This is a genomic window from Rhodococcus sp. UNC363MFTsu5.1, assembly GCF_000686785.1.
Classification (GTDB): Bacteria; Actinomycetota; Actinomycetes; order Mycobacteriales; family Mycobacteriaceae; genus Rhodococcus_G; species Rhodococcus_G maanshanensis.
In genome coordinates this window covers 1-55,268 of the sequence record NZ_JMLO01000020.1, presented here as the reverse complement: position 1 = coordinate 55,268, position 55,268 = coordinate 1, and the positions used below count along the sequence as shown (strand labels likewise).

Below are 55,268 nucleotides of genomic sequence, written 5' to 3'. Positions count from 1 at the left end.
TCGTGGCCGGTCGGGTGCGGGCCTTCGGGGCAGAGCCGACGGACGTCGACACCGACGTCGTCTACCGGGCGGCCGAGGCCGACCCGACGCTGCGCCGCGGTGATTTCCCGGTTCGCCAGCTCGATCACCTGTCCGCTGTGCTGGCAGATCTCGGCTGCACGCTCGCGGTGTGGGACAACGGCACCGACACCTACGAGGTCCTGGTCGCGCTGAACGGTGAGGGTGAGCTGACCGGATTGATGCACGAGGGCCTCCCGGTGCGGGCCTGGGGCTCGGAACCAGAGGAGACCCTGGTCAGCCTGAACTGCCCGGGCTGCTCGCAGATGCTGGTCTGGGAACTGCCTGCGACCGAGACCCTGGCCGACGAGGGCTGCGATTGTGGAGCAGCGTTGTTCGACGCCACCGGCCGCCCACTGCCCGGCGTCACTCTCCACGACTGAGCCGACCCTCGGCACAGGCGCCTACCCGCGCGACCCCTGAGCCCGATAGAGCGCAAGGGCACGGTCGGTGTCGATGCCCGCGCCCGCGATCGGCAGGAAATGGTCCAGCTGCCACGCCTGCGTGCCGCGGGCCTGTCGGCTGGTGGTCGTCGCCCACGGTGGGTACACGCGGATCGCCCGCTTCCCGCCCGCACCGTCTCGCGAGAGCACGCCCCGATCGGCGAGGACCCGCTTCGGGAAGACGAACTGCCCGAAGCGATCACCGTCGCGGGCGCTGACGACGAACAACTCGACCGCGTCGTCGACGCCGAAGGGCGCGATGGGGCCCTGCGCCGACCGCGTCCACAGGGTGACGAACTGGCCGGCCTTCTTCGGTGTCGTCTTGGCGACCCGAAAGCGGATCGGACGGCCGTCGACGGTGAGCTCGTACGCGCCGTAGGCGGCACCCTCGAGCTCGGGAACCGGCGCCGAGCAGGCGAGCCCACACGGGTCGTACAGCCGCGCCTTCGCTGCCAGCAGGTCGGCGTGGACGGCCCCGGCATCCGCCCACGGTTCCGGTTCGACGCTCACGCGCCCGAGGATACGGCGGCGCGACTTCGGCGAGCCTTGCATTGCTGGCCGAGTCACCTTGATGCCGATAGCGTTCCGTGTATGAGTTCCGATCCGGATCAGCTCCCGGCACCGCATCCGTCGGAGCCGCACGCCCAGGGGTTCTCCGCCAAGCTGAACTGGCTGCGTGCGGGCGTCCTCGGCGCCAACGACGGCATCGTCTCCACCGCCGGCCTCGTCGTTGGCGTCGCCGCGGCGAGCACCGCCCGCGGCCCGATCCTCACCGCGGGCATCGCCGGGTTGGCGGCGGGCGCGGTGTCCATGGCGCTCGGCGAGTACGTCTCGGTCAGCACCCAGCGTGACTCCGAGCGGTCGCTGCTGGCCAAGGAACGCCGCGAGCTCGCCGAGCTGCCCGACGCCGAACTCGACGAGCTCGCGTCCCTGTACGAGGCGAAGGGCCTGACCCCCGCAACGGCGCGCACCGTGGCGGAGGAGCTGACCGCGCACGACGCGTTCGCCGCACACGCCGACGCGGAACTGGGCATCGACCCCCACGAGCTGACCAATCCGTGGCAGGCCGCGATCTCCTCGGCCATCTCCTTCACCCTCGGCGCCCTGCTGCCGCTGATCGCGATCCTCGTCCCGCCCGCAACCTCGCGCGTGCCGATCACGTTCGTCGCGGTGCTGGTCGCGCTCGCGCTGACCGGCAGCGTCAGCGCCCGGCTCGGCGGGTCACCACGCGGGAAGGCCGTGGTGCGGGTGGTGCTCGGCGGCGCGCTCGCGATGCTCGTCACCTACGGCATCGGGCAGATCGTGGACACCGTCCAGATCTGAGCCGGTCAGCCCCGGTGCGCGGGCGCCATCAGTACCGGGATGACGAACTGCTCGATCATCGCCCGCTCGTCGGCGTCATCGGCGCCGGGGACGGTCAGCAGCGAGACGATGACCCGCACCAACCACCTTGCCCGACTGGAGATCTCGCGGTCGTCGCCGCCCCATGCGTCGGCGAGGAAGCTCGCGCCGAGCACCTCGATCACCTCCGAGGTGCCGGCCAGCTCGGAGGCGATGCCCGCGTCGCCGAGCCCGAACCAGGCGGCCAGCGTCGGCGTCGCACGCACCTCGCGTACCGAGGCGAGGATGGCCGCGGTGATCCGCTCGCGGGGATCCTCGATGCCGGCCACCAGGCCGGTCACCCGCTCGCCGAGCCGCCGCGCCTCCCGGTGCACGAACGCCAGGTGCAGCGCGCGACGGTTCTCGAAGTAGCGATAGAGGGTCGCACGCGAGCACCCGGCGGCCTTGGCGACCTCGGCCATCCCGGTCGTCGCGACGCCACGCTCGACGAACAGCTCCGCGGCCGCATCGAGGATGCGCTCCGCCGCGAGATCGGTGCGTTCGTCGCGCAGCCAGGTTCCGGAACTCATGGCCGGAACGGTACGTGCGTCGGCCGCCGGACGTAGTTACCGGCCGCGTACTCGATGCCGTCGACGTCGACCTCGAAGTCGGGGCAACGGGCCAGCAGCTCCTCGAGCGCGACGCGGGCCTGCATGCGCGCGGCCGCGGCGCCGAGGCAGTGGTGGCTTCCGTGGCTGAAGGTCATGATCTGGCGGGGCGCCCGCAGCACGTCGAGTTCCTCGGAGTTCGCGCCGTACGCCCTCGGATCGCGGTTCGCGGACCCGTAGACCAGCAGCGTCTTGCGGCCCGCGGGGATGGTGACGCCCTCGATCGTGACGTCGCGGGTGGTCGTGCGGGCCAGCCCCTGAACCGGAGAGGTGAGGCGGAGCAGCTCGTCCACGGCATCGGGGATGCGGGACGGATCCTCCAGCAGCAGCGCGCGCTGGTCGCGGCGCTGGGTGAGCAGCGCGGAGGAGCCGCCGAGCATGCCGGTCGTGGTGTCGTTGCCACCGGTGACCATCGTGAACGCGAAGCCCAGGATGGACAGCACGCCCGCGAAGTCCCCGTCGGCGGCGATGCCGGCGGCGACGAGGTGCGAGATGGTGTCGTCGGCTTCCTTGCCCGCGGCGACGTCGGCCTTGCGCCGTTCGATCAGCCCGCCGAAGTAGCCCATCAGGTCGCCGACCGCGGTCGCCGCCTCGAGCGGGTCACCGTTGGCGTTGGCGGCGACGATCGCCTCGGTCCAGCCGTCGAACTGCCCGCGATCCTCCTCTGGAACACCAAGGTAGTGCGCCACCACCATGCTCGGCAGCGGCTTGAACAGCTCGGTGACGATGTCGCCGCCGCCCGCCGAGCGCAACCCCTCGATGCGCTCGACGACGAACTCGCGGACCGCCGGCTCCACGGCCTCGACCTGACGGGGCGTGAACCCGCGGGCGACGAGGCGGCGGAACTCGGTGTGCGTCGGCGGATCGAGCATCACCAGGGGCGGGTTGTCCCTGAGCCCGATCTTGTCGAGCTCGCCGTAGCTCGTGGTCAGGCCGTCCGCGGAGGAGAACGTCTCGTGGTCGCGGGCGGCCGCGTAGACGTCGGCGTGCCGGGTCAGCACCCAGTAGTCGTCCGCGGGCGACTCCACGGGCACCACGTGGTGGACCGGGTCGTGTTCGCGCAGGTCTGCGTACATGCCCCAGGGGTCGCGCCAGGTCTCTGCAGAGGGCGGAACGTAGGCGGCCTGGCCGGACATAGTCGTAGTCATGTGTCGAGAGTGAGACACATAAGCAACTTTGTCAATCACTGGCCGTCAGATCGGATACCGCGCCAACGCCTCTTCCCCGCCCACGTTCAGGATCATTCGACGGAGCACCTTCACCGTGGTGACGTAGTCGGCGTCGTCGATACCCGCGTGGATTTCTCGGCGCACGCCCGGCAACTGCTCCTTGACCAGGGCATGTGCCTGCCGACCCGGCTCGGCCAGCCGCAGCCGGCCCGTGGCATCCCGGGTGAGGCCACGGGCGGCCAACCAACGGCGGATGAAGGAGATGACCTCGGCGTGCGCCGCATCGGTCCACTGGCCGATGGGAAGCCGGGCCAGGGTGCCGTCGTCGAGTTCGGTCGTGTGCGTCATGCCGACAGTCTTCGACCTCAACCCATCGTGAGGTCAAGCGGAATTCATCCGCCCTCGTACGCCCGCCGCAGCTCGTTCACGTCCAGCTTCTTCATCTGCAGCATCGCCTGCATGGCACGCTGCGCCTTCTCGGGGTCACCGGCGACCATCATCTCCTCGAATCCAGGGGGCACGATCTGCCAGGACAGTCCGTACTTGTCCTTGAGCCAGCCGCACTGCACCTCCTGCCCGCCGTCCGAGGTGAGCTTGTCCCAGTACTCGTCGACCTCCTCCTGCGAATCACAGTTGACGAGCAGGGAGATCGCCTCGGTGAAGGTGAACTGCGGGCCGCCGTTGATCGCGTTGAACTGCTGCCCGTTCAGCTCGAAGTCCACGGTCATCACGCTGCCCTCCGGGCCAGGCGCTCCCGCCGGGTACCGCGAGACCGTCAGGATCTTCGAGTTCTTGAAGATCGACACGTAGTACTTCGCGGCCTCCTCGGCCTGATCGTCGAACCAGAGTGAGGGGTTGATCTGCATCGTTGCCTCCCGGGTCGTGGATTTCCACTCTCACATGTTGTGACCCGGGAGGCGACGAAAACTCATCGCGCCGACACCGACACCGGGCTCAGCGGGGTCAGCTCCCCAGGCCGGGCAGTTTCGCCGTCAGGACGCTGGCGTCGAGCACCTGCGCGCCGGTGGTCTTGGTCCAGACGATGGCGCCGTGCGTGTACATCCGGAACCGGCCGGCCTCGTCGGGCATCGCCAACTCCGGACCGACCGGCGCGCCGAGCACGCCCAGATGCCCACCGAGCTCCGCATACTTGCGCTCGATGTCGGTCGGCTCCACCTTCCCGGTCGGGTCGGCGTTGTCGACGCCAGGCGCGGCCAGCGCGGAGGCGGGCGGCGGCGCGGCGGGACCGACGCCCTCGGTGATGGTGAACCAGTCGGACTTCAGCCCCAGCTTGGTGCGCGCCTCGTCGCCGGTCACCTCCTTGGTGCCGGTCGAGCCTGCCACCCTCAGCCCGGTGACCCGCCCGCCGTCGGCGCCGAGGTTGTTGCGCGAGGTGACCTCGATCGAGTGCAGCTCGCCGACTCCGAAGGCATGGGCGATCTCACCCGCGGTCACGGTCTGCGTCCACTTGTGGTTGGGGGATTCGCTGTCGCCGAGGTCCTCGACCGCCCCGAACGCGCCACCCGCGCTGTACCCGCCGGTCGACGCCGAGAATTCCGCCGAGACCGGCTTGCCCTCCTTCGTCAGCACCTTGCCGGTTGTCGAGCGGACGGCTTCGGTGGTCTTGGGATTCTCCTTGGAGGAGCCGCCGTACACCTGGCAGTCCTGCGTGTCGCAGGTCTCGGCGTAGGCGTACCGACTCTCGGCCGCCGCGTAGGACCGGGCCGCGACGGCCTGCGCGCGCAGCGCCTCGGCGCCGCCGGTGTCCGCCCACTCGGCCCTCGACTCCGCGGGCACGACGCCGAGCAGATAGTCCTCCATGCCGACGTGGTTGACGACCCGGGGTGCGTCGCCCTCGAGCGCGACGCCGAGCGAGCCGCGGAACGGCGCGCCACCCCCGCACAGTTTCAGGTGTTCGTTCGCCGGCCGGTCGGGGCCGAGGTCGACGGGGTCGACCCAGGGGTGGGTGGTGGAGTCCTGCCACAGCACCTCGCCGTCGCAGCCCCTGGTGACCACGACGGTCGCGCCGCCGCCGGGGGCCGCGGTCAGGTGCGCGGCCTCCCCCGGCGCCACGGTCCGGCCCGCCACCCCCATCGGCGAATCCGAGAACACGTCGAGACCCTTGCCGTCCAGACCCATGAGCCGGACACCGATCGCCTTGTCCCCCAAGGCCTCGAGTGTGGTTCCGCCGTAGTAATAGCCGAGGATGCGTTCGGCGGTCCAGCCCTGCTTGGCATAGCCGTACGCACCCCACTGCCCCATCCCCCGGCCGTGACCGTGGCCGTAGCCGGTCAGCGTGTACGGGGCGTCGGCGGCGACCGCCTCGGCGACATCGGGGCCCGACGACCTGGTCGCGACCACCACGCCGATGGTGCCGCCGACCAGGAGTGCGGGCGCCAGCCCCAGGATCGCGGCCCGCATCGCGAACGGTGTCCAGCCGCCCCGCATCGGTCGTCCCACGACGAACTTCTTCTTACGGGTCCTCGCCATACCCTGATCTCCTCATCGACGGAGTTGATCGTCAGCGCGCGACATTCGGAATGACGCGCGGTGGCGCGTACGTGCCGATCTCGAAAGCCTCAAGTTAAGGTTGAGCGTTGGAAAGTTTGTGACTAGTGTGGCAAGAGTGACTAGCGATGGCAACAACCGTCACACCTGTATCACCAGTTGCTGACACCGACACCCGCGAACCACAACTGAGGGAGTCCCCTTTGCCGTACCGCCGACCAAAGCCGTCAATCGTTCTCGGCACGGTTGCCGCCTTGGCGATCGCGAGCCCGCTCGCGGTCTGGGGCGTCACCAGCGCCACCGGCGTCCGTACCACCACCACCTCCGCGCCGTCGGCTGTCCCGACCCAGATCGCCGAGGTGGTCCTCGCGCAGGTTCCCGACATCGTGATCCCCCTCAAGGACATCACCGGTCTCGACCTGCCCGACCTCCGGCTCTCCGACCTGAAGAAGATCCCGATCCCGGCCAACCTCCCGACCGAGATCCCGCTGCCGCAGAACCTGCCGCTGCCTCCCGGTATCTCGCTGCCGCCGTCGATCCAGATCCCGCAGCTGACCCCGCCCGCGCCCGGCGACATCGCAGGCGGCGCATCGGCTCCCGCGCCGGCACCGGCTCCCGCACCCGCACCGGCTCCCGCCGCCGGCCCCGAGGAGCAGTTCGGCACCGCGGTCAAGGAGATCACCCGCGACACCCCGTTCAGCATGATCGCGCTGACCTCGGAGCTCGGCGCCGCCGCCGCCAAGGTTCGCGCCCAGCTGGCCGACGGCTCGTGGGGGCCCTGGTTCACCACCGAGAAGATCGACTCCCGCAAAAACGACAAGACCACCGGGGGCAAGACGGGCACCGAGCCGGTGTTCGTCGGCGCCACCAAGGCAGTCCAGGTGCTGGTCACCAACGTCGAGAAGGCCGCGGCGGCGCTGCCCGCGTCGGGAACCGCCGACGCTCCGGCGCCCGGCGCCCCTGCCCCGGCGCTGCCGAACCAGCTGGCCCCTGCCGATCCCGCGCAGCTTCCGATGGGCTTCGCGCCCGCCGCGCTGTCGACCCCGCTGCGCGGCCAGGAACCCGCGCCGCAACCCGAGGCACCGCAGCAGGCACCGGCTCCGCAACCGGAGGCACCTCAGCAGGCACCGGCTCCGCAACCGGCCGCCGCACCGCAGGCGAACTCCGTGCAGCAGCTCGCCGAGGCGGTCACGGCCGTGCTCATCGAGCCGGGCACCTCGGCATCGGACAGCACCCTCGGCGACATCGCGACCCCCCTCGGCAGTTCGTCCGGCCCGAAGGTGATCACCCGCGCGCAGTGGGGGGCCGACGAGTCCATCCGCTGCCAGGAGCCGGTGTACGACGACTCCCTCGGCGGTGCGACGGTGCACCACACCGCGGGTAGCAACGACTACTCCAAGTCGGAGTCCGTCGAGATCGTCCGCGCGATCTACGCGTACCACGCCTCCACGCTCGGCTGGTGCGACGTCGGCTACAACGTGCTGGTCGACAGGTACGGCCAGATCTTCGAGGGCCGCGCAGGCGGTCTCGACCGCAACGTCCAGGGCGCACACGCGGGCGGGTTCAACGAGAACACCATGGGCATCGCGATGATGGGCGACTTCTCCACGGTGACCCCGCCGCAGGAGACCGTCAACGCGGTCGGCAAGTTCCTCGGCTGGCGACTCGCCAAGGCGGGCCTGGATCCCAAGGGCCGCACCACGATGTACTCCGAGGGCACCGAGTTCACGCCGTACGCCCAGGGCGAGGCCGTTGACCTGCCGATCATCTTCGCGCACCGCGACGTGGGCAACACCAGCTGCCCTGGCGACGCCGGCTACGCCAAGCTCGGCCAGATCCGCGACATCGCGGCGGCGAACCTCGGCGGCGGTTCGTCGTCCGGCGTGCTCGCCGCGGCGCCGAACAACCCGCCCGCCGACAACGCGACGCCCGGGGCAGCCCCGGACGCCGCCGCGGCGGGCACCGGTTCGACGGCGGGGGCCATCGGCGCGCTGGTCGGCGAGCTGCTCCGGCTGACCGACCCCTCCCCCATCGCACAGAAGTGGATCGCGGAGGGCGGCGACACCGGGCGCCTCGGGAACTCGCTGTCCGGCGAGATCCCGGTCAAGGGCGGCAACAAGGTCGTGAAGTTCACCAACGGCGCCATCGCCACCTCCCCGAACGGTGGGGTGTGGACGGTGCTCGGCAAGATCTTCGAGACCTGGCAGACCTCCGGCCTCGACGCCGGTTCGCTCGGCCTGCCGACCAGCGACGAGTACACGGTGCCGGACGGCAAGCGCACCGACTTCGAGGGCGGCTCGCTGATCTTCAACGAGGTCACCGGCATCGTCACCACGATCCTCAAGACCTACAACGACGCCTACGCGAAGGCCTACCAGGAGGGTGCGGCCGCGACCCCCGCCGCCGCGCCGGTCGCCGAGGCGGCACCCGCCCCCGTGGCGCCTCCCGCTCCGCCTGCAGCAGCCGAACCGGCACCGGCCCCCGCAGGCTGAGCCGCAGGCATCGAACGAGAACATCGGCCCCGCATCGGTTTCCCCGATGCGGGGCCGATCCGTATCCGCGGCCGCGCGCCCATGGTGTGGCTGGCCACACCCCCGAATCGCCTGGCAACACCCTCGAACGCTCCTCGGGCATCGGGAAACATGGTTCCCATGACGACGACCACGCCCCGCGACCCGGCGCTCCTCGAGTTCCTCCGCGCCCCGATCGCCGCGCAGACCTGGCGGGAGACCGGATACCTGGCGGTGACCGCCGTGCTGGCACTCGCGGGCATCACGTTTCTCTTCCTCGGCACCGTGTTCGGGGGCGTCCTCGTGATCACCCTGATCGGCATCCCCCTGCTGGCCGCGATGATCGTGGGGGCCAGGGGATTCGGCCACGCCTATCGCTCCCTCTCCGCGTGGATGCTCCGGTCGCCGGTGGAGGATCCGCCTCCGTTCTCCCCTCGACCGGGCGTGCTCGGGTTCATCTGGTCCGGGCTCATCGACCGAACGGGATGGCGCGCGATCGCGTTCATGCTGATCAAGACCCTGCTCGCGGCCGCGGCCGTGTGGGGCGCGCTGCTGTTCGCGGTCGTCTCAGTCGGCCTTACGATCTCGCCGCTGCTGTGGTGGCTGATCGACCCCGTGAACTACGACTCGAACGGCGTCGCCCGGCATTCGCTTCTCCAGTTCGGCGACGTGTACCTCGACACCTGGGCGCAGATGCTGCTGCTGTCGGCGACCGGCATCGTCGGTCTGTTCCTGGCGCCGTGGCCGATCCGCGGCCTCGCCGCGCTGGACCGGGTGCTGATCCGAGCCCTGCTCGGGCCTTCACCTCGCGATGCCCGCGTGGAGGAACTCGAACGCACCCGCACCGAGGCGGTCGAGGACTCGGCCACGAGGTTGCGCCGGGTGGAACGCGACCTGCACGACGGCACCCAGGCCCGACTGGTCGCGATGGCGATGACCCTCGGCCGCGCGGAGGACCGCATCGCCGCGGGCGAGGACCCCTCCGACCTGGTGCACAGCGCGCACACCGCGGCGAAGGACGCCCTGACCGAGCTACGGGAGGTGGTGCGCGGCATCCATCCGCCCGCCCTCGACCTCGGCCTTGCGCCGGCGCTGCAGACGCTGGCCGCCCGCAGCGCCGTGCCTGTCGACCTGGCGGTGTCGGTGGATCCGCGGCCGACTCCGGGCACCGAGACCATCGCCTACTTCTCCGTTGCCGAACTGCTCACCAACGTCGCGAGGCATTCCGGGGCGACCCGGGCCTGGGTGTCCGCAACGTCCGACCGTGATGGACTGTCGGTGTCGGTGCGGGACAACGGCATCGGCGGGGCGGTGATCGGTGCAGGCAGCGGGCTCGCCGGGCTGGCTGCCAGGGCCGGTACCGTGGACGGATCACTGCACGTGGACAGCCCGGCCGGGGGCCCGACCGTGGTGACCCTTTCGTTGCCGGTCGACGGGACACACTGATGCGGATCGTGATCGCCGAGGACAACGCCATCCTCCGGGATGGACTGGCGCAGTTGCTGATCGAACGTGGCCACGAGGTCGTCGCCATCGTCGGTGACGCGCCATCGCTGGGGCAGGCCGTCGCCGAACACCTGCCGGATGTCGCGGTGGTCGACATCCGGATGCCGCCGACTTTCACCGATGAGGGCCTGGTCGAGGCGGTGGCCCTGCGCCGCAGGTTCCCCGATGTCGGGGTGCTGGTGTTCTCGCAATGGGTCGAGACACGTTATGCCGCCGAGCTTCTCGCCGGAAGGGCCGTCGGCGTCGGCTACCTGCTCAAGGACCGGGTCGCCGACGTCGGCGAGTTCGTGGATGCGCTGCAGCGGGTGGCGGCGGGCGGAACCGCGCTCGACCCGGAGGTGGTGACCCAGCTGATCGGCTCGAGTCGCAAGGCCAAGGCCCTCGATGCCCTCACCCCACGCGAGCGCGAGGTACTCGGGCTGATGGCGCAGGGGTTGTCCAACGCCGCCCTTGCCGCCTCGTTGCAGGTGACCGAGCGGGCCGTGGAAAAACACATCGGCAACATCTTCACCAAGCTGGACCTGCCGCCGTCGGACGGCCACCACCGGCGGGTACTCGCCGTGTTGCGCTACCTCGAGTGAGGTCGCCGGAGCGCCGGCACCACCCGCACGCCTCGCTCAGCAGCCTGCCGCTAGCCCCACCAGCGCTCGAGGACGCGCGCCACGCCGTCCGCCGAGTTCGAGGTCGTCACCTCGTCGGCCGCCGTGATCGCGTCGAGGTGCGCGTTCTCCATGGCAACCCCGTGCCGGGCCAGGGTGAGCATCGGCACGTCGTTGGGCATGTCGCCGAACGCCACGATGCCGGACACCGGGATGCCCAGCTGCTCGGCGACCACCGTGAGCCCGGACGCCTTGGTGATCCCGGGGGCTGAGACCTCGATCAGGCCGTTGTCGGTCGAATAGGTCAGGTCCGCACGGTCGCCGATCAGCGGGGCGAGGGCGGCGGCCATCGCGGCGCTGCGGGTGCCGGGCAGCCGGATCAGCAGCTTCACCGCGGGATGGGCCAGCACCTCGTCCCCGGACATCTCGGTGTTGTCCGGGTTCAGCCAGGCGTGCTCGTAACCCGGCGAGCTGACGAACTGTGGGGTGGCCGCGTCGTGCGCGCTGGCCCCGACGCGCTCCGCGGCGAGGCCGCAGCCGGGCAGGGCCCCCATCGCCAGATCGGCCAGCCAGCCCAGCTCGTCGGTGGACAGCGTGACGGCACTGAGCACCCTGTCCGCGTCGCTGTCGTAGACCACCGCACCGTTCGCACAGACGGCGAGCGGCGCGAACCCGAGCTCGTCGACCACCGGCGCGATCCACCGCGGCGGGCGCCCGGTGGACAGCACGAAGGGCGTCCCGTCGGCCACCGCCGCCTGGACGACGGCCCTGGTCCGGGGGCTGACCTTCTCGTCGTCGTCGATCAGGGTGCCGTCGACGTCGCTCGCGATCAGCAGGGGTTTGGTGTGTCGGTTGTCCTGCACCGAACCCATCATGCCGGAACCACCGACCGCACTGACCGCGGCGGTCACGCGGACGAGACCGGGTCGATCAGGTGCAACGCGTTCCATCGAAAGCGGCTCCACGGCGCCGAGACCCCTCACCACGCTGGGCCGATTGCGGTTTCAACGATTCGGTACCTACGCGAACAAGTTCTCCTCTATGGTCCAGGTCACAGAATCTCTTTACTTCTGTGCAACTAACTATTGACCCAGTAAGGAGCATTACATGTCCTTCACGCACGTTCGCCGGGGTGCGGTCCCCGTGGTCGCTGCCGCGGCAATGGCTGCAGGCAGCCTGCTGATGGCGTCCCCCGCGTCCGCCGCGCCCACCTCGATCGAGTTCAAGGGTGCCTGCCAGGCGAGGGCGATCCTCACCCAGCACATGTCGCAGCCGCTGGGCATGACGATCGAAGCCCCGGCCGCCGTGAAGGTCGGCGAGCAGTTCAGCTACCGCCTGCAGCCGACGGTGAGCTCCCTGCCCGACAAGGAGTCCATCGCCACCACCACCGACATCCAGCGCCTCAAGATCGACTGGGAGCTCCCGGCGAACACCGAGTTCGTCGGCGCCACGGTCGTTGCGGGCACCGGCAAGGGCCTGACCGGCGTCGCGCCCTCGGTCATCCGCGTCAACGACGCGGGCGAGCCCGATGCGGCTGGCACGATCCTGCGGCTGTCCGGCGACAACGAGACCGTCGGCAACGGCCCGAAGTCCAGCCTGAACACCCCGGGCGGCATCGCGGTGGAGAAGACGAAGACCGACATGGACGGCAATCCGACCGCCGACGGTTCCACCAAGTTCCAGCTGCCAGCCGTCGAGGTCACCGTCAAGGCCGTCGCCGAGGGCGTGGTCACCCCGACGGTGCGTGTCTCGGGCGACGCCGCGAACTACAACAGCGAGAAGAACTACGACACCTTCCTCGCGCGGGCGTTCGCGCTCGGCTCGAACCAGAACGCTCCGACCTTCTGCACCCCGAAGGACGGCACCCGGCCCGCCAACGACGTGCCGGTGAACGCGGGCGGCCAGGCCCTCGCGACCATCACGGTCGGCGCGGGCGGGCCCGTCGACCCGGGCGGCCCTGACCCGGTTGACCCGGGCGCCGGCTCCGTCGACCTCGGCTCGATCGGGTCCATCTTCGGGTCCTGACCTGACAACGGAGGCCGGCTCCCCCTCGGGGAGCCGGCCTCTCGTCGTCTGGGCCCCGGCGCGGTCAGCCGGCCAGTGCCCGCTCGAGCGAGTCGTCGGGATCCGAGACGACCTTCGGGTCCCGGCTGCTGAGCATGTCCGCGACCGCCTTCGGGCTGGCCAGCCACTCGCGGACGGTGTTCCTGGCCACGGTGATGAAGCGGCAGTCGCAGTCGCCCTTGACGCCGTCGGCATCGATACCGGCATCCCGGCACAGCGCCACCGCCCTGGCGACGTGATTCCCCTGGCTGACGATGAGGGCCTTGCGCACGCCGAAGGTCGTCGCGGCGCGGGCACAGGTGTCGTAGGTGTCCAGGCCGTATCCGTCGCCGACGATCAGCGTCCGATCGATGCCCTTGGCGACCAGGTAGTCGGTCATCGCGGCGATCTCGTCCCCGGATGTGCCGTTCGCGTCGCCGGAGACCAGCACCGCGCGGGCCTTGCCCTCGCGCACCATCTGCGCGCCGACGTCGAGGCGACCGGCGAGGAAGGACATCGGCTTCCCATCCTTGACCTTGGCGCCGAGCACGATCACCACCGGGGCCTCAGGGGCGTCCTCCGGGTCGTACACGTGCCCGGCCGATGCAACCGCCACCCACGCCATCGAGCCCAGCAGCAGCACCGCGGGAACGGCGACGACCGCACCCGCGACGCGCAGTAGCCGACGCCTCATCGCTGCGCCCGACGTGCCGCCTTCGCCTCGGCCTCTTCGGCATCCATCCGGTTGGCCTCCTCGAGCGTGGGGGCGCCGCCGCCGAGGCGCGCGGGGACCCAGTAGGCGCCCGCCGGGTGCTCGTAGCCCTGTTGCAGCTCGTGCAGCATCGACTCCATCGTCGCGTGCAGTTTCGCGGTCAGCTCACTGGCCGGTTCGAACGGCTGGATCGGCTCGCCGACCGCGATGGAGATCGGAGTGTTGGTGCGCCCCAACCGCTTCGGGTGCCCCTTGGTCCAGACCCGCTGAGCGCCCCAGATCACGATCGGGATGATCGGCACTCCGGCCTCGATGGCCATCCGCGCGGCGCCGGACTTGAACTCCTTGAGCTCGAAGCTACGACTGATCGTCGCCTCCGGGTACACGCCGACCAGTTCCCCGCCGCGCAGGTCGTCGACGGCCGCCCGGTAGGATTCGGCGCCCGCGGCGCGGTCGACCGGGATGTGCCGGAGCGCACGCATGATCGGTCCGGAGATCTTGTTGTCGAAGACCTCCTTCTTCGCCATGAACCGGATGTAGCGCTTCACGGTGCGCACGGGCAAACCGGCGTAGGTGAAGTCCATGTACCCGGTGTGGTTGACGGCGATGACCGCCCCACCCGTGGCCGGGATGTGCTCGTCACCCTTGACGGTGAACTTCAATCCCTCGGCGGCGAACACCACGCGGGCGACGCCGATGATCGTTCTGTAGACGGGTTCCACGTCGGCCAGCGTAGCCCGACCGCCGTGATCCGGCCCACCACGACGAGAGCGGGGCGAACTCCCCACACCCGGTCGGTCAGTCGACACACCCGGGTCGGGTCAGTCGACACAGGGGATGCCGTCGTCCGCCCGCACGGCCCCGCCCTGCGGGCCCGAGGAGGGCACGTCGCCCGCGAAGGCGCGCACGCCCGCGTCCGGCGCCGCGCCCCGCGCGGGCTCGTCACGGTCGGGCAGACTCGGCGCCTGCCTGCCGCCCTGCACGACCGCGGACCGGCCGCTTCCGAACAGCGCCGCGATCTCCGCCCGCAGCCGGTCCGGGTCGACCCGGTTCACGGACTGCCCGTCGATCGTGGCGTATTCCTCGATCGGCAGCGTGAAGAAGTCCAGGTTGCCGGAGGTCAGATTGTCGGCCTGCGAGGCGAAGGACACCGGGTCCATCCCGGAATCGATGACGATGTCCTTCTTGACCACGTCGACCAGCGCCTGCATCTTGCCGATATTGCCGATCACGCCGCTGCTCTTGAGGTTGGCGATCACCCCGGCGATGAACGCCTGCTGGCGGTGCGTGCGGTCCAGATCCCCGTTGTCGAGACCGTGCCGCTGGCGCACGAACGCCAGCGCCTGCGCCGGGTCGAGGGACTGCACACCGGCCTTGAAGTGAGCCCCGGAGAAGTCGTCCTGCACGGCATTGTTCAGGCAAACCTTGACGGGACCGACCGCCTGCGCCAGGTGGTAGAAGCCGAGCATGTTCACCTCGGCGAAGTGGTCGATGGGCACCTGCAGCAGGTTCTGCACCGTCGCGAGCGTCGAGCGGCGACCCGCGTCACGCGCCTGCCGTTCCCGCTCGGCATCGTCGACACCCGCCTCGGCGAGCCGGCTGTCCTCGTCGGCCTTGGCGAGGCCGTAGGCCTCCTTGATCTTGCGCATCCCGTACCCGGGGACGCTCACGTAGTCATCGCGCGGGATCGCCGCCGCGGTCGCCCGGCTGCCGTCGCCGGGGACGTGGAGCAGGATCAGGGTGTTCGTGTTGTAGCCGCCGACGCCGCTGTCCCCCGCGTGCAGCTCGTCGGTGACGAACTGCGCGGGCAGGTCGCTGCCGTCCATCGCCTTGCGGCTGTCCAGCCCGATCAACAGGATGTTCGCGTCGCCGTGCCGGGATTTCGGGCCGTCCCCCGCGAGCGCGTCGAGCGCGTCCGAGACCTGCAGCCCCGAGGTCAGATGGGATTGCGCCGCCCAACCGAGGCCGACGCCACCGAGCACCATCGCGGACAGCGAGGCCGACAACAGCCGGGCCCGCCCGCCACGTCGTTGTTGCCGTGCACGGTGTCGCCCGGACGGTCGATCCGCCGCGCGGGGGTGACGGACCGGGTGGCGAGAACTGTTCCGGGCATTCACCGCATCCACCGTACGGACGCGCCGCACGCGATCGCCGACGGAAGGACCTTGGTCCCTTTCTGGAGTGGCCGACGCCACGCGAGGTGCCGCGCGGCCTCTCGGCCGCCTACCCTGGAGCCGTCGTAAACCCCCAGGAGGACTACCAGTGCAGGTCACCAGCGTCGGACACGCCGGATTCCACATCCAGACCAAGGCCGGATCGATCCTGTGCGACCCCTGGGTGAACCCCGCCTACTTCGCATCGTGGTTCCCGTTCCCGGACAACACCGGTCTCGACTGGGATGCCCTCGGCAACTGCGACTACCTCTACGTCTCGCACCTGCACAAGGACCACTTCGACCCGGAGACGCTCAGCAAGCACGTCAACAAGGACGCGACGGTGCTGCTGCCGGATTACCCGGTGCCGGACCTCAAGCGCGAGCTGGAGAAGCTGGGCTTCACCAAGTTCTTCGAGACCCAGGACTCGGTCAAGCACACCGTGACCGGCCCCAAGGGTGACCTGGACGTCATGATCATCGCGCTGCGCGCCCCCGCGGACGGCCCGATCGGCGACTCCGGCCTTGTCATCGCCGACGGCGAGACCACCTGCTTCAACATGAACGACGCGCGCCCGGTCGACATGGACGTGCTGCACGAGCAGTTCGGCAAGATCGACATCCACCTGCTGCAGTACTCGGGCGCGATCTGGTACCCGATGGTCTACGACATCCCGACGCGCACCAAGGCCAACTTCGGCAAGCAGAAGCGCCAGCGCGGCATGGACCGCTGCCGCAGCTACATCGAGCAGGTCGGGGCCACCTGGGTGGTGCCCTCTGCCGGTCCTCCGGTGTTCCTGGACGAGGAGCTGCGCTACCTCAACGACGATTGCGGCGACGAGGGCAACATCTTCCCGGACCAGATCGTGTTCCTGGAGCAGATGCGCATCCACGGCAACGACGGTGGCCTGCTGATGATCCCGGGCTCGACGGTGGACATCCACGGGTCTGAGGCCGCCCTGACGCATCCGATCCCGGACGCCGAGGTCGACAAGATCTTCAGCGACAAGGCCGCCTACATCGAGGACATGGCCCAGCGGATGGCTCCGGTCCTCGCGGCGGAGAAGGCGTCGTGGGCGCCGGCCGAGGGCGAGCCGCTCCTCGGACCGCTGCGGGCGAAGTTCGAGCCGATCATGGCCCAGTCCGATCTGATCTGCGACGGCATCGGCTACCCGGTCGGCCTGGTGATGGGCGAGGAGACGGTCGTCCTCGACTTCCCGAACCGCACGGTGCGCGAGCCGATCGAGGGCGAGGGCAAGTACCGGTACGGCTTCCGCATCGCACCCGAGCTGGTGCGCACGGTCCTGCGCGACGACGAGCCCGACTGGGTGAACACCATCTTCCTGTCCACCCGGTTCCAGGCGTGGCGGGTCGGCGGCTACAACGAGTTCCTCTACACCTTCTTCAAGTGCCTGACGGACGAGCGGATCGCATACGCCGACGGCTGGTTCTCCGAGGCGCACGACGACTCCGCGTCGATCGAGGTGGGCGGCTACGAGATCCAGCGGCGTTGCCCGCACCTCAAGGCGGACCTGTCCAAGTTCGGCGTCGTCGAGGGCACCAACCTCACCTGCAACCTGCACGGCTGGCAGTGGGACCTCGAGACCGGGCGCTGCAAGACGTCGAAGGGCCACGAGCTGCGGTCCTCGAAGCTGTAGGCCCGAACTGGAATACCAGCTTTCGCGGCGAGTCAGCGAAGCACGACGATCTCAGGATCCGTTGGCGGCTGGTCGAGCACCGTGCCCGGCCGGTTCCGCAGGAACTTGTCGAACATGGCCGCGACATACGTGTGGACGAGGGCCGTCGAGCGCTGGGCCGACATGGGCCCGATGTAGCGCGCGGCGGCCGGCTGTACCGCCGCAGGCACCAGCACGGGCATGTCGGTGAAGTCGTAATGCGCTGAATCCCGCATCGTCACTTCACGCTTCCAGCCCGCGGCGTGCTGCCAGAACGCATCCAGCGACGGCTTGGCGTCCCCGACCTCTTCGATCTGCTGGCTCGTCATGACCAGAACTGGACGGTCCACCCCCTCGGTGACGGCGCGTCCGAACTGCTCGTCGACACCGATCTGACCGTCGAGATCGACTGCGGCGTCGATGCGGCGGTCACCGTGCATCGCCTCGACCGCGGTGTACCCGCCGGATGAGTGGCCGACCATCCCGACGTGATCCAGGTCGATCGCGCGATCGAGACCGGCTGGCAGCTCACGGTGGTCGGCGTCTGGGTTCGCTCCGCCTGCCAACTGGGTCAGTGAGTCGAGGACGAACCGCGTGTCGAGCAGCCTGACGGCCATGAACTTCTGCCGGATGTCCTTGCCGATGCCCCCATCGACGGGCGCGGCCGAGGCGACCCTCCCGCCGGGGAATTCCACGGCGGGGGCCTCGTAGGTGTGGTCGATGGTGACCACCACATAGCCTCGACTGGCCAGATCCTCGGCCTGGCCGGTCCCGAGCAGGCGCGAGACCCCGCCGCCGGGTGAGTACAGAATCACGGGATGCGCGGAGTCGGTCAGTGCCGGCGTTTCCGTATACGAATTGGTCAGCAGGCCTGGAAATTCGACTCCCAGACGCTTTTCCAGGCCCGGAACAAACTCGGTGGACGCGTAGTGCGCGCGCGGGTGCGTGCCGACGTCGGCCGCCGGATAGAACACCGACACCATCAACTCACGCGGCCGGTCGGGTTGGAACGGATCCTGCCGCGACTCATCGACGAGATGCAGCACGGTCGTTCCCACCGGGGATTGACCGGACGGCGGCGGAAGGACGGTCACGCCAACGGGTGCCGCGCCGGAGGCGTCCGCATTCCCGAGCACCAACGTGCAGGCGCACGCGGCCGCAATTGCAATCCGACTGATCAACTTGCCCCCCACAGGCGTACGCGCATCCACAACCGTCGACATCGACCCCCGCCGCACCGACCGTAACAGGCAAGACCTCTTCCCGCGCGAGAGTCCGTCCCGAGGCGAACCCGGTCCGGATCGCCCGTCGCGGGCGCTCGCAGGCATGAGATCGACGTCGTGCCTACCGGGATCGCCCCGCCGCCGGGAATTACAACGGCCGCCCCGTCGTTACATAGAGACACGGTTTATTCGAGGCGCGCCATGTCCACGGCCACCACTTCCGGTGGGCGAGCGGGCGATCGCACAGACCGATGGCACCGCCAGGTCGCGAGCATGACGAACGCCTGCCGGAAGGCGGGGCGACGACAATCGGCATTGTCGCCGGGAAAACGCTGTGCCCACATCGCGTCGACCCCTCCTTCCCTCGCAGGAAGGACGAGGCAGTGAAACTCGCGATCACCTGGATGTTCGGATTCCTTGCCGCAGGCGCGGTGCTCTTCGGTGGCTACGGTGACGATCGGGCTGGAACGACGGTGGCCGCACAGGACCCGGTCCCGTGCCCCGAGATCCAGAACAGCAGCTCGCCCTTCGACGATCGGGACATGGATGACGACGACACGTGGCAACAGGACCGGGAGCGAGACCGGATCGAACGCAACCAGGACCTCCAGGATCGGCGGGATCAAGTGGTGCCGAATCCCTGCGAGCCCCCCGGGATCTTCCAGAGCGCCGCCTGAGACGGAGAACAGCCAACAACCTGAGCCACCGGACGGTTCACACCCAACGGATTACGGGCATCGGGTTCGGCCTTCCTGCTGACATAGTGAGCGGGTGCCGAACCTTGACTTCTACGCCGTCGACGAGGACTGGTCCGCGGTCGTCCAGACGGTCTTCGACCTGGAACTGTTTCGCGTCTTCGAGTCCGATTCGGAGCCCGGTGCCGAGCTACGGGAGTTCACGGCCGCCGCCGACGTCCCCGACAGCCGACGGGGTCGGTCGCTGGCACTGTTCGTCGCGGGGTCGGGGCCGGAACCCTTGGCCAGTCGGATCGACCTTCTTCCTGACGCCGGTGGCGGGGCCACCTTCCGATACACCTGCGAAGGCTGGGGATTGATACAGCTCCGGTACGGCGGACCGTGGGCCGAGGAGCTGCGCTGGAGCCACACCAATCACAACAGCGCCAAGCGTGCCGCCGCGTGGGCCGGAACGTTGCCCGAACTGGGCGACCCCGCCGCCTGGGACTGGGCGGCGGTCACGAGGGCCTCGAGCAGGCTCAACCGGGCCATCCGGCGGATGGCGGTCGACAAGGTCGGCTCGCACCCGGTGCTGCCACACGCCGGTGAATTCATCGCGCACAGCGGACTTCGGCACGAATACGGCACCGGCATCCACGCAACACCGGTCCATGGCATGAGCGCCCGGTAGCGGACGATCCTCCGTGTTGACGGCTATGGTGAGGCCGACGCGGAGGGGGCGGCGATGATCGGACACCTGGGCATCAACGTGCCGGACCTGGGCCGGGCGGTCGCGTACTACGACCAGATCCTGCCGTTGCTGGGGTTCGAGACGTTCTTCGGCGACGTCACCCAGCACTCCTACCGTCCGGCCGACGGCAAGCGCGGCACCTACCTGTTCCTGTACCCGGCGGCGGACCCGGCGTCCGGGTACTCGCGGGAGCGCGCCGGGCTGCAGCACTTGGCGTTCGTGGTCCCCACCCGCACCCGGGTTCGCGAGGTCGCCGATGCCGTGGCCGCGCTCGGTAGCGAGATCGTGCACGCACCACGCGAATTCCCCGAGTACCCGCCGCCGTACTTCGCCACCTTCTGGACCGATCCGCACGGATTCCTCCTCGAGGCCGTGTGCCACCACGACCGGGACTGACCCCTCCCCCGGGTCACCGTCTGCGCAGCCCGAACGCGGTCACTGCGGCGGCCACCGCGATCGCGATCACCGGAACCGTGAGGGCCGCACGGTAACTGTCGAGTAGGCCCGCCTCCGAGTGGTCGCCACCGAGCGTGGTGACCTGCACCGCGGTGACCATCGCGAGCCCGAGCGCCGACCCGAGCTGCCAGGAGGTGTAGAGCAACGCACCGGCCAGGCCCTGCTCGTCCTCGACGATCCCGTCCGTGCCCGCGATCGTCAGCGGCCCGTACACCAGCGCGAACGCGACACCGATGAGGATCAGCGCGGGCAGCATCGCCGCGTAGGCCGCGTCGGCGCCGATCCCCAGGAACGACGCGTACGCCACCCCGGCCACCAACAGCCCGGCGAAGATCACCCGGACGTTCCCGAACCGGTTCACCAGCCGCGGCGTCAGTGTCGGCGCGAGCACCGCGTCGCCGGCCACCGCGAGCATGGCCAGGCCGGTCGCCAGCGCCGACCACCCCCGCAGTTCCTGCAGATAGAGGACCAGGATGAACTGGAATCCGACGAACGAGCCCGCGAACAGCAGCGCGGCGATGTTCGCCCGGACCAGCGGACCCGAGCGCAGGATGCCGAGACGGACCAGCGGCGCGGGCACCCGGCGCTCGACCGTGACGAACAGCGCCAACAGCGCGACACCGCCCGCCAGCACGGCGACGGTGGGCCCGAGCGCGACGTCGGGTGCCCGGACCACCCCGTAGACCAGCAGCAGCATCGCCCCGGTGACACTGAACGCACCGAGCAGGTCGAAGTCCCGGATCGACCGCGAGCCCGGCCGCGCCTGCACCGGGATCAGCCGGATGCCGGCGAGCAGGATCAGCGCGGCCAGGATCACGGGAGCGAAAAAGACCCAGCGCCAGGAGAACTCGGCGAGCACCCCACCCACGACGAGGCCGAGCGAGAAGCCGGCCGCGCCCGTTCCCGCGTAGACCAGCAGCGCCTGGTTGCGCTTGCGCCCCTCGGCGATCGAGGTGGTGATGATCGACAGTCCGGCGGGTGCCATGAAACCGGCGGCGACGCCCGTCACGAAGCGCGCCGCGATCAGGACCCAGCCCTCCGAGGCCAGCCCGCCGAGACCGGAGAAGGCGATGAACACCGCGAGCCAGATCAGGAACATCCGGCGCCTGCCGAGCAGGTCCGCGGCCCTGCCCCCGAGCAGCATGAAGCCGCCGTAGCCGAGCACGTAAGCGCTGATCACCCACTGCAGTTCGGCGGTGGACATGGCCAGGTCGGCGCGGATCGAGGGCAGCGCAACACCGAACATCGACACGTCGACGCCCTCGAGGAAGATGGCGCCGCACAGCACGAGGAGCATGGCCCACTCGCGGCCGCTGAAGCGGTCGCGTTCTCGTTCGAGCAGTGTTGCCCGCGGGGATTCCAGCACTGAACGCTCCTTCGATCGGCCGTCGGAAACCGCGACCTTGGTTCCTCACCGTCTGGTCGGTTCCCTCTTGTAACTTGCCCCATTCTTCGACACCATCGATGACCATGGAAGAAGGCACTTTGAAGGAACCGACTCACTGCGCCGATACCGTCTGCGACCGGGACCCCTATCAGTGGGACACCAGGGAGGACTGCGAGGTCCGCCAGATCCTGGACCGGATCGCGGACAAGTGGTCACTGTTGGTGATCGCGTTGCTCGACCGGCGAACCCTGCGCTTCACCGAGCTACGCCGGGAGATCGACGGCATCAGCCAGCGGATGCTGACCGTCACACTGCGGCAGCTCGAACGCGACGGGCTGGTCCGGCGCACCGTGTACCCGGTCGTGCCGCCCCGGGTCGACTACGCGCTCACCCCGCTCGGCGAGACGCTGCACGAGACGATCCAGGCGCTGGTCAGCTGGACCGAGGTGCATCAGGACGAGGTCGCACGGGCCCGCGCCGAATACGACCTCCGCGCGGACGCCGAGCGGGACCTCGCGACCGGCGCCCGCTGACCGTCAGGTGTAGATCTCCTCGACGTCGACCGCGTGGCGCTCGAGGACAACGTTGCGCTTGAGCGACATCTTCGGGGTCAGCTCGCCGGTCTCCTGCGTCCAGTCGACGGCCAGGATCCGGACCTTCTTGATCTGCTCGGCCGAGGACACCTGCGCATTCGTCTCCGCGACCGCGGCATCGATCTCCGCGACCATCGCCGGGTGACCGACCAGCTCCGCGAGCGGCACGTCGGCGGCGACCCCGTTGCGCTCGCGCCATCCGGGCAATGCCTCCGGGTCGATCGTGATCAGCGCCCCGACAAAGGGTTTCGCGTCACCGACGACCATGCACTGACCAATCAGCGGGTGCGCCCGCAGCGCATCCTCCGGCTGCGACGGGGAGACGTTCTTGCCCGCCGCGGTCACGATGATCTCCTTCTTACGGCCGGTGATGGTGACGAAACCGGCTTCATCGATCGTCCCGAGGTCGCCGGTGCGGAACCAGCCGTCGACGAAGGCGTCCGCGGTGGCCTCCTCGTTGTGCCAGTAACCGCCGAACACCACCGGCCCGCGCACCAGTAGCTCGCCGTCGTCGGCGATCCGCGCCGCGTGTCCGTCGAGCGGGCGGCCCACGGTGCCGACCCGCTGATGGGTCGAGGTGTTCACGGTGACCGCGGCGCTGGTCTCGGTGAGGCCGTACCCCTCGTAGATCGGCAGGCCGACGCCGCGGAAGAAGTGCCCGAGCCGGGCACCCAGCGGGCCACCGCCGGAGACGGCGAGGTCGCACTCGCCGCCGAGCGCGGCCCGCAGTTTCCCGTAGACCAGCCGGTCGAACAACGCGTGCCGGAGCCGCAGCCCCATGCCAGGCCCGCCCTCGTCCCGAGCGCGACTCCACTCGATCGCGGTCGCCGCCGCCTTGTCGAAGATCTTGCCCTTGCCACCGTCGACGGCCTTCTGCCTGGACGCGTTGTAGACCTTCTCGAACACCCTCGGCACGGACAGGATGAAATTCGGTTTGAACGCGGCGAACTGATCGACCAGCGTCGTCCAGTCCGAAGTGTGCGCGACGGTGACCTTGGCGTCGAACGCTCCCACCGAGATGGCGCGCGCGAATACGTGCGCCAGCGGAAGGAACATCAGGGTCCGCTTGCCCTCGACGAGGGCCTCGCTCAGCGCGGTGCGCACGGCCACCGACTCGGCGAACAGGTTCGCGTGGGTCAGCTGCACGCCCTTCGGGCGACCGGTGGTGCCGGAGGTGTAGATGAGCGTGGCCGGCGAGCTCGCCCCCACCGCGGTGCGCCGGGCGCGCAGCTCCGCGTCGTCCACCCCCGCGCCGCGGCGAATCAGCTCATCGACAGCGCCCTCATCGATCCGCAGCGTCTCGCGCATCGCGGGCGCAGTGGCCGCCACCTCTCGGACCGTGTCGGCGTGCCGCTGCGCCTCGACGATCAGCAGCGTGGTCCCCGAGTCCTCGAGTATCCACTTCGCTTGCGCCGCAGCCGAAGTCTCGTAGATAGCCACCGTGCAGCCGCCCGCTGCCCAGATCGCGTAGTCGAGCAGCACCCACTCGTACCTGGTCGCCGACATGATCGCGACGCGGTCCCCCGGCGCGACCCCGGAGGCGATCAGGCCCTTCGCCACCGCGGTGACGCTCTCGGCGAACCGGACGGCGGTGACGTCGGACCAGCCCGACCCGGACGGCAGCTGGAACGGAACGAAATCCGGCGAGTCCTGCGCGTACCGGAACACCGTGTCCGCCATCGACACATCCGCCGGGATGGTGAACGTCGCTGGAACCTCGAACTCGCGCATGCTCAGATCCCTCCGCTAAAATTAGAGAGCTTTTCTAGAAAGTGTTGTCAATGCGCGGCGGCCTGTCAATGGCCTGCCCGTGGGCCCTGGAGGTAGACATCGGCACGCAGCATCGGGGCACCGAGACCAGGCAGCGACTCCTCGACGGGGCGCTGTCGGTGTTCGCGCAGTCCGGGCCCACCGGGTTCACGATGACCGCGGTGACCGGGGAGAGCGGCGTCAGCGTCGGCAGCCTCTACCACCACTTCGGCAGCTTCGACGGCCTGTCGGCTGCCCTGTATAGCCGCTGCATGTCCGATCTGCTGGACTCGCTGATCGCCGAGCTGGTGCGCTGCCGGACCGCGCGGACCGGCATCAAGGCGATGGCCGCGGCCTACCTGCGCTGGGTGGGGCGGCACCGTGCCCAGGCACACTTCATCCACGCCTCGGCCTATTCCGGCTTCCTGCCCGCGTACGCCGAGCAGCTCGCGGCCGAGAAGGGCCCCCGCATGCAGGCGATGGCCGACTGGATGACACCGCACGTCGAAGCAGGCCGGGTGGTGGCGCTGTCCCCCGCCCTGATCGAGATGCTGGTGATCGGCCCGGTCGCGGAGACCAGCAGGCGCTGGCTGTCGGCCGCGCCCGGCATCGACCTGGACGAGGCGGCGCGGGTACTGCCCGAACGGATCTGGCAGTCGGTCAGGGGCGAGCACGGCTGAGCGCCCCGGCCGATCGGGCCTATCGTGAAGCGATGGCACTGGATCGGGACACCATCGACCGCTATCTCACCACCTACGGGAACTCACTGACCTCGTTCGACGCCGAGGCGACCGCCGCGATGTGGGGCATGCCGGGCACCGTCATCACCGACGAGTTCGCCGGGTCCCTGTCGAGCCGGGCGGACATGGCGGCAGGCCTGCGCCAGTCGTACCCGCTGTACAAGCAGCTGGGACTCGCCGGGATCTCGCATCAGGTCCTCGAATCGGCAGCGCTCACCGACCGGCTGGCCCGGGTCCGGGTGCGGTGGACCTTTCTCGACTCCGCGGGCGAGTCGCTGACCACCAGCGACTACGAATACCTGCTCCGCGAGGACCCGGACGGCGTGCACACCTATGTCTCGGTCGGCATCGACGACGCGCAGAAGCTGCGTGAGCTCGCCGACCGGCTCGGCGTCGAGCTCGGTTGACCGACTACGAGCGCCACAACTCCAGGTAGTCCTGCCTGCCGAACATCTTCGCCGAGTCGACGGCGGTCGGGTGGCCGGCGTTCGGATCGGCCCCGGCGGCGGCGAGCGCGCGCACCACGGCCTCCTCGCCCTTGAAGATGGCGCCCGCGACCGGTGACTGGCCGCGGTCGTTGAGCCGATCGACGTCCGCGCCCCGCTCGATCAGCAGCTGCACCACCTCGGCGTTGCCGTGGTACGCGGCGAGCATCACCAAGGTGTCGCCCGTGCCGTTGGTGAGGTTCACCGGCACGCCCGCGTCGAGGTAGGCGGCGATGGTCGCGGCATCACCCGCCCTGGCCGCGTCGAAGACCCGCTGCGCGATCTCCTGGAGCCGGGGGGCGATCGGATCGTCCGTCATGTCGACCGAAGTTACCGGGAACTACGGCCGCAGGACGTCGGTCCCGACGAACGGCTGCAGCGCCACCGGCACCGTGACGCTGCCGTCGGCTTGCTGATGGTTCTCCAGGATCGCGACGATCCAGCGGGTGGTCGCCAGCGTGCCGTTGAGGGTCGCGGCGGTCTGCGGCTTGCCGTTCTCGTCCCGGTAGCGGGTGCCGAGCCTGCGGGCCTGGAAGGTGGTGCAGTTCGAGGTCGACGACAGCTCGCGGTAGGCCTGCTGGGTGGGAACCCATGCCTCGCAGTCGAACTTGCGCGCCGCGGACGAACCGAGGTCGCCGCCGGCGACGTCGATCACCCGGTACGGCACCTCGATGGCCGCGAGCATCTCCCGCTCCCATGCGAGCAGCCGCTGATGCTCGGCGTCGGCATCCTCCGGCTTGCAATAGGTGAACATCTCCACCTTGTCGAACTGGTGCACGCGGATGATGCCGCGGGTGTCCTTGCCGTGGCTGCCTGCCTCACGGCGGAAGCAGGACGACCAGCCCGCGTACCGCTTGGGGCCCTCGCTCAGGTCGATGATCTCGCTGGAGTGGTACCCGGCGAGCGGGACCTCGGAGGTGCCGACGAGGTACAGGTCGTCCTGCTCCAGGTGGTACACCTCCTCGGAGTGCTGGCCGAGGAACCCGGTGCCCTGCATGATCTCCGGCCGCACCAGCACCGGCGGGATCATCAGGGTGAAGCCGTTCGCGGTCGCCTTCTGCGCGGCCAGCTGCAGCAGGCCGAGCTGCAGCATCGCGCCGTAACCGGTCATGAAGTAGAAGCGCGCGCCGGACACCTTGGCGCCGCGCTCCATGTCGATCAGGCCGAGCGACTCGCTGAGCTCGAGGTGGTCCTTCGGCTCGAAGTCGAAGGACGGGATCTCGCCGACGGTGTCGAGGGTGATGAAGTCGTCCTCGCCGCCCGCCGGTGCGCCCTCCTGCACGATGTTCGAGATGGCGCGGGCCGCGGCGTCGAGCGCGGCGTCCGCCTCGTGCTGCGCGGCCTCGGCGTCCTTGACCTTCTGGGCCAGTTCCTTCGACCCGGCGAGCAGCGCGGGCCGCTCCTCCGCGGACGCCTGCCCGACCTTCTTGCCGAGCGCCTTCTGCTCCGCCCTGAGGTTGTCGCCGGCCAGCACCGCGGCACGACGGGCCTCGTCGGCCGCCAGCAGCGCGTCGACCAGGGCCGGGTCCTCGCCCCTGGTGCGCTGTGACTCGCGGACGACGTCGGGATTCTCGCGCAGGAACTTGAGGTCAATCACGACCACAAACCTTACTTGGTACGCGGGCACGGCCCTCACTGCGTGCAGGGGAAGGTTCGGCATCGGCGCGACCAACGGGCATGATGGACGAGATGTCCGACGAACACGCCAACGAACGCGACGCCTCCGGGCGGGACGACGACGCGCGCCTCGACACCGAGGCGACCCGCGACTCGGGCACCCCGTCGGCCGACAAGCCCGGACGCCACCTGTCCGCGACCATGACCCGGCGCGCGCTCGCCGCGATCGCGCTCGGCGCGATCCTCGCCGCCATCGCGACCGCGGTCTTCTCCGGCGGCTTCAAGAGCGATAACGAGCTCAGCACGCACGCCAACACCGCCGGACCGAAGTCGACCGGCGCGGTATCGGGCAGCGCGTTCGGCACCGCCCACGCGGGCGACTGCCTGACGTGGACCGAGGACGACGCCAGCGACCTGGAAAAGGTGGACTGCTCTTCGGAGCACCTGTTCGAGGTCGCCTCCGAGGTGGACCTGAGCAACTTCCCCGGCACCGAGTTCGGCCCCGGCTCGAAGTTCCCGGGCGTGCTGCGGTTCTCCCAGCTCCGCGACGAGCACTGCACCCCAGCGGTGAACGAGTACCTCGGCGCCAAGTTCGACCCGAACGGCAAGTTCAGCGTCGGCCTGATCAATCCAGGAGTGGCCGGCTGGGCGGCCGGGGAACGCACGCTGCGCTGCGGTCTGCAGTACTCGGGCACGACCGGCAAACCACAATCGATCTACGGGACGGTTGCCGGGCAGGACCAGTCGAAAACCTGGGACGCGGGCACCTGCATCGGCATCAACCAGAACGTCCCGACCGACCCTGTCCCCTGCACGGACCCGCACGCCTTCGAGGTGATCTCGGTGGTCGACCTCGGCGCCAAGTTCACCGGCGGCTTCCCGGACATCCCGGACCAGGACAAGTACCTGGAGGAGACGTGCACGCAGGCGTCCAACGAGTTCCTCGGCTCGCCGGACGCGCTGCGGAACAAGACCCTCACCCTGTTCTGGGACAACATCGACCTCACCAGCTGGCTGGCGGGCAGCAGGAAGGTCACCTGCTCGGTCGGCAAGGAGCTCGACACCGGCGGGTTCGCCTCGATCGTCAACTCGGCCAAGGGCGACATCCTGATCAACGGCGCACCGCCGATTCCACCGCCGCCGATCCCCGAGGGCCGTTCGCTGCCGGTTCCGCTGCCGGGCGCGGGCAACTGACATGACCGTGCAGATGACCGAGGCCCGCTTCGAGGAGCTGGTCTCCGAGGCACTGGACCTGATCCCGGCCGAACTCGCCCGCGCGATCGACAACGTGGTGGTCCTGGTGGAGGACCGCGACCCCGAGGAACCCGGGCTGCTCGGGCTCTATCACGGCATCGCGCTGACCGAACGCGACAGCCACTACGGCGGTTCGCTGCCGGACACGATCACCATCTACCGCGAGGCCCTCCTCGACGTCTGCGAGTCCGAGGAGCAGGTGGTCGAGGAGGTCGCGATCACGGTGATCCATGAGGTCGCGCACTATTTCGGCATCGAGGAAGAGCGCCTGCACCAGCTCGGCTGGGGGTAGCGGGCGGGTCGGCGAAATTGGTGGGAACCGGTCGGGCGCGTGCCGCGTCCAACCTCTTGACGACCAATCTCGGTGTCCGCGGATCGTTCCGCAGGCCCCGCTCCGCCGAGCCCTCAAGGAGGCCGCGACCATGTCAGGCCATGTGTTTGTCGCTCCCGAAGCCCTGATCTCCGCCGCCACGCAGCTCGATGCCCTCGCGGCGCGCCTCGAGGCAACGGTCAGGGTCAACGCGCCTGCCCTGCACCTGGCGCCCGCGGGCAGCGAAGAGGTCTCGGCCATGGTCGCCTCCTCGTTCAACTCGGTCGCCGACAGCTTCCTGCCGTCCGCCGCGACCGGCATCGCCGAGCTTCGAGTCGCCGCCGACACCCTGCGCAAGCACGCCGCCGAGTACGAGAACCAGGACCATTCCCTGAGTGCCTCGCTCGCCGCCGGCATGTGAGCGTCCGACACCGGATCTGAGGAGACACCGATATGACCATGGGATTCACCGGCGTCGTCTGGATGCCTCGCGGGGCCACCTGGAACTCGACCGCCCTCAACGCAGGCGTCGGGCCGGTGCAACTGTCCGCGGCAGGCGTCGCCTGGACCAACATCGCGGCCGGCCTGACGGACGCGTCCGCGACCATGACCAAGGTGATGGGAGAGCTGCGGGTTGGCTGGGAGGGGCTCGCCTCCGACGCCGCCCTCGCCAAGCTCGTCCCGTTCACCGCCTGGACAGAGGAGTCCACGGCGATGGCGACGACCACGGCGGCCAAGGCCGCCGCAGCGGCCAGCACGCACTCCGTGGCCCGGATGACCATGCCGAGCCTGCCCGAGATCGCTGCCGTCAAGACCGCGAAGGTGGTGGCGCACACCGTCGGGGGCTCGCTGGCCGGTGCAGGCGCAGCCGCGGAGGCCGCCGACCGGGCGATGGATCTGCGGGCGGCACTGGTCATGGAGAGCTATGAGGCCGCGTCGACCGTGGTCTCGGTGCCGCAGAGCTTCACCCCGCCGCCGCCGCTGGCGACCGGCGCGCAGGCCTCGGGCGCGGGCGCGCAGGAGGCGGTGCCCACGAACAAGGACGACATCGACTGGCGGACCAACCCGGCGGGCGCCGCGATGGCCGCGGTGATGGCGCACGCGCAGAACCCGGCCGTGGTCAGCGCCGCCTCGCAGGCGGGCTCGATCGCGGGCGCCGGATTCAGCACCGTCACCTCGACTGCGAGCTCGCTCGCTCCCGCCGCGGTGTCCGCGATCACCGGCGGTGGCTCCGGCCAGTCGTTCGGCGGCTTCTCGGCGACTCCGGCGGGCGACCGGGCAGGCGGCGCTGGTGGCCGTTCGGGCTCGGGATCGGGCGCCACCCGCACCATGACCTCGGCAGGCGGCATCGGTCGCGGCGGCGCGGGCGGCTTCGGCGGCGGTGGCGCCGGGCGCGCCACACTGCCCGAGGGTTGGGGCCGCGGTGCAGCAGGCGGGCTCGGTGGTGGGGCCACAGGTGTGCCGGGCGGCTCGGAGGCGTTCGCCTCCGGCACCGCACGCGCGGAGGCGGCAGTCGCGGCCGGGCCGCGCGGAGGCCAGCTCGGCGCCCCGATGATGGGCGGCGCAGCGGGCGGCGGCCGGGACGACGAGGAACACCACACCCCCGCCTACCTGAAGAACTTCGAGCACTTCAGCGACGGCCGCGTCGTCATCCCCGCCGTCCTCGGGGCGGACCCCCAGGAGTACGAGCGGTGATCGAATCGGGCACCCTTGCCGCGCCGTCCCGGCTGGAGTCGGTGACGCTCGGCCTCGACGAGCTGGACCTGCTGGTGAACATCCTCGGGATCGACGAGCTACCGGTGGTGTTGAGCGCGACGGCACGGTTCGACTCGGTTCCCGCCAGGGACGCGGCGTTCGACGCGGCCCGGGTGACCCTCGCCGAACGCGGGCTCCTCGAGGCGGGCGCGGTGCACCCGGACGTCGCCGAGTGGCTGCAGGTGCTGGCCCGTCCGAGCTGGGAGGTGGCGCTGCGGTGGTATGTCGCCGAGGAGATCTCGCGGCTCTGCCTCGCGCACGGACCGACCGGATCGGTGCTCGCCCTGCGCGGACCCGACTCCTATGTGCTGCAGCGCGCCGAGCATCCCGCCGGGGAGCTGATGCTCGACGCGATCGGACGGCAGGCGCCGGTCGACCTGGGAGTGGTCAACGCACCGACCGAGCAGCTGGCCGCCGCGCTGGCGGACTGCGCCGATGCCAGATCCACCGCGCGTCGGCTCACCGCGCTCGGGGTCGCCGATCAGGATGTCGTGGCGGTCGCCGCCGCGCTAGCCTGCTGCCGGGAGCGCGCCGAGATCGTCGCGATCCGGCACGGCGACGGCCGGGTCGAGCCGGTCGGCGGTCCCGTCACGGTGTTCGACACCGACAGGGGCCGGATCGTCGGCACCTCGAGCGTTTCCGCCGCCGGGGTGGCCTGGTCCACGCTGAGCGCGGGCAGCGACGCCCGATTCCGCCAGGCCATCGCCGTTCTGGTCGACGCCGTCAGCTGAGGCTCGGCAGACGCCCGGCTCGCCGCGTGAATATTTTTGGGCGCCAGGCCAATTCGCCTAGCAGGTGTTGGAGCCTGCTGGGTTCGCGGTGCCGCCGCTCCGGAACCCCCGGACGCTGAGCCCAACCGAGCAAATCTCATCCCGTTCACCGAACCCATTGAAATCGAACTAATGTTCGATTATACTTCGAACATGGATCTCGCCGAGATGCTCACCGCGCCACAGGATGTGGCCGCATGGCAGCTCGCCGATGCCGACCTCTTGCGGCTGATTCCCGAGTTGTCCCTGCGGATGAGACAGCTCGAGGCACTGCGGGTCCGCCTCATGCACCAGGTCGACCAACGATGCGTGGCCGAACAGGTCGGGGCGTCCTCGCCCGGCAACTGGCTCGCGGGAGCGACCACCATGACACCCGGCCACACGAACCGGATCGTCCGCCTCGGCCGGGAACTTGCCAAGCACCCGGAGGTGGCCTCCGAGTTCGACTCAGGGAAAGCCGATTACGACCAGGTGCGCGTGATCGTCGAACTCCTCGCCAAGGTCCCCGACGGCGAGTCCCCGGCCAGCCCGAAGGCTGCCGAAGCCGAGAATGGGAGAGCCGAGGGCGGTACCGGCGACGCCTCGACTGCGGGCGATGGTGACCCTGGCTCGGACGCTGCCGGCGGCGATGGTGATCAGCCTGGTGTCGACTCGATCATCTTCGGACCGCACGACACCCGAACCCAGGCCTGCGCCCGCTACCTCCTCTACGCCGCCCGCACCGAAGACTCCACCACCCTCGCCCGCCGCGCCAAAGCACTCGAGCTGATCCTCAACGGCGACAAGAAAAACCCCGACTCCGAAAACGCCGAACTCAACGAATTCCATGCCTCACCCGGACTCGGTGGCCGCGTCCACCTCAAAGGACACCTCGACGCCGCCTCCGGCGAAGCCCTCCTCACCGCCCTGTCCGCCCTCTCCAAACCACACCCCGGAACCGACAACCGCGACGGACAACACGGCAAAGACCAACGCACCCCCGCCCAACGCCGCGCCGACGCCCTCACCCACATCATCGGCTCATACCTGAACTCCGGACACGCCCCCACCGAAGGCGGCGAACGCCCCCACATCAACGTCTTCGTCGACGCCGACGACCTCGCCGCCACCACCGACAACCACCACCAAGACCGCCATCCGGGGCGACGGCGCGGACCCGCTTGGATGCCCTGGCTCGGACCCATCACCCTCGATCTCGCCGCCCAGATCTCCTGCGACGCCGACATCACCCCCATCACCATGGACACCGACGGCAACCCCCTTGACGTCGGACGCACCACCCGACTGATCCCCCGCAAACTCCGCCGCGCCCTCAGCGCCCGCGACTGCGGATGCGCCTTCCCCGGCTGCGGCCGACCCGCCGCCTGGACCGAAGGCCACCATATCCAACACTGGTCGAATGGTGGCCCCACCAACCTGTCAAACCTGGTGCTGCTCTGCCGCTTCCACCACACCACCATCCACCGCGGCGACTGGACCGTGACCATCAGCAAAGACGATGGCCACCCCTGGTTCACCCCACCCGCGTGGATCGACCCCCACCGACAACCCGTGCCGGCACACAACCGGCGCAACCAAATCCCCCTCGCCGCCTGAGGCGAAACCCACGGGCACCGCCCGACATCCCCCCAGAAATGAGGGGTGCCGGACGGTGCCCGCCGCGCGTTCGGGAGGAGCGGTGGTGGTTGCCTGCGCCGGATCCGGGTGCGGCGATCGGGCCCGCCGGCGCCGGCGTCGCCCGCGCCGTCGCCGAAATCCCGTGCTGGACATCAGGGCATACGGGTGTTACTGGTGAATAGGCCACTAATTCAGGGGGGAACAATGGTCACACCATCGAATCGCGCGGGATCGGGCGAGCCTGTGCTGCTTCTACACGGATTCACGCTGTCCCATCACGTATGGCACCGTGTGGTGGACGATCTCGCCAGCGATTTCGACGTGCTCGCGCTGACGATGCTCGGCCATTGGGGCGGCCCACGACTTCGAATCCGCGACCTCGGGGTTCGCGGCATCGCCGATGGAATCGAGCGCGAGCTCGACGCAATCGGCTGGGACACCTGCCACATCTCGGGCAATTCGCTGGGCGGCCAGGTGGGGTTCGAACTCGAACGCCGAGGCCGGGCCAGGTCCCTCGCCCCGATCAATCCGAGCGGGGGCTGGAAGAGATTCTCCTACACCGAATTTCGCCTGGGACTGGGGTTCACTCTGCAGTATCCGCTGGCTGTGGCCGCGCGGCTACTCGGCGATCGGGCCGCGACTCGCGAGTTCTTTCAACGCCCGGTCATCCGCAACTGCAGTAGGGACATGTCGGCCGTCAGCCCCGAGGACGCGGCCGACGTCATCCGCGCGGTGTCTCACTGCCCGGTCTATATGCCGATCCAGTTGGCGTTTCTGCGCGACGGGCCCCTCACCGGGCTCGAGAACGTCACTGTCCCCACCTCGTTGATCCTGTCGGAGTTCGACACCTTTGCGACGCGTGAAGACTGCATGCAGCGGCTGATCGACGAACTCCCCGATCACGTCGAGGAGATCACCCTGCCGGGCGTCGGCCACATCCCGATGCTCGAGAATCCCGAGATCGTGGCCGACGCGCTCCGAGCGCATCTGTACAAGGCGACGACGGACGAGGCCCACTCGGCCACGTCACCGACAGGTTGACCCGTTTCGCGTTGCCGATACCAACTGCGATGCTGGTTCCAACAACGCGGGGCGCCACCGTGATTCGGTGACGCCCCGCGCCGCACTGCGATCGATCCCTCAGCAGGAGCTACCCATGCACGGCTTCTCGCCGGCGAACAGCTTCGCGATGAACGGCGTGCTGTCCGGCACCGAGGCCGCCACCGTGCCGCCGTGGTCGGTCGGGTAGGTGCGGAACGCGAACTCCACCCCGTTCGCGGTGAGATCGGCAACGAGCTTCAGCGTCAACGGGATCGGGACGTCCAAGTCCTGCTGGCCCTGCGCGATGAGCAGTGGCCGGTCGTAGCCGCTGGTGGGGACGGAGAGAATCGAGCGGACCGCGTCCATGAACTCGGGCGTGTCCACCGACCGCGACAGCAGCTGCCCGATCGAGACGTCGGCGTACTTGGTCCGCGCGTCGCCGTAGCAGATCGAGGTCTCCACATCCGCGAGAATGCTGCGCCCGAGGGGGCTGAGGTAGGAGTCGATGTCGACGTCGGGTCGCGCGGCCCGCAGCCCGTCGAGGACGTTGGCGATGTAGACCGTGGTGCCCTTGAGCGGCAGCTTCGGGAACGCCGGTCCGCCCAGCGGCAGCGCCATCTCGATGTTCGAGGGCGCACCGGTCGTCACCGCGCCGCGGTAGTCCAGCTCCGGGGCGTAGCGGGTGGCGATGTTCGCGGTGAACAGCGTCGCGTGACCGCCCTGTGACTGCCCCGTGGCGACCCACTTCTTCGACAGCTCGGGCGTCACCGCGCGGGCGGCCCGCACCATGTCGATCACACTGTGCGCGGCCGAGCGCCCGTCCAGGTAGGGATGCACGCCGGGGGTGCCGAGGCCGACATAGTCGGTTGCCACCACCGCGTAGCCCTGGGAGAGCCAATGGCCGAGATGGGTCACCGCCCGCTCGGTCGGAGGATTGACGCTGGGCGCGCACTGGTCCGCGACCCCGGTGGTGCCGTGCGCGTAGGAGATCACCGGCCAACCGCCCTCGGGCGGCGTCCCCTCGGGCAGGTAGACGGCACCTGTGCTGAGCATCGGCTTGTCCTGCGGACCCTGGGACCAGTACGTCAGCAGCGACGACGACGCGGCACCGGGCAGCCAGCGATCGCGTGGCAGTTCCTCGCTACTCACGACGGAACCCGGGGCCTCGGCCTGGCCGGCGACAGGCGCGGCCGCGGCCGGCGACACGGCCCACGTCACGGCGACCAATGTCGCACCCGCGGCCACCAGGGCGGTACGAAGTCGGTGGGTCATCACTCTCTCCTCACGGCTGTGCGCCCGGTCACATTCGGCGCCGGGCACACAGGACGATAAGTTAGACCTACCGATCGGTCAAGCAATCTCCCAGCCGCGGACCCGGGCGGCGAGATCGTCGACGAGGAAGGCGAAAGCCCGATCCACTCGCTCGCGGTCCCCGGTGGCGAGCAGGTCCAGGGTCAGGCCCCGGATCTGCGCGAGGATCAGCGTGGCCACCTGCCGTACCTGCTCCTCGGGACAGCCGGCCCCGCGCAGGCCGTGTTCGAGCACGGCCAGCCACTGGCCGACGAAGTGTTCGAGGAAGCGCTCGTGCCCGCCCGGTTCGAGCACGGCCTGCACGTAGATCTCGAGCATCACCCGGAATCGCGGCAGCGTCTCGGGAGCGGTCCGCTCCTCCCACCAGCCGGTGAGCAGGGCGATCGGGTCGGCACCGGATTCGGCAAGCAGCTCGGCGGGAATCGACTCCCCCCGCATCCCCTCGATCACCTCGGCCAGCAGGTTCTCCTTGCTGCCGAAGTGATGCAACAGCGACGCGTGCGACACCCCGACAGCCTTGGCCAGCGGGCGCATGGACAGCTCCCCGACCCCGTTGGCGATCACGTACTCGGTCACCGACGCGAGCAGCTCGTCCCGCCTGCCTGCGTACCGCATGGTGCGCTTGTCCACACGATCGGACTCGGGCACCGCGTCAGCCCATCGGGTCGTCGGGCCCGGCGCTGGCGAAGGGCTCGAACGGCGGCACCAGCAGCCCCCACCGCACGCACTTCCAGCCCCCGTTCGCGGTGGGCACCAGCTCCACCGTCTGGGTGTTGTCCAGGTGGGTGTTCGCGGAGAAGGCACCGTTGATACCCGCGAGCTGGGCGGCCACCAGACGGATCGCGGCGCCATGGCTGACCACCAGCACATCGCCGGTGTCGGCCTCGTCCGCCGGTTCCTCGAGGAACTCCTCGCGCAGCGAACTCAGCACCGGCACGTAGCGCTCGAGGATGTCGTACCCGGACTCACCGCCCGGCACCCGCACACCGAGGTCGCCTGCATGCCAGGAGTGATAGACCTTCATGAACAGCTCGTGCGACTCACGGTCCGAGCGGTCCTCCAGCTCCCCCGCCTGCGCCTCGTGGATGCCCTCGCGCACCTGCGCGGTGATGCCCGACTCCCGCTCGACGAAGTGGGCCGTCTGCCGCGCCCGCAACGCAGGCGAGGCCACCAGGGCGCGGGGCGCCCTGCCCGCCACCGCGAGCCCGAAGGCCTGGGCCTGGCTCTCCCCGAACTCGGTGAGCCGGGCCCCTGGCAGCCGGGTGTCCAGCCGCCGCTCGACGTTCGCCTCGGTCTGGCCGTGGCGCACCAGGATCAGCTTGCCCATGCCGTCACCTCCCGTCCGATTCGCCGGACCGTATCCGGCGCAGCCACTCGGTCGCCTCCTCGTCCGACGGCGGCCGCACCCCACCGGGGTTCGCGGCAGGCCAAGAACCGAGGAAGCGGACGTCGTGCTTGCGATGCAGGGCCTTGAGCGCTTCGGCAACCGCGGTGTCCTCGAGGTGTCCGACGCAGTCAAGGAAGAACCGGTAGGTACCGAACTCGATACGGGTGGGCCGGGATTCGATCCGGGTGAGATCGATTCCGCGGGTGGAGAACTCCGCCATCGCACTCACGAGGGAGCCGGGTTCGTTGTTGAGCTGCAGGACCACCGCGGTGCGGTCCGCTCCTGTGGCCGCGGGGACCGGAGCCGGGCGGGTCACGAGCACGAATCGCGTTCGCGCGCCGTCGAAGTCGGCCACCGAATCGGCGAGGACACTGAGCCCGAGTCGTTCACCGGCCAGCGCGGTGGACACCGCGGCATCGGCGATCCCCGCCGCGACATCCTCCGCCGCACCGGCATTGGAGGACGCGGACTGGACCACGGCGTCCGGCAGTTTCCTCTCGATCCACATCCGCACCTGCGCACCCGCGACGGGGTACGCACGGATGGTACGCACCTGGTCGAGGGTGGTCCCGGCGCGCGCCAGGATCGTAAAACTCACGTCCAGTTCGGTTTCCGCGACGATCTGCAACCGCTCGCCTGCGGCCAGGGAGTCCATGGTCGGTGGCACCGGCCCCTCGACCGAGCTCTCGATCGGCACGACCGCCCCGTCCACGACACCCGCGCGCACCTGGTCGAGCGCGGCCGGCGGGCTGGGGGCGGACACCCGCTCCACCGGACCGTCGAAGACCCCGCCCGATTCCATCTGGGCGAGGGCCATCTCGGTGAACGTTCCGGACGGTCCGAAGTAGGCGATACGAGGCACACGACAAGGTTACTCACCTGCCGCGATGCGAGCCGGGGTTCAGGGCGCGGCGGTGGCCGTGATCCCGTGAGCCACGAGGTGTCGCTCCGCCTCCTCGGCGTCGTCGACCTCGATGCTCAGCAACACCGTGCGGAGCGCCTCGGCTGCGTCCTGGTTCAGTCCGGCGACCCGGGTCGGGTCCGGGGCGACGAACGCTGCCCGGACGTCGTCCCCGCGCAGGGCCGCGACCGTGGCGGCGAGGATCGCCAGCGCCTCCGCGCCTGAGGCCGCCCTGGCCACGAAGCCGGCGTCCGAGTGCGCGAGGACCGCCAGGAAGTCGGCCACCTCGTCGGGGCTCGGGCCCGCGCGCAGTCCGGGGTGTGCGCCCGCATCGGCGATCCGGGTGGCCACCTCGGCCGCCCAGCCGGCCTCGGCGTGGTCGTCGGGGGCGACGAACACCGCGAGGGGCGCCGTCAGCGGGTGCGGGTTCGACTCCCCGGACAACGACAGTTCTAGGGCGTCATCGAGCTGTTCCAGGCTGCAGTCGATGTCGAAGCGTGCGACCGCGGGCCCGCCCGACGCGAGGGTGTCGGGCGCGACGTCGAGCACAACGACGACCGGATGATCCAGGCCCGAACCGAGTGCGCTCGCCGCCAGCACGGGGGGACCGAAAATGGCGCCGAGCCGCCTGCGCGGCACGGCGGCCGCGTCCGGGCACCGCTGCGAGAGCAGGCCCGTGAAGGGCGGCTGCCGATCGCTCGGCGTCGGCGGATGGAGGGTGAGCAGGGTGGACACGGCACCCACCGTAGCCGCAGGCGGAGCAGTGTCACGTAGCCGCACACGGAGATCTTGCGGGCCATCGGGTCCTGCCGTAACTTAGGCATGGCTAACCTATTGTGATCGGCATCTCCGTTGCCCCGACCGAACGAAGCGAGCGCCACATGACTGCTGCCACCTCCACCCAGGGTCCATCGACCGCGGAGCGGGTCCGCAGCGCCTGCGCCCGAGCCCAACAGGCGGTGCTGGCCATCGACGGCAGCGATCCCGTCGAGGTCTCCGTGCACCACCTGCGGGCCTGCGGCGACGTGGTGCTCACCGTCCGAACCGACTCGGTCGCCACCGCACTGACCTGGCAGGCGGGCCGAGCCGGACTGCCCGCGGTGCTCGAACTCACCGACCTGACCCCGCTCTCCCTTCGGGAACCGGTGCGGTCGCTGGTCTGGCTGCACGGCGCCCTGCACCCGGTGCCCGCCGAGGCCTCTCGCGCACTGGCGGCCGCCGTCGCCGACGAACGCCCTGACCCCGCGTTGCTCGACGTCGGGCACACCACCACCCTGCTCCGGCTGATCCTGGACTCGGCAGTGGTGGCCGACTCGCACGGCGCGGAGCCGGTGCCGGTGGACGCGCTGCTCGCCGCCCGCCCCGACCCGTTCTGGGAGGTCGAGGGCCCCTGGCTCGAACACCTGGAGTCCGACCACGGTGAACTCGTGGATCAGCTCGCAGGCCGATTGCCGCGGGCGCTGCGTACCGGCCGCGTCCGCCCGCTCGGCATCGATCGATACGGCATCCGGCTGCGCATCGAGGGCGAGACGGGCGACAGCGACGTCCGGATGGCCTTCGCCCAACCGGTGGACGACGTGACCGAGCTGAGCCGCGCCCTGCGCCTGCTGGTGGGCTGCCCGTTCGTGAACGGCCTGCGCGCCCAGCGCTGATGCGCGGCATACCCTCACCGGTGTGACCCGGTTCGACGACTGGCTCCGGCCTACCCCGCCCCCACAGACCGAACCGCCGCTCGACGCCGCGGGCCGTCGCGCGCTGTGGTTGGAGATCACCATCGTGCTGCTGGTGACCTTCGGGCTCAGCGGGCTGTCCGGCATCCTCTCCCTCGTCGAGGACGCGCTCGCTCCCGGCGGGCTGGCCGACCAGACGGTGGCGCTGAACGTCTCCCGTTCCGAGCAGGGCTGGATCGATCTCGGCCGCCAGCTGCTCGGCATCGTCAGGCTCTGCGCCTGGGCCGCTCTCGGCCTGTACCTGCTCTGGCGCAGCGGCCTCGGCCCCGCGAAGATCGGGCTCGGCCGACCGCGAGCCCGCGCCGACCTGCTGCCGGGCGTCGGCCTTGCCGCGCTGATCGGGCTGCCCGGCCTCGCCCTCTACCTCGTCGCCAACGCCGTCGGCGCCAACCTGACCGTGCTGCCCAGCACCATCGAGGAGCACTGGTGGCGGCTGCCAACGCTCCTGCTGTGGGCGCTCGCGAACTCCGGCGCGGAGGAGGTGCTGGTCGTCGCGTACCTGATCTCGCGGCTGCGCAGGCTCGGCTGGAGCGAGAACTCGTCGCTGCTGGCCTCCTCGCTGCTGCGCGGCAGCTATCACCTCTATCAGGGCCTCGGCGGTGGGATCGGCAACGTCGCGATGGGCCTCGTCCTGGGCCGGTACTGGCAGCGGACCAACCGGCTGTGGCCGCTGATCGTCGCGCACTGGCTGATCGACGCGGTCGCCTTCGTCGGTTACACCGCCCTGCGTGGCCACGTGTCCTGGCTGCCCTGACCAGTAGAGTCGAGCCGTGAACGGCGACAATCCCCAGTACCGCGACCCCCGCGATCCGCGGTGGGACCGCGGTGTGCCGCCGCGCGGGCCGCAGCCCCCGCAGGGTCGTCCGATGCCGCCGCAGGGCCGTCCGATGCCACCGCAGCAGGGCCGCCCGCTCCCGCCACAACAGCCGCGTCAGGGCCAGCCGATGCCGCCGCGGCGCGTGCCGCCGCCCCAGGACCAGGGCAGGCCGATGCCCCCCGGCCCCGAGGGCACCCAGGTGATCCGGCGCGACGGCCGCCGCGCCGAACCCGAGCAGGGCGCGCGCGCCTGGTCGCAGGCCCCCGAGCCGGCACCGCAGCACGGCACCCGCCCTGGCGGGACCGACCCGACCAGGGCGCACCGCCCCCAGGCCGGGTCCGCCTACGCGCCGACCCAGACACCGCAGCCGTACGACGACCCGTACCGCAGGCAGGCCGGTCGCGTCGGCGCACCGCCCCAGCCACCCCGCCGCACCGGTCCCGCTGCCCCGCCCCCGCAGCCGCCCCGTCCGGCGAAGCCGCGCAGGAAGGCGCACTGGGGCCGACGGATCGGGCTCGTCCTGATGGCGCTGCTGGTCCTCGTCGGCGGCTCCGTCGTCTACCTGGACCGCGGGCTGAACCGCGTCGACGCACTCGCCGACTATCCGGACCGGATCGGCGACACTCCCGGCACCAACTGGCTGCTGGTCGGCTCGGACAGCCGCGCCGGGATGACCCCGGAGGAGGAGGCCGCCCTCGCGACCGGCGGCGACGTCGGGGAGGGCCGCACCGACACGATCATCGTCGTGCACATCCCCAAGAGCGGGAAGGCCACCATGGTGTCCATTCCGCGCGATTCCTATGTGCCCATCCCCGGCTGGGGCCGCGACAAGATCAACGCGGCGTTTGCGCAGGGCGGGCCACAGCTGCTGGTGCAGACCGTCGAGGGCGCGACCGGCCTGTACATCGATCACTACGCGGAGATCGGCTTCGGCGGATTCGCCGGCATCGTCGACGCCCTCGGTGGCGTCAACCTCTGTGTGCCCTACCCGATCGACGACCCGCTCGCGGGAATCAACCTGCAACCGGGCTGCCAGGACCTGACCGGCTCCCAGGCGCTCGGCTTCGTCCGGACCAGGGCCACGCCGCTCGCGGACCTCGACCGGATGAAGAACCAGCGCGCGTTCATGTCTGCGCTGCTGGACAAGGCGACCAGCGTCAGCACCATGATCAATCCGTTCCGGCTCTGGCCGACGGTGACGAAGACGGCGGGTTCGCTCCAGGTGGACGAGGACGACCACCTGTGGAACCTCGCCGGCCTCGGCTGGGCGATGCGCGGCGGCCCGATCACGACCACCGTCCCGATCGCCGGCTTCGAGGACGTCGACTCGGGCAACGTACTCATCTGGGATCGCGAACGCGCCTCGCAGTTCTTCGGCGCGCTCGCCGAGGACAAGCCGGTGCCGGAGTCGCTGATCACCACGGGACCCTGATCCGGGGTCCGCGCCGGTAGCGTGTCCGCCATGACCAATTCCCGGCCGGGCAACGAGTTCCACGACCTTCTCCGCGACCAGGTGCGCAACGAGTTCACCGCCTCACAGCAGTACATCGCGGTCGCGGTGTTCTTCGACGGGTACGACCTCCCCCAGCTGGCGGCGCGCTTCTACGGGCAGGCCAACGAGGAACGCAACCACGCGATGATGATGATCCAGTACCTCATCGACAACGACATCGAGGTCACGATCCCCGGGATCGACGCCGTGGTCACCGAATTCGACTCGGTGCGCGCGCCCGTCGAGTTGGCGCTCGAGCAGGAGCGACAGGTCACCGACCAGATCACCAGGCTCGCCCGCACCGCCCGCGACACCGGCGACTATCTCGGCGAGCAGTTCATGCAGTGGTTCCTCAAGGAGCAGGTCGAGGAGGTCGCCTCCATGACCACCCTCCTCACCATCGTCGACCGGGCGGGCGAGAACCTGTTCGCCATCGAGGATTTCGTCGCGCGGGAGATGAGCTCGACCGCGCCGAAGGACGGCATGGCGCCCCGGCCCGCAGGCGGCTCCATCTGACCGCCGCCTGCGGTCCGTGAACCGACCCCGCTAGACCGGTGCGCCCACCACCCGGTGTCGGTACGCGGCCGTCTCGAAGTCGAGATAGGCGCCGAACGAGACGGGGTCGGCGAACGGCAGGATCTGCGTTGCCCAGTAGCCCGCGATCCCGCTGGACCGGTCGATCCAGTAGTACGAGTTGGCCAACCCGGCCCACCCGAGCGAACCCGCTGGCCTGCCGGTTGGCGCGTCCTCCTCGTTCACCATGAAGGTGTAGGCCCACGACTTACGCTGCCCCGGAAAGAATTCGGCGTCGTTGGAGAGTGCGGGGATCACCCCCGGCAGCATCGTCACCTCTTGTCGGTCCAGGCCGTTGCGCGCGGCGGCCTGCACCATATCGGCCCGCAGGACCCGCCCACCCGGCGCGTCACCGTCGTTCAGCCACATCCGCAGGAACTTCAGGTAGTCACCCACCGTGGAGTACAGGCCGTGCCCGCCCATGTGGACCTCGGGGTCCTGCGGGAGCACCAGGTCCAGCGGCGTCAGGCGGCCGTCGGCCTCCCGCTGGTGGATGGCTGCCAGCCGATCGGCCATCGACCCGGTCAGGGTGAACGAGGTGTCGTGCATGCCCAACGGCCCGAACACCCGCTCGGCCATCACCTCGCCGAGGCGGCGGCCGCGGATGGACTCGACCACCTGACCCGCCCAGTCGATGTTCGTCCCGTACTGCCACCTCTCGCCGGGATCGAAGAGCAGCGGCGTGGACAGCGACGCCTTGGTCGCCGTGGTCACGCTGGGCTGGCCGTGCTCCACGCCGAGCCGGTTGTAGACCTCGTCGAAGAAGTCGTAGCCGAAACCTGCGGTGTGCAACAACAGCATCCGCGTGGTGATGTCGCGCTTGGGGGCCCGCAGTACCGGCGCACCCTGACCGTCGAAACCCTCGATGACCTGGATGTCGCCGAGCTCAGGAACGTACTCGCGGGCGGGCGCGTCGAGGTCGAGCAACCCCTCCTCGACGCACTGCAGCACCGTGGTGCCGGTGATCGCCTTGGTGGTGGAGAAGATCGCGAAGACGGTGTCGAGGGTCATCGGCTGGTCGTCGGTCAGCGACCGCACCCCTGCCGCTCCCTCGAACACGGTGCCCTCGCGGTCGGTGACCATCGCGACCACACCGGGAACCCGCGGCGCACCGCCCTGGGTCACGCCTTCGAGAACTGCGCCGAGTGCGGCGTTTGGATCGGACATCCCACTCTCCTGTCATGCCTGACGTCGATGTGGGACGTGACGCTATGACCGGGGGACGCGGGGCGATGTCTCGTCTCGGCACCGCCTGTCTCGGGTCGGCACAATCCCCATGACCGGCATCACAGTTGCGCGCGGCGCACCGTCTGGGCGGGGTTCTCACCGAAGCGGCGGCGGTAGGCCGCGGCGAACATCCCCAGGTTGACGTACCCCCAGGCCCCCGCGGCCTCGGCCACCGTGCTCGACCGCCGCGCCAACAGCTCCCTGCGCACTCCCTGCAACCGTTGTTCACGCAGGTAGTCGCGTGGGGTGGTGTCGAGGTAGCGGCGGAACGCGCCCGAAAGCGCTCGAACACTGACGCCCGAGGCGAGCGCGATCTCCGATGCCGTCGGCAGGTCGCGGGCGTTCTCGTCGATGTACCGCACGGCGCGACGCACATAGCCGGGGGCGTGGAGCGCGGACGGCGGACCGAGCTCGGTGCCCGCACGGGCGGTCCAGTCGGTGAGCAGCTGCGCCGCGATCATCTCCTGCAGGTTGACGCCGACCCGCCCGTCGGCGACCCGGTCCGGCGCCTCGGCGAGGGTGCGCACGACGTACTCCATCAGCGCCAGCCAGGTGCTCCCCTTGCCGCCGATCACGCACTTGTGTCGCCACAGGCGGTCGTCGGGGACGCTGCCCCACCAGCGCAGCGCCAGGTCCGCCAACAGCTGGTGCGGAATGGTCAGGTTCAGCTGGAGGTGTTCCGGGTCGGCCTCGAACAGGTAGTCGACGCGGCTGCAGTCCACGACGAAGGTGCCCCCGCTGGTGACGTCCTCCGACCTGCCGTTGGCGACGGAGTGCCGGGTACCGCCCCGGATCGTCGTGAGCACCAACACGTTTCCCGACTCCGGCGCGAACTCGCCGATCGCGACCGGGACGCCGTAGGCAAACCGGGTGAGCGTGATGTCCGCGATCTTCGCCGAGTACATGCTCGCCGCAGGCGTCAGGGCACGGCCGGTCGGCCGGACGAGGTACGGCATGTAGACGGAGTCGGACCATTGCTTGATCTCGTCCCAGTCCCGCGACACCGCCGATCGGCGCACCGCCTGGAGCTTCCCGAGCGGGTCGAGGGTGATCATGTCCGCCATCGGCTCAACGGCCCGGCCTGCGGTCGGCATGACCCCAGCGTATCGGTGGACGCCGCGTCTCGGCGCTGCCCGCTCAGCACCGGAACCGTGGCGCAGGCAGTTGAACTCGCCGGTGGCGGCCGATTCCGGCGCTCCGAAACCGGCCGGTTGCGCTGTTGAGGCTCGACTCAATTAGGTTCGACTCAATTAGGGAATACTGGCCTCAATAAGGCTCGACTTGGATGACACACGGCCTGACCAGCTATATCGTTTCGCCGCATGAGCGATTCCGCAGACACTCATCGGACCAAATTTCACGCGCTTCTGCATGATCAGATCCGCAACGAATTCAACGCCTCGCATCAGTACATCGCGACGGCGGTCTTTTTCGACAACGCGGATCTCCCCCAGCTGGCCAAGCATTTCTATTCGCAGGCGGTCGAGGAACGTAACCACGCGATGATGATCGTCCAGTACTTCCTGGATCGGGACATGACCGTGGAACTCAGTGGCGTCGACGCGTCGAAGTCGCACTTCGAGAACACCCGCGAACCGATCGCGCTGGCCCTCAAGCAGGAGCAGGTGGTCACCGACCAGATCATCCAGCTCGCGAGCACCGCTCGCGAGGAGGGCGACTACCTCGGCGAGCAGTTCATGCAGTGGTTCCTCAAGGAGCAGGTCGAGGAGGTCGCCTCCATGACCACCCTGCTCGCGATCGCCGATCGGGCCGGCAACAATCTGTTCCACCTCGAGGACTTCGTCGCCCGCGAGATGAACGTCGTGAAGGACGCCTCGGGCGCTCCTCCCGCCGCGGGCGGGTCGATCTAGACCGATCCCTCGCGCAGCTTCGCGGCCGAATGTGTGTGCCCCGCACACGCATTCGGCCGCTCCGCGTTTCAGCTGAGTCGGGCGGCTCCACCCAGCGCCCGGCACAGGGCCTCCAGCGCCCCCGCGAAGGCGTGCTCGGCGGGGGCCCCGTACCCGACCACAAGGCCGTCCCGCTGGTCGTCGCGCGCGTCCGGGTGCCGGAAGGTCGACAGCGCTCCCACCGCGAGGCCCTCCGCGGCGGCGGCCGACAGGACCCTGGCCTCGGCGCCGGGCGGCAGCTCCAGTACCGCATGCAGACCCGCCGCGATGCCCGTGACCCGGACTGCGGGAGCCCGATCCGCGAGGGTGGCCACCAGCTGGTCGCGGCGCCGGTGATAGCGGCCGCGCATCAGCCGGATCTGGCGGTCGTATCGACCCGAGTCGACGAAGTCCGCGAGCGTCAGCTGGTCGGGCACGCCGACCCACCGCTCCCAGATGCCCTTGACCCCGAGGACGGGATCGACGAGGCGGTCGGGCAGCACCATCCATCCCAGGCGCAGCGCGGGCGAGAGGCTCTTGCTCACCGAGCCCAGGTACACCACCCGGTCGGGGTCCAGGTCCTGCATCGCCCCGACCGGCTGGCGGTCGTACCTGAACTCGCCGTCGTAGTCGTCCTCGAGGATCAGGCCACCCGACGCGCCCGCCCAATCGACCGCCGCCGCACGGCGTTCCGGATGCAGGGGCCCACCGATCGGGAACTGGTGGGCTGGCGTGAGCAGTGCGGCGGCCGCCCCCGACCGCGCGAGCTCGTCGACCCGCGCGCCGTCCGAGTCGACGGCCAGCGGCAGCGTGCGCACCCCCGCCCCGCCGAGCAGTTCCCGGTGCACGTGCAGGCCGTAGCCCTCGACCGCGACCGCCCCACCCAGCAGCGGGGCGAGCAGGGTCAGTGCGTGTGCGGTACCCGCGCAGACCACCATGCGGTCCGGGTCCGCGCGCACACCGCGGGCGCGGGCCAGATAGTCCGCCAATGCCTTTCGCAGCTCCGGACGGCCCCTCGGGTCGCCAGGCCCGAACGCGTCGCTCGGGGCCACCGTCAGGGCGCGGCGCGTCGAGGCCAGCCACGCGGCCCGCGGGAACGAGGCGGCGTCCGGGGACCCGGGCATCAGGTTGTGCGCGGGTCGGACCGGCGGGGCGGGCCGCGGGGTCCGGGGGTCGGCCGTGGGCGCGGCCCTCGGGGCCACCCGGGTGCCCGACCCCCTGCGGGCGGTCAGCCAGCCCTCGGCGACCAGCTCGGCGTAGGCGTCCGCGACGGTGTTCCGCGCGACGCCGAGGTCCGCGGCCAGTGTGCGCGAGGGCGGTAGCAGTGCACCCGGCGCCAGCCGTCCGGATCGGATGTCCTCCCGGAGGCTCGCCATCAGCGCCGCGCGGAGGCCGCCGCGACCACGGAGGTCGAGGTGTAGATCCAATCCAGAATTGGCCCAAGATTCCACCGCCTAATTGAACCACTGATTCGGTCCATTTCCCGCCTAGAGTCATTCTCATGACGACAACCGAGACAGCACAGCGGGTCAACATCTTCAAGCAGTCCCCCGAGGTCTACCAGGCGATGATCGCCCTCGACGCGGCCGCCAAGAAGGGCCTCGACCCGGTCCTCGTCGAGCTCGTGCTCACCCGTGCCTCACAGATCAACCACTGCGCCTGGTGCCTCGACATGCACACCCAGGACGCCCGCAAGATCGGCATCAGCGAGCAGAAGCTCTTCCTTCTCAACGCCTGGGAGGAGGTGCCGAACCTCTACACCGAGCGGGAGCGCGCGGCCCTTGCCCTCACCGAGGCCGTCACCGTGCTGACCGACGGCTTCGTCCCCGACGAGGTGTACGCAAGGGCCGCAGAGCAGTTCGACGAGCGCGAGCTGTCCCAGCTGATCGCCGTCATCTTCACCATCAACTCGTGGAACCGGATCGCGGTCAGCACCCGCCGTGTCCCGCCGGTCCGCTGAGCCGACGTCGCTGAGGGGTATCGAGAAGTGAGAGCCGTTCGGATCCAGGAGAACCGGGGCGCGGACAACCCGGACGCCCTGGTGCTCGAGGAGGCGCCGTATCCGCAGGCCGCGACCGGCGACGTGATCGTCCGCGTTCGCGCCGCCTCCTTCGTCCCGGACGAGCTCGACTGGCCGGGGACCTGGACGGACCGGGCCGGCCGGGACAGGACCCCGAGCATCCCGGCCCACGAGGTCGCCGGGGTCGTCGGCGAGATCCCCTATGGCACCACCGGATTCGAGGTCGGGGACCGGGTGTTCGGGCTGACTGACTGGCACCGCGACGGCGCCGCCGCCGAGTTCGTGGCGGTGGAGGCCCGCAACCTGGCCCCGATCCCCGAGACGATCGGGTTCCGGGAGGCCGCCGCACTCCCCCTTGCCGGCCTCACCGCATGGCAGGGACTCTTCCGCCACGGCGGACTGACGTATGGCGAGGCATCCGGACGGACGGTCGTGGTGCACGGCGGCGCGGGCGGCACCGGCTCGCTGGTCGTGCAGCTCGCGCACGCGGCGGGGGCACGGGTCATCGCCACCGGCCGGGCGGCGGGCGAGGAGACGGCCCGCGGTCACGGCGCGGACGATTACGTGACGCTCGAGTCCGGCGGCCTCGACGAGACCCGGTTCGGCCCGGTGGATCTGGTGTTCGACACCGTCGGCGGGGAGGTGCTGGAACGCTCGGCCGCGCTCGTGCGGCCCGGCGGCACGCTGGTGTCGATCACGGCGCCACCGCCGGTCACCCCGGTCGACGGTCGCGCGGTCTTCTTCATCGTCGAGCCCGACCGGCACGAACTCCTGGAACTCGCGCAGCTGGCAGAGCAGGGGGTACTGCGTCCCCACGTCGGCGCCGCCTATCCGCTCGCCGAGGCGCGGACCGCGTTTCTCGCCAAGCGACGGGGCATCCCCGGCAAGGTCGTCCTCGACGTCTGAGGAGTGCGGCCGCGCCCCGTGCGTGCTCGTGGAGTCCAGGGACCCGGTAAGCGCGCACGGGCGGCGCAGCCGCCTCGATCAGCGCAGGGTGACCTGACGGGCACGCAGGCCGTCGCGCGAGCGCAGCTCGTCGGAGGTGAGCGGCGCGTCGACGGCAAGCGCGTCGGCAAGCCGCTCGCCGAGCTCCGCGGTCGCGGGCGCCCACTCCTGGGCGTGCCGCTCGGGGTCGAGGTCGAACACCGGGACCAGCAGACCGTGGGTGCGGAACGACCCGGCGTACCGGGACCCCTCGCCGAGATGCAGGCCACCGGACGCGTGCACGCGGGCCAGTGCCAGCATCAGCTGGTCCTCGTCCTCGGGCCGGACCCAGCGCAGGTGCGCCTTCTCCCCCGCGTCGACCCACCACGCGGCGACGACGCCCTCGCTCTCGAGGCGAGCGGACGGCATGATCACCGAGTTGGCCTGCTCGACCGTGGCAGCGACCTCCGGGGCGGGCGTGACGCCCTCCGGGATCCACCAGTTGAAGTCCTGGTGCACGCTGATCTCCAGCAGCGTGCCCGCCTCGATCACGTCGCCGAGGCGCGGTCCGCCCGGCTCGGCGTCGGCCGCTGCGAGGGACTGCCCCGGCTCCGCGGTGGCGGCCCAGTTGACGGCGGCGGCCAGATCGGCCGAGAGATCGGTGGACTGGCCAGGCACCTGCAGGCCGACGAAGCCTGTCGCGGAGTCGGTTTCGTCGCGGACGAGGCCCGCCACCGCGCCGGGCAGCACCGTCGCGGCCACGACGGTGCGCTCGCCGCCGGTCAGCGGCAACGTCGCCGTTGCGGACGGGACGAACTCGCGCATCGCGACGAGATCGCACTCGGCTGCCAGGCCCTCGAACGGGCGCGGCACCGCGGTGGCCGCGGCACTCTCCTGGGCGGCGCGGCGCTCGGCGAGCTTCGCCGCGCGGTTGCTGCCGGGCTTCGGACCACTGTTTCTTTTGCTCTTACCCACGTCGGGAAACCTACACGTCGCGGCTACTGTGCGAGCCACTCCTTGGTCCGGCCAGGATGGTTGGTGGCGATCCAGCCGACACCGAGCTCCCGGCACAGCTGCACGTCGTCGAAGTCGTCGACCGTCCAGCAGTACGTTGCCCTGCCCGCCGCGGCCGCCCGGTTCACGATCTCCGGGTGCTCGCGCAACGACTTGATCGACGGGCCGACCGCGGTGGCGCCAACGGTGGTCGCCGCGCCGCCACCCAGGTATCGGGACGACTCCCCGAGCAGCACCGTCGGCAGCAGCGGCGCCGACCGGCGGATCCGCCAGACCGCGGTCGCCGAGAACGACATGATGACCGCGCGGGAGTGGTCGGCGGACGCGGGCGCGGACAGCCCGAACCGGGACAGCTCCGCGAGCACCTTGCTCTCCACCAGCCCGCCGAAGCGGACCGGGTGCTTGGTCTCGATGAAGAGCTTGATCGGGCGGCTGGTGTGGTCGAGCACCAGCGAGATCAGCTGAGCGAGGGTGAGCACCGGCTCCCCGTTGGCACCGAACTCGAGCTCGTTGAGGTGCTTGAGCGTCATCTCGCTGACCAGCCCGGTGCCCGACGACGTGCGGTCGATGCGTCGGTCGTGCACGCACACCAGGTGCCCGTCGCGGGTCAGCCGTACGTCGCATTCCAGCCCGTCGGCGCCCTGGTCGAGGGCGAGCTCGTACGCGGCGAGGGTGTGTTCGGGGAGGGCGGCGGATGCGCCGCGGTGCGCGACGACGCGGGGACCGCGGTGGTCGGGGCTCACGACGTCCCCGCTTCCACGCGCTCCTGGGTCTTGGCCTGCTCGGCCTGCTCGGGTACCGCGACGACCCAGCGGGTCAGCTCGCGCTGCTTCCCGGTCGGGCTCAGACCGTCGACGCGGTGGATGACCAGCAACGTCAACACCGCCACCGCGACCGCCACCAGATCGGTGACCGCCGCGAGCAGCACCCCGTCGGCCTGCGCCTGCAACGAGTCCAGCGTGCGCCACCACAGATTCACCGCGAAGAGCACACCGCCGCAGGCCCAGGTGCCCCACCACACCCGGATCAGCTTGCGCGTCTGCGGGTCCGGCTCGTCCAGCTCGGTCAGGAACACCCCCGGCATCGCCAGGTTCACCACCGGGACCAGGCAGCCGAGGGCGAGCGTCGACGGGCGGCGCGGGTCGACGTGCCCGCTGCGGGCGAAGGCCCGACGCCGGGCCCCCACCAGCCAGGCCACGGCGGCCACGGCGGCGCACACGGCAACGATCGGAGCGAGCAGGCCGGCCGCGCCGACCAGCCCGTCGGACACGGCGAGCAGCCCCGGCCCGATCAGCGTGGTCCGGTTGCGCAGCAGCAGCCCGTAGCGGAACAGTTCGGCGAGCGCGGCCAGCGCGAACAGCGCCGCCGTGGCGCTGAGCAGGGCGGGAGCCAGCTCGGCGAGCTGCTCACGACGCCCGGCCACCGGTTCCCGGTCGGGAGCGGGGGGCACGTCGCGCAGGCCCCAGCGGGGGATCTCCCGGTAGGACGGCGGGCCCGGCTCGGTCGGGGTCCTGGTCGCGCGGGCCCGCGTCGCCGCCGCCCCTGGCCGTCGGGCGACCCACCGGAAGTTGCGCAGGTTCGGCGGTTCCGGGCGCGCCGGGTCCGTCGGCGAGAGCAGCACACCGTGGCACCGCGGGCACCACTGCGCCGGGCCCCCGACGACCGGCCATCGGGCGGCGCAGCGCGCACAGACCTGAACGGTGCTCATCTAGTAGATCTTTGCCGACCCGCCGCCGTCGGCGGTCAACGGCCGGCCACATTTCTGCCAGGCCACCATCCCGTCGATGACGTTCACCGCATCGAACCCGACCTGGTTGAGGTATTCGACCACCCGCATAGACCGGCCACCCGAACGGCACACCACATACACCTCGGCGTCGATGTCGATCTCGGTCAGCCGCGCGGGGACGTCGACCATCGGGATGTGCAGTGCACCGGGCGCGTGCCCGTCCGCCCACTCATAGTCCTCGCGCACGTCCAGCAGGATCACCGAGTCGGACAGCTCGGCCGGTACCTCCGCAGCGGGCACCGAGGGCACATCACCAAAGCTCACACCCCGATACTGTCACGTTCGGCTGCGGCTCGTCGGTGGAGCGCAGGCACCGGATACGGCAGGCTGGCACGCATGGAGCTGAGAATCTTCACCGAACCACAGCAGGGCGCCACCTACGAGCAGTTGCTGCGCGTCGCGCAGGCCGCCGAGGACCTCGGCTACGGAGCCTTCTTCCGATCCGACCACTACCTGGCGATGAACTCCGACGGGCTGCCCGGCCCCACCGATGCCTGGATCACCCTGGCGGGCCTCGCCCGCGAGACGTCCACGATCCGGCTCGGCACGCTGGTCACCTCCGCGACATTCCGCTACCCGGGTCCGCTGGCGATCAGCGTGGCCCAGGTGGATGCGATGAGCGAAGGGCGGGTGGAGTTCGGCATCGGCGCCGGGTGGTACGAGGAGGAGCACCTCGCCTACGGCATCCCCTTCCCGTCGCTGAAGGACCGCTTCGACCGGCTCGAGGAATCGCTGGCGGTGATCACCGGCATGTGGGAGACCCCAGTCGGCGAGACCTTCTCCTTCGACGGCGCGCACCACCGCATCGAGGACTCGCCCGCGCTGCCGAAGCCGTTCCACCATGCCGGGCCGCCGATCATCATGGGCGGCATGGGCAAGCGCCGCACCCCCGAGCTGACGGCCCGCTACGCCGACGAGTTCAACCTGCCGTTCGTCTCCCTCGACGGAACCGCCACCCAGTTCGAGCGGGTGCGCCAGGCCTGCCGCACGATCGATCGCGATCCCGCCGAGCTCACCTACTCCAATGCGCTGGTGCTCTGCTGCGGCCGCACCGAGAGCGAGCTCGCCGCCCGCGCGGCGCGCATCGGGCGGGAGGTCGCCGAGCTGCGGGAGAACGGCGCTGCCGGGTCGCCCGCCGAACTCGTCGACAAGATCGGCCGGTATGGCGAGCTCGGTGCGAGCCGCATCTACCTGCAGACCCTCGACCTCGAGGACCTCGACCACCTGGAGCTGGTCGCGAACGAGGTACTGCCGCAGCTCGACTGAACGTCGGTCGATCGGTTCAGCTCGGCGGCAGGACGTCCTTCTGCGCGGGCACCTCGTCCTGCTTCAGCAGCCCGACCGGGCAGCTGACGCCGGTGGCGTGCACCGGGCAGTAGCCGCCGGGGTTCTTGGCGAGGTATTGCTGGTGATAGTCCTCGGCGTAGTAGAACTCGCGGAGCGGGGCGATCTCGGTGGTGATCGCCCCGTACCCCGCGTCGGCCAACCGGACCGCGAACGTCTCCGCGGTGGCGTGCGCGATCGCCTGCTGCCCCTCGTCGGTGGTGTAGATCGCGGAACGGTACTGGGAGCCGTGGTCGTTGCCCTGCCGCAGGCCCTGCGTGGGGTCGTGGTTCTCCCAGAACTGCTGCAGCACGCTCGCGTAGCCGATGACCGCCGGATCGAAGACCACGAGCACCACCTCGGTGTGCCCGGTGCGGCCCGAGCAGACCTCCTCGTACGTGGGGTTCGGGGTGAACCCGCCCGCGTACCCGGCCGCGGTGCTGTACACGCCGTCGAGCTGCCAGTACTCCTTCTCGGCGCCCCAGAAGCAGCCCATGCCGACGACCGCGGTCTGCATTCCCTCCGGGAACGGCGGGGTCAGCGGGTGCCCGTTGACGTAGTGGGCGCCGGAAACGGGCAGCGGCTGGGTGCGGCCGGGCAGCGCCTCGTCGGCCGTCACGATCGCAGTTTTCGCCGCCGAGCGGCCGAGGATGTCGTCGTACCAGGACATGATCCGATGCTACGCGCGGCCGCCGCGGCAGCAGTTCCGCCGGCGTTCCTCGGGCCCGGCATCCGCGCGCCTCGGTAAGCTCGCCGGTGCAGTTGGGGGGCCGACCGTCGTGGCAGGAGGCGCAGATGTCACCTCAGGAACCCGCGGGCGACGCGCAGGGATCTCCGTTCCCGCCGCCGTTCAAATGGGGCGCCACGCGACCGGACCCGAAACCCTCGCAGCAGCGATCCGAGCAGCCCCGCTCGGCGCCACCGGTTGTCGCGACGCCGCTGCCCATGCCGCCGACGCCGACCGAGCCCGTACTCGCGCGGCCCGCGCCCCACACTCCGACCGGGCCCGTGATCGCGCCTGCCGACCCCGAGTTCGGCGCGCCCCCGGTCAGCCCGCCCTGGCTCACTCCTGAACCCGCGGCCGCGCACGGTCGACGAGCAGCGCGCGGGCGTCAGTCGATCGCGCGCGCGGTCCTGATCGGCGTGCTGGTCCTCGTGATCGTCGGCGTCGTCGCGTTCGTCGTGCTCTGAGCGGGCCGCCCGAAGCGGTGTGACTGCGCGCCGATCCACCGGCTCGCGGGCACCTCCACGAACCGGTACAGCAGCTCCGCCGCCCCGGCCGTCACCAGCAGGAAGGCGAGCACCGCGCCCGTCCGGCCCAGGTAGCCGACGGTGTTCTCGTACACCCGGTACAGGATCAGCGTGTGCAGCAGGTAGATCGCGTAGCTGCGGGTCGCGGTCCACCGCACGACACTCGAGCGGCCGAGGTAGCCGTCGTACCGCACCAGCACCAGCACCGCGCAGGTGACCACGAACATGGTCCACAGGTAGCGGTCCCCCGCCCAGTAGACGTGACTGTCGGTGGCCAGGCGCACCACCTCGGCCTGCGCCATGGTCGCCACGATGACCCAGCGCCAGTCCGCCAGTCGCGCCCAGCCCAGGTAGATGATCTGACCCATGAACACCGCGGGCAGGGTCGCGGCGACCTTGGACAGCATCGGCACCGCGTACGGCTGCGGCACGTACAGGTTGTAGAGCAGCACCGCGCTGCAGAGCGCAGCGCCCGCGAGGGGCACCGCGATCGGGATCGTCCTCAGCAGCGGCCGGGCGGCGACGCAGTACAGGTAGAACAGGACCTGCACGACCAGGGTCCAGGTCACCCCGAGCACCGCGACCTCCGGTGTGAGGAAGAACCCGCCGAGCACGAAGCTGAGCGCGGCCTCGGAGTTCGAGATCCCGTCCTGGCCGCTGAACATCCCGTTGATGCCGAGACGCACCAGGACGATGGCGAGCAGGACCGCCACCCACAGCGCGGGCAGCAGCCGTCCGACCCGGTTGAAGAGGAATCGCCCTGGGCTGTGCCGGGTGGCCGACGCGGTGAGCATCAGCCCCGTGAGCATCATGAAGATCGCGACACCGAGGAACGAAAGATGCTGGTTGAGCCCGCCACCAGCGACCAGCACGGTGTAGACGCCGTCGATCAACCACCAGCCGGAGCCCAGGTCGTCGATCAGGTAGTACGAGATGTGCGAATAGATGACGGCGAGCACCGCGATCGCACGGAGGAGGTTGGCCCCGGCGAACTCGATCCGAGGCGGCGAAGACGCGCGCACGGAAACGTGTTGCAGTCGGAGCACCACCCAATATTAAGGTTTTGTTCACCGACCGGACGAACCGGTGTCGGAAAACAGGGCGTGCGGCGACGCCCCCGGACGCGCCACTGGCATACGCGCCCGCCTGGTCGCAAATCTTGCGGACGGTGTACGAATGAGATTGGGTTATGCCCGAGAAGGATCGACCCAAAATCGACTTGGTACACGCCGGGCGTGCGCGCCCGTAAGGAAGGGACCCTCGTGTCTGTCTACTCGCTGCCTGAACTGCCCTACGACTACGCCGCCCTCGAGCCGCACATCTCCGGCAAGATCATGGAGCTGCACCACGACAAGCACCACGCCGCCTACGTCGCAGGCGCCAACGCCGCCCTCGACAAGCTCGCCGAACTCCGCGCAGCCGACGCCGTCGCCCCCGTGGTCAACCTGCACGAGAAGAACCTCGCCTTCCACCTCGGCGGCCACACCAACCACACCGTCTTCTGGAACAACCTCAGCCCCGACGGCGGCGACAAGCCCGAAGGCGAACTCGCCGCAGCCATCGACGACCAGTTCGGCGGCTTCGACGCCTTCCGCACCCACTTCAACGCCAACGCCAACGCCATCCAGGGCTCCGGCTGGTCCATCCTCGCCTGGGACTCCATCGGCCAGCGACTGATCATCGTCCAGCTCTACGACCAGCAGGGCAACATCTCCATCGGCCTCACCCCCCTGCTCATGCTCGACATGTGGGAGCACGCCTTCTACCTCGACTACCAGAACGTCAAGGGCGACTACGTCAACGCCTTCTGGAACATCGTCAACTGGAACGACGTC

Annotated in this window: 59 protein-coding genes (1 of these 59 running past the window's edge); 30 read left to right on the top strand and 29 right to left on the bottom strand. The window is 70.1% G+C overall.

What is annotated here, in order from left to right:
* Positions 1-440: the 3' portion of a hypothetical protein gene (locus BR31_RS0116665; RefSeq protein ID WP_197023637.1), read on the top strand. The gene continues 121 nt to the left of window position 1, outside the view; only the last 440 of its 561 coding nucleotides appear in the window; its start codon lies beyond the left edge, outside the window; its stop codon occupies positions 438-440.
* A 21-nt stretch (positions 441-461) separates the two neighbouring features.
* Here the strand turns inward: BR31_RS0116665 and BR31_RS0116660 are convergent, their stop codons facing one another.
* Entirely contained in the window at positions 462-1,010 is a 549-nt protein-coding gene (locus BR31_RS0116660) for a MepB family protein (RefSeq protein ID WP_037176954.1), read from the bottom strand.
* Between the two features lie 81 nt (positions 1,011-1,091).
* Here BR31_RS0116660 and BR31_RS0116655 point away from each other — a divergent pair, with 81 nt between their 5' ends.
* Positions 1,092-1,823 carry a VIT1/CCC1 transporter family protein gene (locus BR31_RS0116655; protein WP_027501963.1) on the top strand — a complete coding sequence of 244 codons (732 nt, stop codon included), beginning with the start codon at positions 1,092-1,094 and terminating at the stop codon, positions 1,821-1,823.
* A gap of 5 nt (positions 1,824-1,828) precedes the next feature.
* Here the strand turns inward: BR31_RS0116655 and BR31_RS0116650 are convergent, their stop codons facing one another.
* The 5 genes from BR31_RS0116650 to BR31_RS0116630 form a co-directional block, all read right to left on the bottom strand.
* A complete protein-coding gene (locus tag BR31_RS0116650) occupies positions 1,829-2,410 on the bottom strand; it encodes a TetR/AcrR family transcriptional regulator (protein WP_027501962.1) in 582 nt (193 codons plus the stop codon).
* The gene (locus BR31_RS0116645) at positions 2,407-3,636 is read right to left on the bottom strand and encodes a cytochrome P450 (RefSeq protein ID WP_027501961.1); all 1,230 of its coding nucleotides are present in this window, start codon (positions 3,634-3,636) and stop codon (positions 2,407-2,409) included. Before BR31_RS0116645 ends, BR31_RS0116650 begins: the two co-directional genes overlap by 4 nt.
* 45 nt (positions 3,637-3,681) lie before the next feature.
* Positions 3,682-4,005 (bottom strand): hypothetical protein, encoded by a 324-nt coding sequence (locus tag BR31_RS28990; protein ID WP_027501960.1) that lies wholly within the window; start codon positions 4,003-4,005, stop codon positions 3,682-3,684.
* A gap of 44 nt (positions 4,006-4,049) precedes the next feature.
* Complete coding sequence (locus BR31_RS0116635; protein WP_027501959.1) at positions 4,050-4,523, bottom strand: VOC family protein; 474 nt, start codon at positions 4,521-4,523, stop codon at positions 4,050-4,052.
* A 97-nt stretch (positions 4,524-4,620) separates the two neighbouring features.
* The gene (locus BR31_RS0116630; RefSeq protein ID WP_027501958.1) at positions 4,621-6,147 is read right to left on the bottom strand and encodes a SpoIID/LytB domain-containing protein; all 1,527 of its coding nucleotides are present in this window, start codon (positions 6,145-6,147) and stop codon (positions 4,621-4,623) included.
* Positions 6,148-6,368: 221 nt separating this feature from the next.
* Between BR31_RS0116630 and BR31_RS0116625 the strand changes: the two genes are divergently transcribed.
* The 3 genes from BR31_RS0116625 (at position 6,369) to BR31_RS0116615 (ending at position 10,762) form a co-directional block, all read left to right on the top strand.
* Entirely contained in the window at positions 6,369-8,657 is a 2,289-nt protein-coding gene (locus tag BR31_RS0116625; RefSeq protein ID WP_027501957.1) for an N-acetylmuramoyl-L-alanine amidase, read from the top strand.
* Positions 8,658-8,816: 159 nt separating this feature from the next.
* Entirely contained in the window at positions 8,817-10,121 is a 1,305-nt protein-coding gene (locus BR31_RS0116620; RefSeq protein ID WP_027501956.1) for a sensor histidine kinase, read from the top strand.
* The gene (locus BR31_RS0116615; RefSeq protein WP_037176952.1) at positions 10,121-10,762 is read left to right on the top strand and encodes a LuxR C-terminal-related transcriptional regulator; all 642 of its coding nucleotides are present in this window, start codon (positions 10,121-10,123) and stop codon (positions 10,760-10,762) included. Before BR31_RS0116620 ends, BR31_RS0116615 begins: the two co-directional genes overlap by 1 nt.
* Before the next feature lie 50 nt (positions 10,763-10,812).
* Here BR31_RS0116615 and BR31_RS0116610 read toward each other — a convergent pair whose 3' ends face one another.
* Positions 10,813-11,652, bottom strand: coding sequence for a Cof-type HAD-IIB family hydrolase (locus BR31_RS0116610; protein WP_037176975.1), 840 nt, complete (start codon positions 11,650-11,652; stop codon positions 10,813-10,815).
* Between the two features lie 235 nt (positions 11,653-11,887).
* Here BR31_RS0116610 and BR31_RS28985 point away from each other — a divergent pair, with 235 nt between their 5' ends.
* Positions 11,888-12,805, top strand: a complete 918-nt coding sequence (locus tag BR31_RS28985) for a hypothetical protein (protein WP_051637497.1) — start codon at positions 11,888-11,890, stop codon at positions 12,803-12,805.
* 64 nt (positions 12,806-12,869) lie between these two features.
* Here the strand turns inward: BR31_RS28985 and BR31_RS0116600 are convergent, their stop codons facing one another.
* The 3 genes from BR31_RS0116600 to BR31_RS28980 all read right to left on the bottom strand — a co-directional run bounded on the left by BR31_RS0116600 (position 12,870) and on the right by BR31_RS28980 (position 15,541).
* Positions 12,870-13,448 carry a SanA/YdcF family protein gene (locus BR31_RS0116600; RefSeq protein ID WP_442970218.1) on the bottom strand — a complete coding sequence of 193 codons (579 nt, stop codon included), beginning with the start codon at positions 13,446-13,448 and terminating at the stop codon, positions 12,870-12,872.
* 65 nt (positions 13,449-13,513) lie between these two features.
* Positions 13,514-14,257, bottom strand: coding sequence for a lysophospholipid acyltransferase family protein (locus BR31_RS0116595; protein WP_027501952.1), 744 nt, complete (start codon positions 14,255-14,257; stop codon positions 13,514-13,516).
* Positions 14,258-14,356: 99 nt separating this feature from the next.
* On the bottom strand, positions 14,357-15,541 hold the full coding sequence (locus tag BR31_RS28980; RefSeq protein ID WP_231496520.1) for an LCP family protein: 1,185 nt from the start codon (positions 15,539-15,541) through the stop codon (positions 14,357-14,359).
* A 256-nt stretch (positions 15,542-15,797) separates the two neighbouring features.
* Between BR31_RS28980 and BR31_RS0116585 the strand changes: the two genes are divergently transcribed.
* Positions 15,798-17,345 carry an MBL fold metallo-hydrolase gene (locus BR31_RS0116585; protein ID WP_027501951.1) on the top strand — a complete coding sequence of 516 codons (1,548 nt, stop codon included), beginning with the start codon at positions 15,798-15,800 and terminating at the stop codon, positions 17,343-17,345.
* Between the two features lie 32 nt (positions 17,346-17,377).
* On the opposite strand, the gene BR31_RS28975 is transcribed toward BR31_RS0116585, so the two are convergent.
* Entirely contained in the window at positions 17,378-18,586 is a 1,209-nt protein-coding gene (locus tag BR31_RS28975) for an alpha/beta hydrolase family protein (protein ID WP_197023636.1), read from the bottom strand.
* 251 nt (positions 18,587-18,837) lie between these two features.
* On the opposite strand from BR31_RS28975, the gene BR31_RS0116575 reads away from it, so the two are divergent.
* From BR31_RS0116575 to BR31_RS0116565, 3 genes are all read left to right on the top strand, one after another.
* Positions 18,838-19,263, top strand: a complete 426-nt coding sequence (locus BR31_RS0116575) for a hypothetical protein (protein WP_156042518.1) — start codon at positions 18,838-18,840, stop codon at positions 19,261-19,263.
* A 94-nt stretch (positions 19,264-19,357) separates the two neighbouring features.
* Entirely contained in the window at positions 19,358-19,951 is a 594-nt protein-coding gene (locus tag BR31_RS28970) for a hypothetical protein (protein WP_051637494.1), read from the top strand.
* Positions 19,952-20,005: 54 nt separating this feature from the next.
* Positions 20,006-20,407 (top strand): VOC family protein, encoded by a 402-nt coding sequence (locus BR31_RS0116565; RefSeq protein WP_027501949.1) that lies wholly within the window; start codon positions 20,006-20,008, stop codon positions 20,405-20,407.
* A 13-nt stretch (positions 20,408-20,420) separates the two neighbouring features.
* Here the strand turns inward: BR31_RS0116565 and BR31_RS0116560 are convergent, their stop codons facing one another.
* A complete protein-coding gene (locus BR31_RS0116560) occupies positions 20,421-21,833 on the bottom strand; it encodes an MFS transporter (protein ID WP_231496519.1) in 1,413 nt (470 codons plus the stop codon).
* A 104-nt stretch (positions 21,834-21,937) separates the two neighbouring features.
* Between BR31_RS0116560 and BR31_RS0116555 the strand changes: the two genes are divergently transcribed.
* A complete protein-coding gene (locus BR31_RS0116555; RefSeq protein WP_027501947.1) occupies positions 21,938-22,387 on the top strand; it encodes a winged helix-turn-helix transcriptional regulator in 450 nt (149 codons plus the stop codon).
* Positions 22,388-22,390: 3 nt separating this feature from the next.
* Here BR31_RS0116555 and BR31_RS0116550 read toward each other — a convergent pair whose 3' ends face one another.
* Entirely contained in the window at positions 22,391-24,178 is a 1,788-nt protein-coding gene (locus BR31_RS0116550) for an AMP-dependent synthetase/ligase (RefSeq protein ID WP_027501946.1), read from the bottom strand.
* Between the two features lie 50 nt (positions 24,179-24,228).
* On the opposite strand from BR31_RS0116550, the gene BR31_RS0116545 reads away from it, so the two are divergent.
* A complete protein-coding gene (locus tag BR31_RS0116545; RefSeq protein WP_231496517.1) occupies positions 24,229-24,876 on the top strand; it encodes a TetR/AcrR family transcriptional regulator in 648 nt (215 codons plus the stop codon).
* A 32-nt stretch (positions 24,877-24,908) separates the two neighbouring features.
* Positions 24,909-25,343, top strand: a complete 435-nt coding sequence (locus BR31_RS0116540; RefSeq protein WP_027501944.1) for a hypothetical protein — start codon at positions 24,909-24,911, stop codon at positions 25,341-25,343.
* Positions 25,344-25,347: 4 nt separating this feature from the next.
* Here BR31_RS0116540 and BR31_RS0116535 read toward each other — a convergent pair whose 3' ends face one another.
* Positions 25,348-25,740: an ankyrin repeat domain-containing protein gene (locus tag BR31_RS0116535; protein ID WP_027501943.1), complete on the bottom strand. Its 393-nt coding sequence runs from the start codon at positions 25,738-25,740 to the stop codon at positions 25,348-25,350.
* 21 nt (positions 25,741-25,761) lie between these two features.
* Complete coding sequence (gene serS / locus BR31_RS0116530; RefSeq protein WP_027501942.1) at positions 25,762-27,018, bottom strand: serine--tRNA ligase; 1,257 nt, start codon at positions 27,016-27,018, stop codon at positions 25,762-25,764.
* A 221-nt stretch (positions 27,019-27,239) separates the two neighbouring features.
* Here serS and BR31_RS0116525 point away from each other — a divergent pair, with 221 nt between their 5' ends.
* The 7 genes from BR31_RS0116525 to BR31_RS0116495 all read left to right on the top strand — a co-directional run bounded on the left by BR31_RS0116525 (position 27,240) and on the right by BR31_RS0116495 (position 33,785).
* Complete coding sequence (locus tag BR31_RS0116525; protein ID WP_231496524.1) at positions 27,240-28,232, top strand: septum formation family protein; 993 nt, start codon at positions 27,240-27,242, stop codon at positions 28,230-28,232.
* A 1-nt stretch (position 28,233) separates the two neighbouring features.
* Positions 28,234-28,584, top strand: coding sequence for a metallopeptidase family protein (locus BR31_RS0116520; protein ID WP_027501940.1), 351 nt, complete (start codon positions 28,234-28,236; stop codon positions 28,582-28,584).
* 130 nt (positions 28,585-28,714) lie between these two features.
* Entirely contained in the window at positions 28,715-29,023 is a 309-nt protein-coding gene (locus tag BR31_RS0116515) for a PE family protein (protein ID WP_027501939.1), read from the top strand.
* A 32-nt stretch (positions 29,024-29,055) separates the two neighbouring features.
* Entirely contained in the window at positions 29,056-30,297 is a 1,242-nt protein-coding gene (locus BR31_RS0116510; protein WP_027501938.1) for a PPE domain-containing protein, read from the top strand.
* Positions 30,294-31,088, top strand: coding sequence for an ESX secretion-associated protein EspG (locus BR31_RS0116505; protein ID WP_027501937.1), 795 nt, complete (start codon positions 30,294-30,296; stop codon positions 31,086-31,088). The genes BR31_RS0116510 and BR31_RS0116505 overlap by 4 nt, the downstream gene beginning before the upstream one ends.
* A 192-nt stretch (positions 31,089-31,280) precedes the next feature.
* Positions 31,281-32,723: an HNH endonuclease signature motif containing protein gene (locus tag BR31_RS0116500; RefSeq protein ID WP_027501936.1), complete on the top strand. Its 1,443-nt coding sequence runs from the start codon at positions 31,281-31,283 to the stop codon at positions 32,721-32,723.
* A gap of 45 nt (positions 32,724-32,768) precedes the next feature.
* Complete coding sequence (locus BR31_RS0116495) at positions 32,769-33,785, top strand: alpha/beta fold hydrolase (RefSeq protein ID WP_231496516.1); 1,017 nt, start codon at positions 32,769-32,771, stop codon at positions 33,783-33,785.
* Positions 33,786-33,884: 99 nt separating this feature from the next.
* Here BR31_RS0116495 and BR31_RS0116490 read toward each other — a convergent pair whose 3' ends face one another.
* From BR31_RS0116490 to BR31_RS28965, 5 genes are all read right to left on the bottom strand, one after another.
* Positions 33,885-35,057, bottom strand: a complete 1,173-nt coding sequence (locus BR31_RS0116490) for a lipase family protein (RefSeq protein ID WP_027501934.1) — start codon at positions 35,055-35,057, stop codon at positions 33,885-33,887.
* Positions 35,058-35,135: 78 nt separating this feature from the next.
* Positions 35,136-35,744 (bottom strand): TetR/AcrR family transcriptional regulator, encoded by a 609-nt coding sequence (locus BR31_RS0116485; RefSeq protein WP_027501933.1) that lies wholly within the window; start codon positions 35,742-35,744, stop codon positions 35,136-35,138.
* Between the two features lie 4 nt (positions 35,745-35,748).
* Positions 35,749-36,423: a histidine phosphatase family protein gene (locus BR31_RS0116480; protein ID WP_037176946.1), complete on the bottom strand. Its 675-nt coding sequence runs from the start codon at positions 36,421-36,423 to the stop codon at positions 35,749-35,751.
* Positions 36,424-36,427: 4 nt separating this feature from the next.
* Positions 36,428-37,345, bottom strand: a complete 918-nt coding sequence (pheA, locus tag BR31_RS0116475; protein ID WP_027501931.1) for a prephenate dehydratase — start codon at positions 37,343-37,345, stop codon at positions 36,428-36,430.
* Positions 37,346-37,384: 39 nt separating this feature from the next.
* Positions 37,385-38,119, bottom strand: coding sequence for a hypothetical protein (locus BR31_RS28965; RefSeq protein WP_027501930.1), 735 nt, complete (start codon positions 38,117-38,119; stop codon positions 37,385-37,387).
* Positions 38,120-38,265: 146 nt separating this feature from the next.
* Between BR31_RS28965 and BR31_RS0116465 the strand changes: the two genes are divergently transcribed.
* The 4 genes from BR31_RS0116465 (at position 38,266) to BR31_RS0116450 (ending at position 41,939) form a co-directional block, all read left to right on the top strand.
* The gene (locus BR31_RS0116465; RefSeq protein ID WP_027501929.1) at positions 38,266-39,036 is read left to right on the top strand and encodes a DUF2470 domain-containing protein; all 771 of its coding nucleotides are present in this window, start codon (positions 38,266-38,268) and stop codon (positions 39,034-39,036) included.
* Between the two features lie 22 nt (positions 39,037-39,058).
* Positions 39,059-39,868, top strand: coding sequence for a CPBP family intramembrane glutamic endopeptidase (locus tag BR31_RS0116460; RefSeq protein WP_027501928.1), 810 nt, complete (start codon positions 39,059-39,061; stop codon positions 39,866-39,868).
* Between the two features lie 262 nt (positions 39,869-40,130).
* Positions 40,131-41,363 carry an LCP family protein gene (locus BR31_RS0116455; RefSeq protein WP_027501927.1) on the top strand — a complete coding sequence of 411 codons (1,233 nt, stop codon included), beginning with the start codon at positions 40,131-40,133 and terminating at the stop codon, positions 41,361-41,363.
* 30 nt (positions 41,364-41,393) lie between these two features.
* A complete protein-coding gene (locus BR31_RS0116450) occupies positions 41,394-41,939 on the top strand; it encodes a ferritin (RefSeq protein ID WP_027501926.1) in 546 nt (181 codons plus the stop codon).
* 30 nt (positions 41,940-41,969) lie between these two features.
* On the opposite strand, the gene BR31_RS0116445 is transcribed toward BR31_RS0116450, so the two are convergent.
* Positions 41,970-43,163: a methyl acetate hydrolase AcmB gene (locus BR31_RS0116445; RefSeq protein ID WP_027501925.1), complete on the bottom strand. Its 1,194-nt coding sequence runs from the start codon at positions 43,161-43,163 to the stop codon at positions 41,970-41,972.
* 119 nt (positions 43,164-43,282) lie between these two features.
* Entirely contained in the window at positions 43,283-44,278 is a 996-nt protein-coding gene (locus BR31_RS0116440) for an AraC family transcriptional regulator (RefSeq protein ID WP_027501924.1), read from the bottom strand.
* 267 nt (positions 44,279-44,545) lie between these two features.
* On the opposite strand from BR31_RS0116440, the gene BR31_RS0116435 reads away from it, so the two are divergent.
* A complete protein-coding gene (locus tag BR31_RS0116435; protein ID WP_027501923.1) occupies positions 44,546-45,094 on the top strand; it encodes a ferritin in 549 nt (182 codons plus the stop codon).
* A 68-nt stretch (positions 45,095-45,162) separates the two neighbouring features.
* Here BR31_RS0116435 and pdxR read toward each other — a convergent pair whose 3' ends face one another.
* The gene (gene pdxR, locus BR31_RS0116430) at positions 45,163-46,563 is read right to left on the bottom strand and encodes a MocR-like pyridoxine biosynthesis transcription factor PdxR (protein ID WP_027501922.1); all 1,401 of its coding nucleotides are present in this window, start codon (positions 46,561-46,563) and stop codon (positions 45,163-45,165) included.
* A 50-nt stretch (positions 46,564-46,613) separates the two neighbouring features.
* Here pdxR and BR31_RS0116425 point away from each other — a divergent pair, with 50 nt between their 5' ends.
* Positions 46,614-47,072 carry a carboxymuconolactone decarboxylase family protein gene (locus BR31_RS0116425; RefSeq protein ID WP_027501921.1) on the top strand — a complete coding sequence of 153 codons (459 nt, stop codon included), beginning with the start codon at positions 46,614-46,616 and terminating at the stop codon, positions 47,070-47,072.
* Between the two features lie 27 nt (positions 47,073-47,099).
* A complete protein-coding gene (locus BR31_RS0116420) occupies positions 47,100-48,038 on the top strand; it encodes an NADP-dependent oxidoreductase (protein WP_027501920.1) in 939 nt (312 codons plus the stop codon).
* A gap of 78 nt (positions 48,039-48,116) precedes the next feature.
* Here BR31_RS0116420 and BR31_RS0116415 read toward each other — a convergent pair whose 3' ends face one another.
* Genes BR31_RS0116415 through BR31_RS0116400 form a run of 4 tightly spaced genes read right to left on the bottom strand, consistent with a single transcriptional unit; the run spans position 48,117 to position 51,123 of the window.
* Positions 48,117-49,031 (bottom strand): DUF5926 family protein, encoded by a 915-nt coding sequence (locus BR31_RS0116415; RefSeq protein ID WP_027501919.1) that lies wholly within the window; start codon positions 49,029-49,031, stop codon positions 48,117-48,119.
* Between the two features lie 23 nt (positions 49,032-49,054).
* A complete protein-coding gene (locus tag BR31_RS0116410; protein WP_027501918.1) occupies positions 49,055-49,813 on the bottom strand; it encodes a glycerophosphodiester phosphodiesterase in 759 nt (252 codons plus the stop codon).
* Positions 49,810-50,778 carry a DUF4328 domain-containing protein gene (locus BR31_RS0116405; protein WP_027501917.1) on the bottom strand — a complete coding sequence of 323 codons (969 nt, stop codon included), beginning with the start codon at positions 50,776-50,778 and terminating at the stop codon, positions 49,810-49,812. The genes BR31_RS0116410 and BR31_RS0116405 overlap by 4 nt, the downstream gene beginning before the upstream one ends.
* On the bottom strand, positions 50,779-51,123 hold the full coding sequence (locus BR31_RS0116400; protein WP_027501916.1) for a rhodanese-like domain-containing protein: 345 nt from the start codon (positions 51,121-51,123) through the stop codon (positions 50,779-50,781). It abuts the gene before it with no gap.
* 72 nt (positions 51,124-51,195) lie between these two features.
* Between BR31_RS0116400 and BR31_RS0116395 the strand changes: the two genes are divergently transcribed.
* Positions 51,196-52,125 carry an LLM class F420-dependent oxidoreductase gene (locus tag BR31_RS0116395; RefSeq protein ID WP_027501915.1) on the top strand — a complete coding sequence of 310 codons (930 nt, stop codon included), beginning with the start codon at positions 51,196-51,198 and terminating at the stop codon, positions 52,123-52,125.
* A 16-nt stretch (positions 52,126-52,141) separates the two neighbouring features.
* Here the strand turns inward: BR31_RS0116395 and msrA are convergent, their stop codons facing one another.
* Complete coding sequence (gene msrA, locus BR31_RS0116390) at positions 52,142-52,852, bottom strand: peptide-methionine (S)-S-oxide reductase MsrA (protein ID WP_027501914.1); 711 nt, start codon at positions 52,850-52,852, stop codon at positions 52,142-52,144.
* Between the two features lie 125 nt (positions 52,853-52,977).
* On the opposite strand from msrA, the gene BR31_RS31570 reads away from it, so the two are divergent.
* A complete protein-coding gene (locus BR31_RS31570; RefSeq protein ID WP_156042516.1) occupies positions 52,978-53,373 on the top strand; it encodes a hypothetical protein in 396 nt (131 codons plus the stop codon).
* On the opposite strand, the gene BR31_RS28960 is transcribed toward BR31_RS31570, so the two are convergent.
* Complete coding sequence (locus BR31_RS28960; protein WP_081830533.1) at positions 53,295-54,431, bottom strand: acyltransferase family protein; 1,137 nt, start codon at positions 54,429-54,431, stop codon at positions 53,295-53,297. The two genes, BR31_RS31570 and BR31_RS28960, sit on opposite strands and share 79 nt — an antisense overlap.
* 264 nt (positions 54,432-54,695) lie before the next feature.
* Here BR31_RS28960 and BR31_RS0116380 point away from each other — a divergent pair.
* On the top strand, positions 54,696-55,268 hold a 573-nt coding region (locus BR31_RS0116380), incomplete at its 3' end, for a superoxide dismutase (RefSeq protein ID WP_027501729.1).

Bases quoted from the DNA above. Each gene is read 5' to 3' on its own strand.
- BR31_RS0116655 (WP_027501963.1), top strand. From the start codon at position 1,092: ATGAGTTCCGATCCGGATCAGCTCCCGGCACCGCATCCGTCGGAGCCG.
- BR31_RS0116650 (WP_027501962.1), bottom strand. From the start codon at position 2,410: ATGAGTTCCGGAACCTGGCTGCGCGACGAACGCACCGATCTCGCGGCG.
- BR31_RS0116645 (WP_027501961.1), bottom strand. From the start codon at position 3,636: ATGACTACGACTATGTCCGGCCAGGCCGCCTACGTTCCGCCCTCTGCA.
- BR31_RS28990 (WP_027501960.1), bottom strand. From the start codon at position 4,005: ATGACGCACACGACCGAACTCGACGACGGCACCCTGGCCCGGCTTCCC.
- BR31_RS0116635 (WP_027501959.1), bottom strand. From the start codon at position 4,523: ATGCAGATCAACCCCTCACTCTGGTTCGACGATCAGGCCGAGGAGGCC.
- BR31_RS0116630 (WP_027501958.1), bottom strand. From the start codon at position 6,147: ATGGCGAGGACCCGTAAGAAGAAGTTCGTCGTGGGACGACCGATGCGG.
- BR31_RS0116620 (WP_027501956.1), top strand. From the start codon at position 8,817: ATGACGACGACCACGCCCCGCGACCCGGCGCTCCTCGAGTTCCTCCGC.
- BR31_RS0116615 (WP_037176952.1), top strand. From the start codon at position 10,121: ATGCGGATCGTGATCGCCGAGGACAACGCCATCCTCCGGGATGGACTG.
- BR31_RS0116610 (WP_037176975.1), bottom strand. From the start codon at position 11,652: ATGGGTTCGGTGCAGGACAACCGACACACCAAACCCCTGCTGATCGCG.
- BR31_RS28985 (WP_051637497.1), top strand. From the start codon at position 11,888: ATGTCCTTCACGCACGTTCGCCGGGGTGCGGTCCCCGTGGTCGCTGCC.
- BR31_RS0116600 (WP_442970218.1), bottom strand. From the start codon at position 13,448: ATGGCGTGGGTGGCGGTTGCATCGGCCGGGCACGTGTACGACCCGGAG.
- BR31_RS28975 (WP_197023636.1), bottom strand. From the start codon at position 18,586: ATGTCGACGGTTGTGGATGCGCGTACGCCTGTGGGGGGCAAGTTGATC.
- BR31_RS0116575 (WP_156042518.1), top strand. From the start codon at position 18,838: ATGGCACCGCCAGGTCGCGAGCATGACGAACGCCTGCCGGAAGGCGGG.
- BR31_RS0116565 (WP_027501949.1), top strand. From the start codon at position 20,006: ATGATCGGACACCTGGGCATCAACGTGCCGGACCTGGGCCGGGCGGTC.
- BR31_RS0116555 (WP_027501947.1), top strand. From the start codon at position 21,938: ATGGAAGAAGGCACTTTGAAGGAACCGACTCACTGCGCCGATACCGTC.
- BR31_RS0116550 (WP_027501946.1), bottom strand. From the start codon at position 24,178: ATGCGCGAGTTCGAGGTTCCAGCGACGTTCACCATCCCGGCGGATGTG.
- BR31_RS0116545 (WP_231496517.1), top strand. From the start codon at position 24,229: ATGCGCGGCGGCCTGTCAATGGCCTGCCCGTGGGCCCTGGAGGTAGAC.
- BR31_RS0116540 (WP_027501944.1), top strand. From the start codon at position 24,909: ATGGCACTGGATCGGGACACCATCGACCGCTATCTCACCACCTACGGG.
- BR31_RS0116535 (WP_027501943.1), bottom strand. From the start codon at position 25,740: ATGACGGACGATCCGATCGCCCCCCGGCTCCAGGAGATCGCGCAGCGG.
- BR31_RS0116525 (WP_231496524.1), top strand. From the start codon at position 27,240: ATGACCCGGCGCGCGCTCGCCGCGATCGCGCTCGGCGCGATCCTCGCC.
- BR31_RS0116520 (WP_027501940.1), top strand. From the start codon at position 28,234: ATGACCGTGCAGATGACCGAGGCCCGCTTCGAGGAGCTGGTCTCCGAG.
- BR31_RS0116515 (WP_027501939.1), top strand. From the start codon at position 28,715: ATGTCAGGCCATGTGTTTGTCGCTCCCGAAGCCCTGATCTCCGCCGCC.
- BR31_RS0116510 (WP_027501938.1), top strand. From the start codon at position 29,056: ATGACCATGGGATTCACCGGCGTCGTCTGGATGCCTCGCGGGGCCACC.
- BR31_RS0116500 (WP_027501936.1), top strand. From the start codon at position 31,281: ATGGATCTCGCCGAGATGCTCACCGCGCCACAGGATGTGGCCGCATGG.
- BR31_RS0116490 (WP_027501934.1), bottom strand. From the start codon at position 35,057: ATGACCCACCGACTTCGTACCGCCCTGGTGGCCGCGGGTGCGACATTG.
- BR31_RS0116480 (WP_037176946.1), bottom strand. From the start codon at position 36,423: ATGGGCAAGCTGATCCTGGTGCGCCACGGCCAGACCGAGGCGAACGTC.
- BR31_RS0116465 (WP_027501929.1), top strand. From the start codon at position 38,266: ATGACTGCTGCCACCTCCACCCAGGGTCCATCGACCGCGGAGCGGGTC.
- BR31_RS0116450 (WP_027501926.1), top strand. From the start codon at position 41,394: ATGACCAATTCCCGGCCGGGCAACGAGTTCCACGACCTTCTCCGCGAC.
- BR31_RS0116445 (WP_027501925.1), bottom strand. From the start codon at position 43,163: ATGTCCGATCCAAACGCCGCACTCGGCGCAGTTCTCGAAGGCGTGACC.
- BR31_RS0116440 (WP_027501924.1), bottom strand. From the start codon at position 44,278: ATGATCACCCTCGACCCGCTCGGGAAGCTCCAGGCGGTGCGCCGATCG.
- BR31_RS0116435 (WP_027501923.1), top strand. From the start codon at position 44,546: ATGAGCGATTCCGCAGACACTCATCGGACCAAATTTCACGCGCTTCTG.
- BR31_RS0116425 (WP_027501921.1), top strand. From the start codon at position 46,614: ATGACGACAACCGAGACAGCACAGCGGGTCAACATCTTCAAGCAGTCC.
- BR31_RS0116405 (WP_027501917.1), bottom strand. From the start codon at position 50,778: ATGAGCACCGTTCAGGTCTGTGCGCGCTGCGCCGCCCGATGGCCGGTC.
- BR31_RS0116395 (WP_027501915.1), top strand. From the start codon at position 51,196: ATGGAGCTGAGAATCTTCACCGAACCACAGCAGGGCGCCACCTACGAG.
- msrA (WP_027501914.1), bottom strand. From the start codon at position 52,852: ATGTCCTGGTACGACGACATCCTCGGCCGCTCGGCGGCGAAAACTGCG.
- BR31_RS31570 (WP_156042516.1), top strand. From the start codon at position 52,978: ATGTCACCTCAGGAACCCGCGGGCGACGCGCAGGGATCTCCGTTCCCG.